Source organism: Pseudoxanthomonas sp. SL93 (assembly GCF_026625825.1).
GTDB lineage: Bacteria > Pseudomonadota > Gammaproteobacteria > Xanthomonadales > Xanthomonadaceae > Pseudoxanthomonas_A.
In genome coordinates, this window is sequence record NZ_CP113065.1 from 2,827,911 (window position 1) to 2,885,581 (window position 57,671).

General features: G+C 67.5%; 40 protein-coding genes and 1 pseudogene (2 of these 41 cut by a window edge). 28 read left to right on the forward strand and 13 right to left on the reverse strand.

Features of this window, described 5'->3' with window-relative positions; all coding sequences use genetic code 11:
• The 3 genes from OVA13_RS13325 to OVA13_RS13335 all read right to left on the reverse strand — a co-directional run.
• Positions 1-3,435, reverse strand: partial view of a TonB-dependent receptor gene (locus OVA13_RS13325; protein WP_267790949.1) — the 5' portion only. The gene continues 282 nt to the left of window position 1, outside the view; the window shows 3,435 of its 3,717 coding nt (coding positions 1-3,435); the start codon lies at positions 3,433-3,435; the stop codon falls past the left edge of the window.
• A gap of 11 nt (positions 3,436-3,446) precedes the next feature.
• Entirely contained in the window at positions 3,447-8,975 is a 5,529-nt protein-coding gene (locus OVA13_RS13330; protein WP_267790950.1) for an OmpA family protein, read from the reverse strand.
• Positions 8,976-9,422: 447 nt separating this feature from the next.
• Complete coding sequence (locus tag OVA13_RS13335; protein WP_267790951.1) at positions 9,423-10,172, reverse strand: GntR family transcriptional regulator; 750 nt, start codon at positions 10,170-10,172, stop codon at positions 9,423-9,425.
• An 87-nt stretch (positions 10,173-10,259) separates the two neighbouring features.
• Between OVA13_RS13335 and zwf the strand changes: the two genes are divergently transcribed.
• The 4 genes from zwf to OVA13_RS13355 all read left to right on the forward strand — a co-directional run bounded on the left by zwf (position 10,260) and on the right by OVA13_RS13355 (position 15,110).
• A complete protein-coding gene (zwf, locus tag OVA13_RS13340) occupies positions 10,260-11,774 on the forward strand; it encodes a glucose-6-phosphate dehydrogenase (RefSeq protein WP_267790952.1) in 1,515 nt (504 codons plus the stop codon).
• Positions 11,775-11,858: 84 nt separating this feature from the next.
• Complete coding sequence (gene pgl, locus OVA13_RS13345) at positions 11,859-12,572, forward strand: 6-phosphogluconolactonase (protein WP_267790953.1); 714 nt, start codon at positions 11,859-11,861, stop codon at positions 12,570-12,572.
• 184 nt (positions 12,573-12,756) lie between these two features.
• Entirely contained in the window at positions 12,757-13,275 is a 519-nt protein-coding gene (locus tag OVA13_RS13350; protein ID WP_267790954.1) for a c-type cytochrome, read from the forward strand.
• A 110-nt stretch (positions 13,276-13,385) separates the two neighbouring features.
• A complete protein-coding gene (locus tag OVA13_RS13355; protein ID WP_267790955.1) occupies positions 13,386-15,110 on the forward strand; it encodes an ExeM/NucH family extracellular endonuclease in 1,725 nt (574 codons plus the stop codon).
• Between the two features lie 641 nt (positions 15,111-15,751).
• On the opposite strand, the gene OVA13_RS13360 is transcribed toward OVA13_RS13355, so the two are convergent.
• The 3 genes and pseudogenes from OVA13_RS13360 to OVA13_RS13370 all read right to left on the reverse strand — a co-directional run bounded on the left by OVA13_RS13360 (position 15,752) and on the right by OVA13_RS13370 (position 18,523).
• Entirely contained in the window at positions 15,752-15,982 is a 231-nt protein-coding gene (locus tag OVA13_RS13360) for a DUF1653 domain-containing protein (protein WP_267790956.1), read from the reverse strand.
• A 69-nt stretch (positions 15,983-16,051) separates the two neighbouring features.
• Positions 16,052-17,838 (reverse strand): annotated as a pseudogene (gene ggt, locus OVA13_RS13365) (gamma-glutamyltransferase).
• Positions 17,839-17,890: 52 nt separating this feature from the next.
• Entirely contained in the window at positions 17,891-18,523 is a 633-nt protein-coding gene (locus OVA13_RS13370; protein ID WP_267790957.1) for a tetratricopeptide repeat protein, read from the reverse strand.
• A gap of 158 nt (positions 18,524-18,681) precedes the next feature.
• Between OVA13_RS13370 and OVA13_RS13375 the strand changes: the two genes are divergently transcribed.
• Positions 18,682-22,392 (forward strand): indolepyruvate ferredoxin oxidoreductase family protein, encoded by a 3,711-nt coding sequence (locus tag OVA13_RS13375; protein ID WP_267790958.1) that lies wholly within the window; start codon positions 18,682-18,684, stop codon positions 22,390-22,392.
• A 250-nt stretch (positions 22,393-22,642) separates the two neighbouring features.
• Here OVA13_RS13375 and OVA13_RS13380 read toward each other — a convergent pair whose 3' ends face one another.
• Together OVA13_RS13380 and OVA13_RS13385 are read right to left on the reverse strand one after the other, a co-directional pair.
• Positions 22,643-23,245: a DUF938 domain-containing protein gene (locus OVA13_RS13380; protein WP_267790959.1), complete on the reverse strand. Its 603-nt coding sequence runs from the start codon at positions 23,243-23,245 to the stop codon at positions 22,643-22,645.
• 72 nt (positions 23,246-23,317) lie between these two features.
• Positions 23,318-24,145 carry an NYN domain-containing protein gene (locus OVA13_RS13385; RefSeq protein WP_267790960.1) on the reverse strand — a complete coding sequence of 276 codons (828 nt, stop codon included), beginning with the start codon at positions 24,143-24,145 and terminating at the stop codon, positions 23,318-23,320.
• Between the two features lie 124 nt (positions 24,146-24,269).
• Between OVA13_RS13385 and OVA13_RS13390 the strand changes: the two genes are divergently transcribed.
• The 16 genes from OVA13_RS13390 to OVA13_RS13465 all read left to right on the forward strand — a co-directional run bounded on the left by OVA13_RS13390 (position 24,270) and on the right by OVA13_RS13465 (position 47,208).
• A complete protein-coding gene (locus tag OVA13_RS13390; RefSeq protein ID WP_267790961.1) occupies positions 24,270-25,898 on the forward strand; it encodes a TldD/PmbA family protein in 1,629 nt (542 codons plus the stop codon).
• A 184-nt stretch (positions 25,899-26,082) separates the two neighbouring features.
• Positions 26,083-27,717 carry a TldD/PmbA family protein gene (locus OVA13_RS13395; protein ID WP_267790962.1) on the forward strand — a complete coding sequence of 545 codons (1,635 nt, stop codon included), beginning with the start codon at positions 26,083-26,085 and terminating at the stop codon, positions 27,715-27,717.
• Positions 27,718-27,743: 26 nt separating this feature from the next.
• Positions 27,744-29,078 (forward strand): TldD/PmbA family protein, encoded by a 1,335-nt coding sequence (locus tag OVA13_RS13400; RefSeq protein WP_267790963.1) that lies wholly within the window; start codon positions 27,744-27,746, stop codon positions 29,076-29,078.
• A 190-nt stretch (positions 29,079-29,268) separates the two neighbouring features.
• The gene (locus tag OVA13_RS13405) at positions 29,269-29,937 is read left to right on the forward strand and encodes a DUF4159 domain-containing protein (RefSeq protein WP_267790964.1); all 669 of its coding nucleotides are present in this window, start codon (positions 29,269-29,271) and stop codon (positions 29,935-29,937) included.
• A gap of 100 nt (positions 29,938-30,037) precedes the next feature.
• Entirely contained in the window at positions 30,038-31,033 is a 996-nt protein-coding gene (locus OVA13_RS13410) for an AAA family ATPase (RefSeq protein WP_267790965.1), read from the forward strand.
• 13 nt (positions 31,034-31,046) lie between these two features.
• A complete protein-coding gene (locus tag OVA13_RS13415; RefSeq protein ID WP_267790966.1) occupies positions 31,047-31,943 on the forward strand; it encodes a DUF58 domain-containing protein in 897 nt (298 codons plus the stop codon).
• Positions 31,940-33,109 carry an N-terminal double-transmembrane domain-containing protein gene (locus tag OVA13_RS13420; RefSeq protein WP_267790967.1) on the forward strand — a complete coding sequence of 390 codons (1,170 nt, stop codon included), beginning with the start codon at positions 31,940-31,942 and terminating at the stop codon, positions 33,107-33,109. The genes OVA13_RS13415 and OVA13_RS13420 overlap by 4 nt, the downstream gene beginning before the upstream one ends.
• Positions 33,106-35,298 carry a hypothetical protein gene (locus tag OVA13_RS13425; RefSeq protein WP_267790968.1) on the forward strand — a complete coding sequence of 731 codons (2,193 nt, stop codon included), beginning with the start codon at positions 33,106-33,108 and terminating at the stop codon, positions 35,296-35,298. Before OVA13_RS13420 ends, OVA13_RS13425 begins: the two co-directional genes overlap by 4 nt.
• Entirely contained in the window at positions 35,295-37,124 is a 1,830-nt protein-coding gene (locus OVA13_RS13430) for a carboxypeptidase regulatory-like domain-containing protein (RefSeq protein ID WP_267790969.1), read from the forward strand. The genes OVA13_RS13425 and OVA13_RS13430 overlap by 4 nt, the downstream gene beginning before the upstream one ends.
• A gap of 57 nt (positions 37,125-37,181) precedes the next feature.
• On the forward strand, positions 37,182-37,508 hold the full coding sequence (locus OVA13_RS13435; protein ID WP_267790970.1) for an I78 family peptidase inhibitor: 327 nt from the start codon (positions 37,182-37,184) through the stop codon (positions 37,506-37,508).
• A 74-nt stretch (positions 37,509-37,582) separates the two neighbouring features.
• Entirely contained in the window at positions 37,583-37,948 is a 366-nt protein-coding gene (locus tag OVA13_RS13440; protein WP_267790971.1) for an I78 family peptidase inhibitor, read from the forward strand.
• 297 nt (positions 37,949-38,245) lie between these two features.
• Positions 38,246-42,718, forward strand: coding sequence for a glutamate synthase large subunit (gene gltB, locus OVA13_RS13445; protein WP_267790972.1), 4,473 nt, complete (start codon positions 38,246-38,248; stop codon positions 42,716-42,718).
• Positions 42,719-42,871: 153 nt separating this feature from the next.
• Positions 42,872-44,317, forward strand: a complete 1,446-nt coding sequence (locus tag OVA13_RS13450; RefSeq protein ID WP_267790973.1) for a glutamate synthase small subunit GltD family protein — start codon at positions 42,872-42,874, stop codon at positions 44,315-44,317.
• Between the two features lie 122 nt (positions 44,318-44,439).
• Positions 44,440-45,324, forward strand: a complete 885-nt coding sequence (locus tag OVA13_RS13455) for a methylglyoxal synthase (RefSeq protein WP_267790974.1) — start codon at positions 44,440-44,442, stop codon at positions 45,322-45,324.
• 116 nt (positions 45,325-45,440) lie between these two features.
• Positions 45,441-46,622, forward strand: a complete 1,182-nt coding sequence (locus tag OVA13_RS13460; RefSeq protein WP_267790975.1) for a benzoate/H(+) symporter BenE family transporter — start codon at positions 45,441-45,443, stop codon at positions 46,620-46,622.
• A 127-nt stretch (positions 46,623-46,749) separates the two neighbouring features.
• The gene (locus OVA13_RS13465; protein ID WP_267790976.1) at positions 46,750-47,208 is read left to right on the forward strand and encodes a PepSY domain-containing protein; all 459 of its coding nucleotides are present in this window, start codon (positions 46,750-46,752) and stop codon (positions 47,206-47,208) included.
• Between the two features lie 75 nt (positions 47,209-47,283).
• On the opposite strand, the gene OVA13_RS13470 is transcribed toward OVA13_RS13465, so the two are convergent.
• From OVA13_RS13470 to OVA13_RS13485, 4 genes are all read right to left on the reverse strand, one after another.
• On the reverse strand, positions 47,284-48,525 hold the full coding sequence (locus tag OVA13_RS13470; RefSeq protein ID WP_267790977.1) for a TCR/Tet family MFS transporter: 1,242 nt from the start codon (positions 48,523-48,525) through the stop codon (positions 47,284-47,286).
• Positions 48,526-48,693: 168 nt separating this feature from the next.
• Entirely contained in the window at positions 48,694-49,560 is an 867-nt protein-coding gene (locus OVA13_RS13475) for a D-hexose-6-phosphate mutarotase (protein WP_267790978.1), read from the reverse strand.
• 5 nt (positions 49,561-49,565) lie between these two features.
• Positions 49,566-50,819, reverse strand: coding sequence for a lytic murein transglycosylase (locus OVA13_RS13480; protein ID WP_267790979.1), 1,254 nt, complete (start codon positions 50,817-50,819; stop codon positions 49,566-49,568).
• 262 nt (positions 50,820-51,081) lie between these two features.
• Positions 51,082-51,507, reverse strand: coding sequence for a protease inhibitor I42 family protein (locus OVA13_RS13485; RefSeq protein ID WP_267790980.1), 426 nt, complete (start codon positions 51,505-51,507; stop codon positions 51,082-51,084).
• Between the two features lie 66 nt (positions 51,508-51,573).
• Here OVA13_RS13485 and queF point away from each other — a divergent pair, with 66 nt between their 5' ends.
• The 5 genes from queF to OVA13_RS13510 all read left to right on the forward strand — a co-directional run bounded on the left by queF (position 51,574) and on the right by OVA13_RS13510 (position 56,221).
• Positions 51,574-52,389 carry an NADPH-dependent 7-cyano-7-deazaguanine reductase QueF gene (queF, locus tag OVA13_RS13490; protein ID WP_267790981.1) on the forward strand — a complete coding sequence of 272 codons (816 nt, stop codon included), beginning with the start codon at positions 51,574-51,576 and terminating at the stop codon, positions 52,387-52,389.
• A 110-nt stretch (positions 52,390-52,499) separates the two neighbouring features.
• A complete protein-coding gene (locus OVA13_RS13495; RefSeq protein WP_267790982.1) occupies positions 52,500-52,805 on the forward strand; it encodes a LysM peptidoglycan-binding domain-containing protein in 306 nt (101 codons plus the stop codon).
• Between the two features lie 32 nt (positions 52,806-52,837).
• On the forward strand, positions 52,838-53,320 hold the full coding sequence (locus OVA13_RS13500; protein WP_267790983.1) for a hypothetical protein: 483 nt from the start codon (positions 52,838-52,840) through the stop codon (positions 53,318-53,320).
• 250 nt (positions 53,321-53,570) lie between these two features.
• The gene (locus tag OVA13_RS13505) at positions 53,571-55,802 is read left to right on the forward strand and encodes an NADP-dependent isocitrate dehydrogenase (RefSeq protein WP_267790984.1); all 2,232 of its coding nucleotides are present in this window, start codon (positions 53,571-53,573) and stop codon (positions 55,800-55,802) included.
• A 71-nt stretch (positions 55,803-55,873) separates the two neighbouring features.
• On the forward strand, positions 55,874-56,221 hold the full coding sequence (locus tag OVA13_RS13510; RefSeq protein WP_267790985.1) for a gamma-glutamylcyclotransferase family protein: 348 nt from the start codon (positions 55,874-55,876) through the stop codon (positions 56,219-56,221).
• 101 nt (positions 56,222-56,322) lie between these two features.
• Here the strand turns inward: OVA13_RS13510 and OVA13_RS13515 are convergent, their stop codons facing one another.
• On the reverse strand, positions 56,323-56,550 hold the full coding sequence (locus tag OVA13_RS13515; RefSeq protein WP_267790986.1) for a hypothetical protein: 228 nt from the start codon (positions 56,548-56,550) through the stop codon (positions 56,323-56,325).
• A 111-nt stretch (positions 56,551-56,661) separates the two neighbouring features.
• Between OVA13_RS13515 and OVA13_RS13520 the strand changes: the two genes are divergently transcribed.
• Both OVA13_RS13520 and aceK read left to right on the forward strand, forming a co-directional pair.
• On the forward strand, positions 56,662-57,537 hold the full coding sequence (locus OVA13_RS13520; protein ID WP_267790987.1) for a LysR substrate-binding domain-containing protein: 876 nt from the start codon (positions 56,662-56,664) through the stop codon (positions 57,535-57,537).
• On the forward strand, positions 57,537-57,671 hold the beginning of the coding sequence (gene aceK / locus OVA13_RS13525; protein WP_267790988.1) for a bifunctional isocitrate dehydrogenase kinase/phosphatase. The gene runs 1,596 nt beyond the window's last position; the window shows 135 of its 1,731 coding nt (coding positions 1-135); the start codon lies at positions 57,537-57,539; its stop codon lies off the right edge, out of view. The genes OVA13_RS13520 and aceK overlap by 1 nt, the downstream gene beginning before the upstream one ends.

A 57,671-nucleotide genomic window follows, 5' to 3' on the forward strand; every position in this document is an offset into this window, starting at 1 on the left:
GCGGACTTCACCTTCGCGGCGTGCCAACTTGCCGGCGAACTCCCAATGCTGATCGAGCTTGTAGACGCCCTCGAACGAAAGGATCTGCGACTTCTGGTCGTAGTCCGCACCGCCTAGCTGACCCAGCGTTGCCAGATCGTAGAGATAGGTGTAGCGACCAAACAGACCCCAACGCTGACTGTTCCACGGGCGGTATGCGAAACCAACGTTGCCCTCGATGAACTTCGCACTGGCCAACGGATTCAGCTGATCATCGGTATCGGCATAGTTCAGGCGGGCAGCGATGCGCCAGCTCTCGTTGATCTTGTGCGTCAGGCGATTGGTGCTGACCCACTGCTCGCGTTGCTCCGCGCCGCGGTCCTCACGCCACTCCAGTTTGCTCTGCCAGTCGGTGTCGGGCGAGGTACGGCCGCCGGAGATGCTGATGGCACGCCGATCGACATTTCCGCCTGCGGTATTGGTCAGCTCACCGTCGGACAGAGTGAAGCCCATGTTCCATCCCTGGGCGGGATAGAAGTCCATGCCGAAGGTATGCGCCAGCCCGGACTGGTTGCGCTCCTTCAGGAACTGGCTTTCGTTGTAGAGGTTGACCTGGTTGGACAGGCGCCAGCGCTGGCCGAGCGTCCAGCCATTCTGCGCATTTCGCGTGAACAGCGAGTCGTAGGCGGTAGTGTCTGTGGAGTACGTGTACGCCCCATAGACCGTGTGCTCAGGGGTCAGTCGATGCTCGGCATTGATCGTGGCGGCATCACCACGATCGCCCGTGGTTGCTTCTGCGCCAACCGTGGAATTGTCGCCATACAGGTACTTGCCGCCCAGCGTGAAAGCGTCGTTGTCCGCGTATTCGCCACCATCGTCATCCAGCGTCACCTGCGCCAGCCCGTACAGTTCAAGCGAGCTGCCGAACCGGTGCAGGTACCTGACCGCGCCCAGGGTTCCTGCGGATTCCGTCGTAGCCCCCTCCTGATCGATGCGGCGCAGCTCGGCGCTGAACGTATTGGCATCACTGATGCGCCACTCCAGCGTTGCCTGGCCCTGCGTCAGTGATTCAGCACCGCTCTCGGCGCGGGTGAATCGTGTGTACAGCCCCAGGTTGTCCGTGAACTGGCCCTGCAGTTCGGCGCCGTACTCGGTAACCGGACGTCCTGCGTCATAGCGCGAGATGGAGTACCCCGCGCTGGTGTTGCGCCACCACGCGCCGATGCTCCAGTCCTGACCGGTCCACCCGAGCTCCTTGAAGTTGGCGCGTGCTTCCACCGACCTGGCGTCACCTTCGCGCGACAGGCCGGTATCGTTCTGCTGGATGAAGCTCAGCCCGCCATTGTCGGAAAAGAACACCGGCGCGCCAAATGATTCGGTCTGTGCATACTCCAGCTTGAGGTAGGTGCCTTTGCCCGCCTGCAGGGTAAGGTCGCCCGCCGCCAGCGTGTAATCCTCACCGGCGCGGTTCTCCTGCACATAGGTGGCACCGACGCCGACATGGTTGCCGAACCAGTGTTTGCCACGGAAGCCAGCGCTGACATCATCCGCGTCGAAGCCGGAGGGTACCCACTCGTAGTCCACGATCAGACGCTGCTCGAAGCCGTCCAGCGGGGTATCGCGCGTCAGGGTGGGGATGTTCTCGCGGGTGATCTGCGCCAACGGACGGGTCAGCAGGATGCGGCCCTGCAGTTCGTCAATCTCGTAGTCGGCTCCGCGTTGCAGGACGATACGGTTCTCGGTGCGACCGGTGGTCAGGTCCCGCACCTCCAGTGTGACCACGTCAGAGCCCGGGAGCAGGTCCGTGTGGCGAAGGTAATACAGGCTGCCGCCGGTGCCGATGAATTCGTTGTGGCCCGGCGCGGTCTCAGCCTGGGAACCGAAGGCCCGCAGTTCGGTCCCTGGGTCGCCCCAGCGGTTGGTCGCGACCGAGCGCCAGTTCAACGCGGCGCCGTACAGCGAGCGCTGGTACTGCGCATACTCGGTTCCGGTGATACCGGTGGCGTAGTTGCCCCACAACGCCTGGTTCTTGTCCCAGTCCACGCGCAGATAGAAGCGGCCCATCGTATCGACGTCGCGATAGGTGGAGGAATCGTCGCCGTAGACCGGATAGTAGAGGTCCGGATCGAGCCGGCGGAAGATGTCCTGCGGATCGGCCTGTGTGAAGCCATTGAACAGGCGGTCCAGGTCACGCTCGGTGGTATCGGCCTGCGCCGTGACGAGGTATCTGCCGCGCAGCTTCGCCTTGCCGTAGAATGCAAGGCGACCATCGCTGATCACATCGTCCTGGTACCGGCTCTCATTGGCGAACGGCTCAACGGAGCCGCTGACTTTGTTCTGTGCGATGGTGATGTCCGCGAGACCCACGCCGAAGAAATAACGACCGGTGACGTCCACATGCAACGTGTGCGAACCCATGCCTTCGGTTCCGCCAGCTTGATCACCCAGACCGATCTGGAACTGATGACGACCGACCGGCACCAGGTACTCCGCAACGAACTTGCGCTCCTGGTCTACCGGATAGTTCTCGCCATTGATTGTCAACGATTGCTCCGCCGGGATATTGCGCCCCTGAATGCGGATGCGTGACCCGTACATCGGGATGTTCTGCTGTCGCAAGCCATTCCCGGCGAATACGCTGTCGATCAGACTCTGGGTCTGCGCCTGACCGGCCGTCAACGACTCGCCCTGTGTGCGCTCAATGCCGTCGCGCAACAGGTTCGTGCCACGCTCGGCCTCCTCCGGGGAAACCAACTGGAGCTTGCGGGGATGGGTTTCGTCGAACTGGTCACCCTCTCCATAGGCACGCAGCACGTAGACAAGTTCATCGCCCTTGCGGAACGGATACCTTGCGGGCAAGGCCCCATCCCAATCCGCATGCGTCACCGCGGCGACATCAAGCGGCACAGTGGCAATCGGATCGACCAGGTCGCCATCGCTGCTGCGGTACAGCGTGATCTCCAGCCGCTTGATGAAGGCCGGGTAGTTGCCGCGCACGTAGAACTGGACGGGTTTGATGATGCGCTCGCCGTCGAATGCCACTATCGACGGCGCGGATACCGACAGCTCGGGCTGACCCAGGGTAGGGTCCTCGGTTGCCCAGATGACGCCACCACCGGGCAGGTCAATGGAAAACTTTCCCACCGCCGTCGCTTTGCCCGGCTGCTCCATGGCCACAGTGACACGACGGTCCGGCTGCAGCGCTTCTGAAGAGGAACGTACATTAGTGTCCCGCGTGACAGGCTTGTCGTAACTGCGGGTGCGCAGACGGAACAGCAGCCCTTCTTCTCCTGTGCAGGTGTCAACCTTGCAATCCACCGGGGCAGCCATGCCTTCGGCGCGATCTTTCGCGGCTTGCGCACTCGTCTCCGTCTGAGCCGCCGCAAGCGGGGAGGTGCCCGCCAGCAGGCTGATCAGGGTGAAATCCAGCAACTTCATCTTCATACGCTTCTTCATGACACGCCCCCTCACTTCCGCACGCCGACAGGGGCTGTCGGATCGTTACTGGATTCCACGCGAACCTTGGTACGCACCTCCGGACTCAGACGTTTGGCAAGTGCTTCATAGACCGCCCTGGCACGACGCATGCCCAGTGCGACGTTGTAGGCGTGGGATGCACGCACGTCGGTATGCCCGACGATGGCGATGCTGCCGCCGCCCATCCTTTCCAGCGCATCCGCCACCTTGTCCAGCAGCGGTTCGAACTCCGGCCTGATGCTCGACTTGTCCGTATCGAACAGGACCGTGCCGAGCAGTGCGCCGCCTTCATCGACACCGACGATGAGCGAACCCGGATCGTCCACGTTGCCGCGCGCACTCACCACCAGGCCCTTGGCGGCACCCGCATCCAGCTTGGCCAGCAGGGCCGTCTTGACTGCGTTGGCACGTTCGAAGGCCAGCGCTTCGCCGTCGGCGTTTGCATTGATCACCACTTCGCCGCCTTGGTACTCGCGCACCTTGGCCGCCATCGTCTCGATCACCGGCAGATACTGGGCACGCACCTCGGCGCTGCCGGGGGCAAAGAACACCTCACCCATTTCCAGCTCAATCTGCTTGGTACCGCCCTCGATGACCTGCTCGGGAAGCTTGACGCCCCAGTCGAAGCGGACGGGCACGCCCGGCGTGACCCGACGCAACAAGGGGTTGTCGGTGGTGAACTCGGCACCGGCCGGCAGGGTGGACGGGTCGACCTTCAGGATGAAGTTGCGACCGCGCTCCCAGGCCCCACCCGGCACACCTGCCAGGTGATAGCGACCGTACTGATCGGTTTCGATCAGCAAGCCTTCCACCGAGGCGATACGTACGCCCGGGATACCGCGCTCGTCGATGCCCGTGTTGCGGATGATGTAGTCGACCACATAACCACCCTCACCCTGCGACACGCGGCGCTCGACCGTCGGCGTGGCCGAATTCAGCCCCTTGGCCGCTTCACCGTTCTTCTCCACCGTCGTGTTTCCCGTCGCATCCATGCGCACCGTGACGCCCTGCGCCGTGGTGAGGATGAAATCGTCGGTGAAGGCCGCTTCGCTCAGGCGCTGGCGGATGACGACTTCATGGTTCTCGACCGGATCCGCGACCGACTGACGGCCACTGATGGCGCCCACGGCGATGCCGTGCAGCAACGGCGAGCTGGCATCCGGCTCCGGCTGGGGACCTGCACCGCGATCCACCGTGGTGGAATTGGCGATGTAAGCCGTCGGGGCGAAGCCGCCCTGCACCTTCACATCACTCAGCGCGGCACTGTCCTGCCAGCCGTCACCATCACGGTCGTTGAAGACCGTGCCGAACAACAGGCTGTCGTCCAGCAGCGGATCCGCCGTCAGCATCACCTCCGCCGTAGCCACGTTGGACACCGGATCGTCCGTGGCCGAGCGGACCTGGGCCTGGTTGACGTGCGTGCCCGGGCGGACGCCCGCGCCGACGCGCATCACATAGACCAGCGTTGCAGTCTCACCTGCCGCCACATCCACCCCGGCGAAGCGGAGCGGGTTGCCGCCGGAGACTGTCGCCATGGCATCGGCATCGTTCGCCAACAGGGAGCCTTCAACGTAGCTGAAGCCCGCCGCCGGCGTGTCCACCACGCTGCCGTTGACCAGATCCACACTGCCCACGTTCTCGATGGTGAGCGTGTAGCGGACCAGGTCACCAATGCGTACCTCGCGGGTACCGGCCGACTTGCTCAGGCGAATCTCGGGTGCCTCCAGCTCATGCTCCGTGCTGCAGGTGGTGCAGACCGGCGGCTCGCCACCGCCGCCCGACGCCACCACCTGGTTGCCCACGGTGGCGCCCGCATTGGCGTTGACGACCGTGTCGTAGCTCAATGCATGCGTTCCGGTTGCCGTACCCGCCGGGAGGCGGCAGGTCAGCGTTGTGCCGTCGAACGAGCAGCCGGCGGGCAAGACCCCCAGTGTCAAACCACGATCCGGGGTATCTACCAGCACCAACTCATCGGTGAGTGCGGATCCATCGATTTCGACGGAGAGGGTGTAACGGACCGTCTGACCGATCTGCACCTGCGCGCCCGTGGCAGGATCGGAGGACTTCGTCACAACCACACTCGGCTCGACCATCGGTGTGGTGGTTTCACAGATTCCTGCGCACGTCGGTGCATCATCGCCCGTGCCCACGACCGCATTGGTCACCGTTCCACGTGCCTGCGGATTGACCGTCGCCGTGTAGGTCACCGCGTACGTGCCCGGCAGCGTGCCCACCGGCAGCGTGCACACCAGCGGGTTGGCCGCGTTGCAGGTGTAAGCACCGGCATTGGTCACCGCACCGAACGTCAGACCCGTGCCCAGCGTGTCGGTCATCACCAGGTCGCCCGTGATAGCCGCATTGACCACTGTGACCGTCAGCGTGTAGATGATGGTGTCACCAACGCTGACGTTCGACTGGCCTGCCGGCAGTACGGCGGCCTTGGTATAGGTCACCAGCGGCGGCAGCGGCTTGGTCACCGGCGTTTCAGTACTGCAGACACCTGCACACGTAGGCGTATCGTTGCCGGTGCCGACCACGGCGTTGTCCACCGTGCCCACGGCCTGGTCATTCACCGTCGCCGTGTAGGTCACCGTGTAGGTGCCCGGCAGCGTGCCCACCGGCAGCGTGCACACCAGCGGGTTGGTGCTGTTGCAGGTGTACGCACCGGCATTGGTCACCGCACCGAACGTCAGGCCCGTGCCCAGCGTGTCGGTCAGCGTCGTCACCGACGTGGTCTGCGAGTTCGCCACCACCGTCGTCAGCGTGTAGGTGATCGTGTCACCCACCGCCACCGGGCCGGCCGTGCTGGCCGACTTGCTGTAGCTCACCGCAGGCGCCGTCACCGGCGTGCTGGTGCCGCAGTTCGTCGTGCAGGTCGCGTTGGTGCCGACCACGGCGTTGTCCACCGTGCCCACGGCCTGGTCATTCACCGTCGCCGTGTAGGTCACCGTGTAGGTGCCCGGCAGCGTGCCCACCGGCAGCGTGCACACCAGCGGGTTGGTGCTGTTGCAGGTGTACGCACCGGCATTGGTCACCGCACCGAACGTCAGGCCCGTGCCCAGCGTGTCGGTCAGCGTCGTCACCGACGTGGTCTGCGAGTTCGCCACCACCGTCGTCAGCGTGTAGGTGATCGTGTCACCCACCGCCACCGGGCCGGCCGTGCTGGCCGACTTGCTGTAGCTCACCGCAGGCGCCGTCACCGGCGTGCTGGTGCCGCAGTTCGTCGTGCAGGTCGCGTTGGTGCCGACCACGGCGTTGTCCACCGTGCCCACGGCCTGGTCATTCACCGTCGCCGTGTAGGTCACCGTGTAGGTGCCCGGCAGCGTGCCCACCGGCAGCGTGCACACCAGCGGGTTGGTGCTGTTGCAGGTGTACGCACCGGCATTGGTCACCGCACCGAACGTCAGGCCCGTGCCCAGCGTGTCGGTCAGCGTCGTCACCGACGTGGTCTGCGAGTTCGCCACCACCGTCGTCAGCGTGTAGGTGATCGTGTCACCCACCGCCACCGGGCCGGCCGTGCTGGCCGACTTGCTGTAGCTCACCGCAGGCGCCGTCACCGGCGTGCTGGTGCCGCAGTTCGTCGTGCAGGTCGCGTTGGTGCCGACCACGGCGTTGTCCACCGTGCCCACGGCCTGGTCATTCACCGTCGCCGTGTAGGTCACCGTGTAGGTGCCCGGCAGCGTGCCCACCGGCAGCGTGCACACCAGCGGGTTGGTGCTGTTGCAGGTGTACGCACCGGCATTGGTCACCGCACCGAACGTCAGGCCCGTGCCCAGCGTGTCGGTCAGCGTCGTCACCGACGTGGTCTGCGAGTTCGCCACCACCGTCGTCAGCGTGTAGGTGATCGTGTCACCCACCGCCACCGGGCCGGCCGTGCTGGCCGACTTGCTGTAGCTCACCGCAGGCGGGACATACGTATTGGTTATAGAGCAGGTCGCACTCTCGCCGTTCGACAACGTCAGCTGATTGCCCGCCAGCGCGCCGCCGGTACAGCTCCAGGCACCGGCCGTATAGGTGACATTGCTCACGCCACCGGTTTCGGACAGCGTATAGATGCCCGCGCTTACAGGTGCGGCACTTACGCCCCCTGCCCCACTGACCGGCGTGGGACCTGCAGCGAGCAGCGTCCAACTTGTCGCAACGGCCGAGCCGCCGCTTACCGTCTTGACCAGCGTCAGCGTGGCGGCCTGGTCATTGTTGGTGATCGTGCAGGTCGCGTTCTGGCCGTTGGCCAGGGTCAGCTGGCTGCCCGACAGGGTGCCGGCCGTGCAGCTCCATGCGCCGGCGGTATAGCCGGCCGCCGTGACTTCCGACAGCGTGTACACGCCGGCGTTGACCGAAGCATTGGTCACCGCGGCCGTGCCGCTCACGCCGGTGATCGTCGTCGGACCGGTCGCCGTCAGCGGGAAGCTGCTGACGGTGGCTGTGCCGCCATTGTCGTTGATGACGGTCTTGACCAGCGTCAGCGTCGCCGCCTGATCGTTGTTGGTGATCGAACAGCTGGCGTTCTGACCATTCGACAGCGTGAGCTGATTGCCCGACAGCGTGCCGGCCGTGCAACTCCAGCTGCCCGCGACGTAGCCGGCCGCCGTCAATTCCGACAGCGTGTACACGCCGGCGTTGACCGAAGTATTGGTCACCGCGGCCGTGCCGCTCACGCCGGTGATCGTGGTCGGACCCATCGCCGTCAGCGGGAAGCTGCTGACGGTGGCGGTGCCGCCATTGTCGTTGATGACGGTCTTGACCAGCGTCAGCGTCGCGGCCTGGTCATTGTTGGTGATCGTACAGGTCGCGCTCTGGCCGCTGGCCAGGGTCAGCTGGTTGCCCGACAGTGTGCCGGCCGTGCAGCTCCAGCTGCCCGCGGCATAGCCGGCCGCCGTGACTTCCGACAGCGTGTACACGCCGGCGTTGACCGAAGCGTTGGTCAGCGCGGCCGTGCCGCTCACGCCGGTGATCGTGGTCGGGCCGGTCGCCGTCAGCGGGAAGCTGCTGACCGTGGCGGTGCCGCCGTTGTCGTTGATGACGGTCTTGACCAGCGTCAGCGTGGCAGGCTGGTCGTTGTTGATGATGGTGCAGGTGGCGACGTCATTGCCGACCAGGTTGATCGTGTTGCCGGCGACCGCCGCGCCCCCATTCTTGCTGCAGCTCCAGGTGCTGGCGGTGTAGCCCGAGGATCCCCCGGACTCGGACAACGCATACGTACCTGCCGCCACGGGGGCACTGGTGACGCTCCCGCTGCCGGTGACGCCCGAGATGGTCGTAGCCGAACCCGTTGCGGTGAGTGTCCAACCCGTAGCGGGGGCGGTGCCGCCGTTGTCATTGACGACCTGCTTCACCAGCGTGAGGCGAGGCAGTGCCTGCACGCCCACCGTGACCGTGGACGTATTGTTGGCCGGATTGCGGTCGACCACCGGCGAACCTGGCGGCAGCGCGACGGTGGCCGTGTTCTGCACGGATGTCTGCGCGTGCGCGGGGACCAGGCCCGTGATGGCGAACAACAGCCCGAGGGCTGCCGTCATGGGGTGGCGAAGGGCCAATTTGCGGAAATGGGTCAGGCCGTGCACGGTGGTCCCTTGCGCTGGATCAGGAATAGCCAGCCGGGAACTGCCCCCCCCAAAGCTGTCTTGAAGTCGCCCGCCCTCGATCACGCTCGGCGCGTGAATTTGGGGGTCTAGGTCACAGTTCGCGTTCGATGAACGAAAGCGGACACGGCGCACCCGACGTTCAACACCTCTCTGATTCGCTTGATTTGCCTGGAGTTGGCAGGTCGTCACTCTCTAAATGAGGCTGGTCTCTCATTTTGGTCCGCGCGGTGCGGTCCGGGCGCCGGAATACGTGGCGATGGGGTCGGTCGCCGACCGGCGGGGCGCATTGAGAAACGCCGCTACACACCCCGGACAGCCGCCCGGCGTGGTCGTCAGAAAGAAGGGGGATGGACGCCGGCCCGCGGGGCCGGCCGAGGAGCGTCAGTCGCTCTGCAGCTCGGCGACGAAGTCGTAGGCGTCGCCGCGGTAGTACGAGCGGGTGGACTCGACCACCCGGCCGTCATCCAGGAAGGCGCGGCGTTCGACCAGCAGGCCCGGGCTGCCCACGGGCAGTTCCAGGTGGCGCGCGGCCTCTTCGTCAAGCGCGACGGCACGCAGGCGCTGCAGGGCCCGCTTGGGACGATTGCCGTAAGCATCCAGCGCCTCGTACAGCGACGTGGTGACGCTTTCCGGATCGGGCAGCAGGGAATACGGCACCAGCGTGCGTTCGATCGCGATGGGCGAACCGTCCACGTGGCGCAGGCGGTACATGCGCACCACGCCGCTGCCCGGCGACAGGTTCAGCGCCATTGACTCCTCCGGGGTCACTTCACCCACGGAACGCTCCAGGAACTTCACCTGCGGATTGAGCCCGCGCTCGCGCAGGTCGTCGGTGAAGCTGGTCAGGCGGGAGAACTGGCGCAGGATGCGCTCGGCCACGAAGGTGCCTGCCCCCTGCCGCTGCACCAGCAGACCACTTTCGATCAGGCCCGCCAGCGCCTTGCGGATGGTCACCCGCGACAGGTCCAGCAGCTGGGCCAGGTCGCGCTCGCTCGGCAGGGCCTGGCCGGGCCGCAGCACGCCGGCATCCATCAGGTTCTGCAGCGCGCGGCGCAGACGCAGGTAGGCCACCGCACGCGTGGACTCGCCGGTCTGCAGGCGCTGGTATTCCTCGAGCAGGTTCTTTTGCATGTGAATCAAAATACCAGTGGAGTACCAATATCGCAACAATTCCGTTACAGGCCCGGACCTGTTGGCACGTCGTGGTACCCCGGTGGTATGGTTATCACTCATTACCCGTGTGCCGAGACGCCCGTGACCGCGAAGACCCTGCCCGTCGACACTTTCGATCTCGTCATCTTTGGCGGGACCGGCGACCTGGCGCTGCGCAAGCTGCTGCCGGGCCTGCTGCGCCGCTACGCCGACGGCCAGATCCCGGAAGACAGCCGCATCCTGGGCGTGGCCCGCGACAAGCAGGGCGATGACGAATACCGGGCCAAGGTCGGCAACGCGCTGGCCCGCGCCTGCGGCCACGACGAAGCACTGAAAGCCAAGCTGCCGGCGTTCCTCGAAAAGCTGGGCTACCTGGCCCTGGACGCCACCCGAGACGAAGGCTGGGACGACTTCACCGCCCGCCTGCAGACCTCCGGCGACCGCATCCGCGTGTTCTACCTGTCCACCAGCCCCACGCTGTTCGTGAACATCTGCGACCGCCTGCGCGCGCACGGCCTGAACACCGGCAACGCCCGCGTGGTCATCGAGAAGCCGATCGGCCGCGACTTGGCCAGTGCCGCGGTCATCAACGACGCCGTCGGCAGTGCGTTCGCCGAAAGCCAGATCTTCCGCATCGACCATTACCTGGGCAAGGAAACCGTCCAGAACCTGCTGGCGCTGCGCTTCGCCAACATCCTGTTCGAACCGTTGTGGAACGCCAGCCGCATCGACCACGTGCAGATCACCGTGGCCGAGACCGTCGGCCTGGAGAAGCGCGCCGGCTACTACGACACCTCCGGCGCGCTGCGCGACATGGTGCAGAACCACCTGCTGCAGCTGCTGTGCATGGTGGCCATGGAACCCCCGGCCGCGCTGCAGGCCGACGCCGTGCGCGACGAGAAACTGAAGGTCCTGCGCTCGCTGCGCCCGATCACCGCCGAAGACGCCGGCCAGCTGACCGTGCGGGGCCAGTACCGCGCCGGCGCCAGCAATGGCGCGGCCGTGCCCGGCTACCTGGACGAACTGGGCCGCGATGATTCGCGCACCGAGACCTTCGTGGCCATCAAGGCCGAAGTGGACAACTGGCGCTGGGCCGGCGTGCCGTTCTACCTGCGCACCGGCAAGCGGCTGTCCGAGCGCGTGTCCGAGATCGTCATCGCCTTCAAGCAGGTGCCGCATTCCATCTTCGACGACAGCGCCGGCCCGGTGATGGGCAACAAGCTGGTGCTGCGCCTGCAGCCGGACGAAGGCGTCAAGCTGTGGCTGATGATCAAGGACCCGGGCCCCGGTGGCCTGCGCCTGCAGCACGTGCCGCTGGACATGAGCTTCGCCGAGGCCTTCGGCGTGCACCAGCCGGAAGCCTACGAACGCCTGCTGATGGACGTGGTGCGCGGCAACCAGACGCTCTTCATGCGCCGCGACGAAGTGGAAGCCGCCTGGAAGTGGGTCGACCCGATCCTGGCGGCGTGGGAAAACCTGCGCGAAGCCCCCAAGCCCTACACCGCCGGCTCGTGGGGCCCCAGCGCCGCCGTGGCCCTGGTCGAACGCGACGGCCGCACCTGGCACGAAGACACCGTCTGACGCCCCGGCCCTGCCACGGCAGGGCTGCCCGCCCGGACCCCGGTCCGTCTTCCCACGGGAACCTCCCACCTCCCGAGCGCCACCATGCCCCCTACCGATCTTTCCCTGCAGATCCAGCTGCATCCCTTCGCCGACGGCGACGCCGTGGCCCAGGCGCTGGCGCAGGCCGTGGCCGACGACCTGCGCGCCGCCCTCGCCCTGCGCGGCAACGCCAGCCTCGCCCTGTCCGGCGGCACCACCCCGCGCCGCTTCCTGCAGGCCCTGTCGCAGCAGGCACTGGACTGGTCGCAGGTCACCGTCACCCTGGTCGACGAGCGCTGGGTCGCCGACGACCACGAGCGCTCCAACGCCCGCCTGCTGAAGGAATACCTGCTGCAGGGCGCCGCCGCGCAGGCCCGTTTCGTCCCCCTGTTCCGTCCCGCCGCCACCCCGGATGAGGTGCTGCAGGCCGTGGCCGCCGACCTGCCGCTGCCGCTGGATGTCGCCGTGCTGGGCATGGGTAGCGATGGCCATACCGCCTCGTTCTTCCCGGGCGGCGACCGCCTGGCCGAGGCCCTCGATCCGGCAGGCGACGCCGTGGTGCTGCCGATGCGCGCGCCCGGTGCCGGCGAACCCCGCATCACCCTCACCCTGCCCGTCCTGCGCGATGCCGGCCGCCTCTATCTGCATATCGAAGGCGGCGAGAAGCGCCAGGTGCTGCAGCAGGCACTGTCCGGCCAGGGCGGCGGCTCGGGTTATCCGATGCGCGCCGTGCTGCAGGCACTGGCGTCGCCGTTGCAGGTCTATCTGGCCTATTGAAGCCCGCTCCGGCCGTGCATGCCGCGTGTTTGCTTGAGGCAAACCGTGCCTCACCGCTTATAATGCCGCCTTGTCCGCGGCGCCCAGGCGTCCGGGTCTTGCCCGGACGGCCGGTACCGCAGTCCCGGGGCTCCCGTCATTCGTAGCCATGCATGGCCCCGGGCCATGCTGCCAAAGGTGGAAAGTGCGTAACTACGACCTCGAATTCCTCAAGCATTTCTCGATGGTGATCGGCTTCTTGGCCCTGGTCACCGCTGGCCTGATCGTCGGCGCGTACTTCCTGCACGGCACCCTGCCGCCGGAAGTGAACCCCAAGACCGTGCAGCTCACCGAAGCCCGCATCGCGCCCGCCGGCGCCGTGTATGCCGGCGAGACCGGTGCCGCCGCGCAGGCCGCGGCCGCCGCCGCCGCCAAGGCCGCCGCCGCTTCGCAGGTCGCCTATGGCGGCACCACCGACGGCAGCGTGATCTACCAGAACCTGTGCGGCGCCTGCCACACCAACGGCGTGGGCAAGGCCCCCATGCTGACGGCCGCCGGCATGGGCGCACGCGCCGGCAAGGGCAAGGACACGCTGTACAAGCACGCCATCGAAGGCTTCACCGGCCCGGACGGCGGCATCATGCCGGCCAAGGGCGGCAACCCGGCCCTGACCGACGAGCAGGTCCAGGTCACGGTCGACTGGATGCTGGCCAACGTGAAGTAAGGCCACACGCCTTCCGCAGAAAACGCCGCCTCCGGGCGGCGTTTCTGTTTCCGCCTTCCCGTCATGCATTGCGTTTACCCTTGCCACCTCGCTTTCCCGGTCCACCCACGATGACGCCTTCCCGCTCGCTGCTGTCGCTCGCCCTGCTCGCCACCTTGGCTTTGCCCGCCTGCGCGGCCACGCCGAAGGAACGCGTCACGCCCATCGGCCAGGTGCAGGGCGACGGCACGCGCAGCCCGCTGGAGGGCCAGACCGTCACCGTGGAAGGCGTGGTCACCGGCGCGTTCGTCGAGGGCCTGCGCGGGTTCTTCCTGCAGGACGCCGGTGACGGCAATGCGACGACCTCCGACGCGCTGTTCGTCGCGCTCGAAGAAGGCACACCCGCGCCCACCGTCAACGCAGGCGACCGCGTCCGCGTGCGCGGCGTGGTGGGCGAACGCAAGGCGGGCGGCAACGACACGCTCACCGCGCTGCATGCACCGGGGGTGCAGGCACGCGGCAAGGGTGGCATCGCGCCCGTCGTGCTGACCGCGCAGCCGGACGACTGGGAACCCTACGAAGGCATGCTCGTCCGCATCGATGCCCCGCTCACGCTGAGCGGCACCGATGCGCTGGGCCGTTTCGGCGAACTCACCACCAGCTTCGGCGGCCGCCTGTGGCAGCCCACCGAAATCGCCGCGCCCGGCAGTGCGGACGCCAAGCGCATCGTCGCGGACAACGCGCGCCGCACGCTGGTGCTGGACGACGGCAGCGCCCAGCGCGACCCCGCCGGCGTCTGGTACGTGAAGGACGGCCAGCCCCTGCGCACCGGCACCGCGGTGACCGGCGTGCAGGGCATCGTCGATGCGCGGCACGGCGGCTGGCGCCTGCAGCTGACCGCCGCGCCGACCATCGCCGCGCCGGAACGCCCGGCGGCACCGCAGGTCGCAGGCAACGTGCGCGTGGCCGCGTTCAACCTGGAAAACCTGTTCAACGGCGATGGCCAGGGCGGCGGCTTCCCCACCGAACGCGGCGCCAAGACGGCCGCGCAGTACCAGGCGCAGATGCAGAAGCTGGTCGGCACCATCCGCGGCCTGAACCCCGACATCGCCGCGCTGATGGAACTGGAGAACGACGGCTACGGCGCCGATTCCAGCCTGGCGCAGCTGGTCGCGGCACTGAACGCCGGCGGCGGCACGTGGCGCTTCATCGACGCCAAGCAGGGCCCGGGGCCGGACACCATCCGCGTGGGCATCATCTACCGCAGCGACAAGGTGAAGCCCACCGGCACACCCGCCACGCTGCAGGAAGGCCCATTCGGCGAACGCAGCCGCAGCCCGCTGGCGCAGGCGTTCGTGCGCGGCAAGAGTGCGCCCTTCGTCGTGGTCGCCAACCACTTCAAGTCGAAGGGCTGTTCGGAAAGCAGCGGCGCCGACGCCGACCAGAAGGACGGCGCCGGCTGCTGGAACGCGCTGCGCGTGGCGTCGTCCCAGCGCTTGGACGCGTGGCTGAAGACCGACCCCACCCGCACCCGCAGCGACCGCGTGGTCATGCTCGGCGACTTCAATGCCTACGCGATGGAAGACCCGATGCGCTGGTTGCGCGACGACGCGGGGTGGGTGGATGCGTTCAAGCAGGCCGGCATCGCACAGCCCTACAGCTACGTGTACAGCGGCCTCAGTGGCCGCCTCGACCACGCCCTGCTCACCCCGTCACTGGCGAAGCAGCTGCGCGGCGCCGCGGAGTGGCACATCAACGCCGACGAACAGGATGCGCAGGGCTACGCCGACGGCGACCCCGCCGTGCCCTACCGCAGCTCCGACCACGACCCGCTGCTGCTGGGCTTCGATCTCTGACGCAGGCCCAACGCGACGTCGCGGCGCGTCAGGCACCTTTCGATGGGTGCCGTCGAGGTAGTGAGGCGCGCTGGCGGAGCTCTCAAGTGAGATGACGAGGCTTTTATCTGCGTCGACGAGGCTTTCTTGTCCCTCGCCGAGGCTTTCAGCTGAGATGACGAGGCCTTGAGGTGAGATGACGAGGCTTTGAAGTGAGATGTCGCACCTTCGAGGTGCGTCGTCGAGGTTTTACTGTGCGATGACGAGGCTTATCTGTGAGCCGACGAGGCTTTCAACCGCGTTGACGCTGTTCCAAGGTGCGACGACGGAGAAAAAAGCCTCGCGCGCAGTGTTCGGAGCTGCGACGACGAGGAGAATTTCTTCGTCATGGAACAATAAGACTCCCCCGGTGCACGTCGCCCGCGGGACAACGGAGATCCCCTCTGCCGGGCAGCCCTTCCCCGGGTGCGCTGCGCTTACCCGGGCTACACGGACTCCGTCAGCAACGGATGCGCCCGGGTCCACCGTCATGACGGCCACGGATCGTTCGCGAAGGTGGGCTGGGGGAGCGCAGCCTACGGGTCCTGATGGTCCGGTTCACGGGACGTGTGGGCCACCTTCGACGCATTCCGCGCTTCGCATCCGTACGCCTTCCCTGCACCTCACCCCACCGGCGCAAACCGCCGCACCGCCTGCCCGTCCACCATCACGTCCCCGCAGAACATCGCGTACGGCCGCACCCACAAGCCGCCTTCACCATACAGCGCGCGGTACACCACCACCGGCTCCAGCGTCTCGCTGTGCCGCGCCACCGCGACCACGTCGTAGTCGTTGCCCTTGTAGTGGCGGTAAAGGCCGGGCGTCAGTTCGGGGAGGGCGGGGAGTGTGGCCATGCGTGTCCCTTGTGAATGAGTAGGGTGGGCCTTGGCCCACCGTGTCGAACATGGTCCCCCAGTGGAGCCTCAATACCCCGCCGCCTGCCCATCCTTGCGGCTTTCGCTGGCGCCGTAGTACACGCCGGTCTCCGGGTCGCGCTTGATGGCCTGGTAGCCGCCGTAGGGGCCGAGGGCCCATTCGACGTGGTGGCCTTTGTCCATCAGCGCGCGGATGGTTTCGTAGGGGAAGCCGGACTCCAGCTGCACCACGCCGCCGTCGGACATGGCGGTGGCCTGGCCGGTGGGTTCGGTGGAACCGTCGTGCTGGATGCGTGGCGCGTCGCCGGCTTCCTGCAGGTTCATGCCGAAGTCGACCAGGTTCATCACGATCTGCACGTGGCCCTGCGGCTGCATGGCGCCGCCCATCAGGCCGAAGCTGATGTGCGGCTTGCCGTCCTTGGTGATGAAGGCGGGGATGATGGTGTGGAACGGGCGCTTGCCGGGCGCGTAGCTGTTGGGGTGGCCTTCCTTCAGCACGAACATCTCGCCGCGGTCCTGCAGGATGAAGCCCAGGCCCGGCGGCGTCATGCCGCTGCCCATGCCGCGGTAGTTGGACTGGATCAGCGAAACCATCATGCCGTCCTTGTCGGCGACGGTCATGTAGATGGTGTCGCCTTCGTCCAGTTCCTTCGGCGTGCCGGGCTGCACTTCGCGCAGCACCTTGTCGGGCGAGATGAGCTTGGCGCGATCGCGCGCGTAGGGCTTGGAGATCAGTCGCGCGACCGGTGCGGCCTGGAAGGCGGGATCGGCGTACCAGCGCGCGCGGTCGGCGAAGGCCAGCTTCTTGGCTTCGACGAACAGGTGCACGTGCTCGGCGCTGCCGAAGCGAATCCTGCTGAAGTCGTAGCCTTCCAGCACGTTGAGCATCTGCAGCGCGGCGATGCCCTGGCCGTTGGGCGGCAGCTCCCACACGTCGTAGCCACGGTAGTTGGTGCTGACCGGCTGCACCCACTCGCCCGCGTGCGAGGCCATGTCGTCGTAGCTCAGGAAGCCGCCGTTGGCCTTGAAGTAGCTGTCGATGGTGCGCGCGATGTCGCCCTTGTAGAACGCATCACGGCCACCCTCGGCGATCTGCTGCAGCGTGTTGGCGAGGGACGGGTTCTTCCAGAGTTCGCCGGTGCGCGGCGCGCGGCCGCCGACGGTGAACTGCTCCTTGAAGCCGGGGAATTTCGACAGCCGCGGGACCGAGCGCTCCCAGTAGTAGGCGATGGTCTGGTGGACCGGGTGGCCTTCGCGCGCGTAGCGGATGGTGGGCGCCAGCACGTCCTGCATCGGCAGCTTGCCGAAGCGGCCATGCAGCGCGAACCAGGCATCCACGGTGCCGGGCACGCTGACCGGCAGCGGGCCGTGCGGCGGGATGTCGGTGATGCCCTGCTGCTCGACTACTTCAAGCAGCAGGGCATCACCGGCAGCGGGCCGTGCGGCGGGATGTCGGTGATGCCCTGCTGCTTGAAGTAGTCGAGCGTCAGCGATTTCGGCGAGCGGCCGGAACCGTTGTAGCCGTGCAGCTTCTTGGTCTTCGGGTCCCAGACGATGGCGAACAGGTCGCCGCCGATGCCGTTGCCGGTGGGTTCCATCAGGCCGAGTGCGGCATTGGCCGCGATGGCGGCATCCATCGCGGTGCCGCCCTGCTTCATCACGTCCAGCGCGATCTGCGTGGCGAGGGGATGCGAGGTGGCGGCCATCGCGTGCGGTGCGATGACTTCCGAGCGCGTGGCGAAATCACGGCCGGCGATGCGGTCGGCAGCCAGCGAAGGCAGGGACAGGGCAACGGCCAGACTGGCCGCCAGGCGGAGCTTGAGGGTTGCGCGCATGGTCACGACGGGCTGGCGCGCGGTGCGCGCCTTCACCCGTCGATGTTACGCGTTACGGCCAGCGCGGCGGGTTGGCCAGCCAGGCGGCGTGCACTTCGGCCAGCTTGGCGCGCTCGGCCTCGCTCCAGGCGGGCAGCATGCGGGCGAAGTTGGCCGGGTCGGTCCACTGGGTGGGCTCGGTGCGCACGGCGGCGCCGTACCACTCCACGGCCTCGGCCTTGCGGCCTTCCGACCACAGCCCCAGTGCCAGCGTGGGCGGCACCCAGGACGGCCCGCCGACGGTGGTCACCAGCGGCGCCCACTGCTGCACGGCCGGGCCGTATTCGCCCAGGCGGTACAGGTCCCAGCCGTAGTTCCAGCTGATGGACCGCCACACCGTGCCGCCGTTCTGCGTGCTGGCCAGCGCCTGCTGGTACAGCTGCTTGCCCAGGTCGACGCGGCCGTCGTTGATGGCCACATGCGCAAGCTGGGCGGTGGCTTCGACGATCCGGCGGCCACGCTCGCGCGCTTTGACCAGCTGGTCCACCAGCGCTTCGCCTTCCACGCCACTGACCACGACGATGGGTGCCGCGGAACGGTCCTCGTCGAAGTAGAACTCTTTCGGTTTGGGCAGGCTCTGCGCCTGCACGGAAAATGCGACCGACGCCAGCACGATGGCCAGCGACGCGATAAACCCCTTGTTCACGACAATCCCCTGCAACACTGATGACACCCCTCGCCCCATCCTAACCGCTGCAATGCACAACGGCGAAGTGATGGCCGTCACATAAAACGGCGCTGTTACAATGCGCGCCTTCGCGCCCGGGGGTTTTCGGGCCTCGCCAGCCGTTCCACGGGCCCGCCATGACCAGCACAGCAGAACTCACCTCCCCCTCGTCCGCCAATACGCCGCAGATCGGGGTGCTGGACAACGACTACACCCTCGAACACAAGTACACGCGCACCGATGGCCGCATCTACCTGAGCGGCGTGCAAGCGCTGGTGCGGCTGCCGCTGATGCAGCGCCTGCGCGACCAGGCGGCGGGTCTGAACACCGCCGGCTTCATCAGTGGTTACCGCGGCAGCCCGCTGGGCGGCTTCGACCTGGAGCTGTGGCGCGCGCGCAAGCATCTGGAAGCCGCGGCGGTGAAGTTCACCCCGGGCCTCAACGAAGACCTCGGCGCCACGATGGTGTGGGGCACGCAGCAGACCAACCTGTTCCCCGGTGCCAAGGTCGATGGCGTGTACTCGATGTGGTACGGCAAGGGGCCGGGCGTGGACCGCTGCGGCGACGTGTTCAAGCATGGCAACGCGGCGGGCACAAGCCAGCATGGCGGCGTGCTGGCGCTGGCGGCGGACGACCACAACTGCCGCAGCTCCACGTTGCCGCACGGGTCGGAGGACGAATTCGTCAGCGCGATGATGCCGGTGCTGAACCCGGCGGGCGTGCAGGACATCCTGGACCTGGGCCTGGTGGGCTGGGCGATGAGCCGCTACACCGGCCGCTGGATCGGCTTCAAGACGATCGCCGAGACGGTGGAATCGTCGGCGTCGGTGCAGGTGGATCCGTTCGCGCGCACCATCGTGCTGCCGGAAGACTTCGACATGCCGATGGGCGGGCTGAACATCCGTTGGCCCAACCCGCCGCTGGACCAGGAGATGCGCCTGCACAAGTACGCGGTCGCCGCCGCGCAGGCGTTCGCCCGCGCCAACAACGTCGACCGCATCGTGCTGGATTCGCCGCGTGCGCGGCTGGGCATCGTCACCACCGGCAAGAGCTACCTGGACGTGCTGCAGGCGCTGGAATACCTGGGCCTGGACGAACAGGCCTGCGCCGACATCGGCATCCGCGTCTACAAGGTCGGCATGACCTGGCCGCTGGAGCCGGTGGGCATCGCCAACTTCGCCAGGGGGCTGGAAGACATCGTGGTGGTGGAGGAGAAGCGTGCCTTCATCGAGCGGCAGATGAAGGAGTACTTCTACAACTGGCCGGCCAATGCGGGCACGCGCCCGTCCATCGTCGGCAAGTACGACGAGGCCGGCGAGTGGATCCTGCCGAGCACCGGCGAACTGACCCCGGCCACCATCGCCGGCGTGATCGGCCGCCGCATCCAGCGCTTCTTCACGACCGAATCGATCGAACAGCGCCTGCGCTGGATGGAGGACAAGGAGGCCGAAATGGCGCTGCCACGCGCCAACTTCCCGCGCGTGCCGCATTACTGCAGCGGCTGCCCGCACAACACCTCGACGGTGGTGCCGGAAGGCTCGCGTGCGCTCGGCGGCATCGGCTGCCACTACATGGTGACGTGGATGGACCGCGACACCGACACCTTCACGCACATGGGCGGCGAAGGCGTGACGTGGTCCGGGCAGGCGCCGTTCACCGAGACCGAGCACGTCTTCCAGAACCTGGGCGACGGCACGTTCTTCCACTCCGGCTCGCTGGCGGTGCGCCAGTCGGTGGCCACCGGGGTGAACATCACCTACAAGATCCTCTACAACGACGCCGTGGCGATGACCGGCGGCCAGCCGGTGGACGGCACGCTGTCGGTGCCGCAGATCGCGCACATGATGCGCGCCGAGGGCGTGGACACGATCGTCGTGGTCAGCGACGAGATCGGCAAGTGGAGCAAGCGCGAACTCTTCCCGACCGGCGTGGAGTTCTTCGACCGCGGCCGCCTGGACGAGGTGCAGAAGCAGCTGCGCACGGTCAAGGGCGTGTCCATCCTGATCTACGACCAGGTCTGCGCCACCGAGAAGCGTCGCCGCCGCAAGCGCGGCAAGCTGCCGGACCCGGCCAAGCGCACGATGGTCAACACGCTGGTCTGCGAAGGCTGCGGCGACTGCGGCGTGAAGAGCTTCTGCGTGTCGGTGCTGCCGAAGGAAACCGAGTTCGGCCGCAAGCGCGAGATCGACCAGTCCAACTGCAACAAGGACTTCCGCTGCGTCGACGGCTTCTGCCCCAGCTTCGTCACCGTGCATGGCGGCACGCCGCGCAAGGGCAAGAAAGCCAATGCGGCCGACCTGCTGGCCTCGCTGCCTGCCCCGGTGGTGAAGTCCGACCTGGCGCAGCCCTGGAACATCCTCATCACCGGCGTCGGTGGCACCGGCGTGGTGACCATCGGCGCGTTGCTCGGCATGGCCGGCCACCTGGAAGGCAAGGGTGCCAGCGTGCTCGACCAGACCGGCCTGGCGCAGAAGGGCGGCGCGGTGACCACGCACATCCGCATCGCGCGCACGCCGGAAGACATCCACGCCGTGCGCATCGCCGCGGGCGAAGCCGACCTGGTGCTGGGCTGCGACATGGTGGTGGTCAACGACTACTGGGTGCTGTCGAAGGTACGCGGCGAGCGCTCGCAGGTGGTGCTGAACACCTATGAGGCGATGCCGGGCACGTTCACCACGCATCCGGACATGCAGTTCCCGGCCACCGACATCGTCGCCGGCGTGAAGGTCGCGCTGGGTGGCCGCGAGCCGATGCTGGTCGATGCCACGCAGATCGCAACCGCACTGATCGGCGACGCGATCGGCAGCAACCTTTTCATGCTGGGCTACGCCTGGCAGCAGGGCCTGGTGCCGATCTCGTTCGACGCCATCATGCGCGCCGTCGAGCTCAATGGCGCCGCCATCGAGATGAACAAGACGGCCTTCGCGTGGGGCCGGCTGGCCGTGGTGAACCCGCAGGCGGTGCAGGAAGCCGCCGGCCTGATCCACAACACGCAGACCGAGAGCGAGCGCACGCCGGGCACGCTGCAGATCCTGCCGCCGGGCGAGTGGGAAAGCACCGAGTGGGGTTCCAACGCCGCGCTGCGCACGCCGGACAACGAGAACGAACTGCGCGGCCTGCCGGAAGGCAGTGCGGGCAACGGCGACAACGTGGCCTTCCTGCCGCTGGACGACCTGCGCCTGTCGCGCTCGCTGGACGAGCTGATCACGCGCCGCTCGGCCTTCCTCACCGACTACCAGGACAGCGCCTACGCCCGGCGCTACACCGACCTCGTCGCGAAGGTACGTGCGGCCGAGAACGTGAAGGCGCCGGGTTCCACCGCGCTGACCGAGGCCGTGGCCCGCTATTTCTTCAAGCTGATGGCCTACAAGGACGAGTACGAAGTCGCGCGCCTGTACACCAGCGGTGATTTCCAGCGCCGGCTGCAGCAGCAGTTCGATGGCGACTACCAGGTGCGTTTCCACCTGGCGCCGCCGCTGCTGGCCAAGAAGGACGCGCAGGGTCGCCTGATCAAGAAGGAATACGGCCCGTGGATGTTCAAGGCCTTCGGCCTGCTGGCGAAGCTGCGCTTCCTGCGCGGCGGCACGTTCGACGTGTTCGGTTACACCGACGAGCGCAAGAGCGAGCGCCAGCTGATCGCCGACTACGAAAAGACCGTCGCTGAACTGCTGGCCGCGCTGGATGGCGGCAAGCTGGGCCTGGCGGTGGAGATCGCCAGCATCCCCGAGCACATCCGCGGCTATGGCCACGTCAAGGAAAAGCACCTGCACGCGGCGAAGGCACGCGAGGCGGAACTGCTGGCGACCTGGCGCAACCCGAGGGCGCTGCACATCGTGCAGGCGGCCTAAGACGAAGACCCCCGCTCCGGCGGGGGTTTTTGTTTGCGTCGCGTGCGCCGTGCGCACGAACTCCGTTACCTCCGCGAGTCCTGTGGGAGCGACGTGAGTCGCGAACGCGGATTGAAGAGACCTTTCGACACGGATCCGAGGCGGATGGCGGCCGATGCCGTGCCTGAAACCTTCGCTTGCGATCCGCTGTAGTCACGCTCATTTGTATCGAACGAACGCTTCCGGTCCACGGTCGCGACTCACGTCGCTCCTACAGGGTTTTCCGTTTGTACCAGACCAGGCAGCGATTGTTGGCCGGCATGGCGTTGTCTTCGACCAAGGACAGGCCGATGCTGCGCGCCAGCGCATCGACGGCTTCGAAGTCGCGGATGCCGGACGCGGGATCGCGGTCCTTCAGCCACTGCTCGAACGCACGGTTGCTGTCGCTGGTGAAGTCGCCGCCGTAGTTGAACGGGCCATAGACCACCAGCAAGCCGTTGTCGTCCAGCACCGCGGCGACCCCTGCGAAGAACGCCTGCACCTGCGGCCAGCCCATGATGTGCAGGCTGTTGGCGGTGAAGACCGCATCGAACCTGGCCTCGGGCCAAGGTCCGTCCACGTCGAGTCCGATCACGGGCGGTGTGTTCGGCAGTCCCGCTTCGTCCAGCCACATCGTGATGCCGGGCAGGTTGTCGGCCCGGTCGCTGCATTGCCATGACAGCCACGGCATCGCCGCGGCGAAATGTACGGCGTGCTGGCCGGTACCGCTGCCGACCTCGAGGACACGCCGCGTGTCGTCGAGGTGGCGCTGCAACACCTCCAGGATCGGCCCCTGGTTGCGCGCGCAGGAAGGCGCGAACGGCTTACCGCTCATGGAACGTCGCGCGTGCCAGGCACGCGACCCCTTGATCCTTCCGACGACGCGTCGACGTGCGCATGGCGCACGCTACGCCGAACGCACGTAGAAGCGTTTCGCGCCGCCTTCGCCCGCGCGCTCCTCGACGGTGAAGTGCCGCGGATGCGCCTTCATCAGGTCGCTGAGCTTCTTGTGGCCATACAGGCGGGTGTCGAAATCAGGACGCACCTTGCTGAGGTAGCTGCCGACGCTGCCGAGGAAGGCCCAGCCCTGGTCGTCGCTGGCTTCCTCGATGGCCTGGCGGATCAGCCGCAGCGGCAGGGATTCGTGCCGGGCCTGGTCCGGCGCTGGCGCGGCGGTGGGTTCGGCCTGGGCGGCGGGCTTCTTCGCCACCGGCTTCGCGGATTTTTTCGCCGGCTTGGCCGGCGGTGGCGGCGGCGCGGGCACTTCGCTGCGCAGCACTTCCACGTAGATGAACTTGTCGCAGGCCTGCACGAAGGCGTCCGGCGTCTTGCGCTCGCCGAAGCCGTAGACGGTCAGCCCTTCCTCGCGCAGGCGCTGGGCCAGGCGGGTGAAGTCGCTGTCGCTGGAGACCAGGCACACGCCGTCGAAGCGCCGCGTGTACATCAGGTCCATCGCGTCGATGATCAGCGAACTGTCGGTGGCGTTCTTGCCGCTGGTATAGGCGAACTGCTGCACCGGGTTGATCGAATGCTTCAGCAGCGCCTGCTTCCACTGCGTCATGCGCGTGCTGGTGAAGTCGCCGTAGATGCGCTTCACGCTGGCCACGCCGTACTTGGCCACTTCCGCCAGCAGGCCTTCGATCACGGCGGGCTGGGCGTTGTCGGCGTCGATCAGCACGGCGAGCCGCAGCTGTTCGTCGTCGTTCTCGGGCCTGACGGCCGGGCGGGATTTCATGCGGGCCGATTCCTGTGCGGGATGAGGCGCATTGTGCACCACGTGGCCGGGACATGACCGCGGTCACTTGACGCTGCCGCGCGCGCCGACGACAGTCAGGCGGCTTATTCCACCGGATCCGGGCATGCAACGACGCGACTTCCTCACCCTCGGCGGCCTGACCCTGGCAGGGCTGGCGCTTCCCGGCACGCGCGTGATCGCCGCCGAAGCGCTGCTGGAACCGGGCAACGTGGCGCAGAAGAAGCGACTGGCCGATGCGGCGCTGGCCGCCGCCACGGCCGCTGGCGCCACCTATTGCGACGTGCGCATCGGCCGTTACCTGCGGCAATCGCTGATCACCCGCGAGGACAAGGTGCAGAACGTGGTGAACACCGAATCCTCCGGCATCGGCGTGCGTGTGATCGCGCAGGGCGCCTGGGGATTCGCCGCGACCAACGAGCAGACCCCCGACGGCGTCGCCGCCGCGGCGCGGCAGGCCGTGGCCATCGCCCGCGCGAATGCCCGCATCCAGGGCAAGCCGGTGCAGCTGGCGCCGCTCAAGGGCGTGGGCGAGGTGGCGTGGAAGACGCCGATCGTGAAGAACGCGATGGCGGTGCCGGTGAAGGAGAAGGTGGACCTGCTGCTGGGCGCGAACGCCACCGCGCTGGCCGCGGGCGCCAGCTTCGCGGCCTCGCGCATGTTCGTCATCAACGAGCAGAAGTACTTCGCCAGCACCGACGGGTCGTACATCGACCAGGACGTGCACCGCATCTGGGTGCCTTTCACCGTCACCGTGGTCGACCAGGCCAGCGGCCGGTTCAAGACGCGCGACGGGCTGTCCGCACCGATGGGCATGGGCTACGAGTACCTGGACGCCAACCCGCAGGACAAGTTCGCGCTGCCGGGGGGCGTGGTGGCCTACGGCGCGTCATACGACCTGCGCGAGGACATCGTCGCGGCCGCCAGGCAGGCGCGCGCCAAGCTGACCGCCCCGTCGGTGAAGCCCGGCAAGTACGACCTGGTGGTGGACCCGTCCAACCTGTTCCTGACCATCCACGAAAACGTCGGCCATCCGCTGGAACTGGATCGCGTGCTGGGCTACGAGGCCAATTACGCCGGCACCAGTTTCGCCACGCTGGACAAGCGCGAGCAGCGCTTCCAGTGGGGCAGCCCGATCGTCAACTTCACCGCCGACAAGGTCGAGGCCCGCAGCCTGGGCGCGGTGGGTTACGACGACGAGGGTGTGAAGACCCGGCGCTGGGACCTGGTCAAGGACGGCGTGCTGGTCAATTACCAGGCCACCCGCGACGAAGTGCACATCCTGGGCGAGAGCGCCTCGCATGGCTGCAGCTATGCCGATTCGTGGAGCAGCGTGCAGTTCCAGCGCATGGCCAACGTGTCGCTGGCACCGGGCAAGGCGCCGCTGACGGTGGCCGAGATGGTCAAGGACGTGGAGAACGGCATCTACATCCACGGCCGCGGCTCGTATTCCATCGACCAGCAGCGCTACAACGCCCAGTTCGGCGGGCAGCTGTACTTCGAGATCAGGAACGGCCAGGTGACGCGGCAGATCGAAGACGCCGCGTACCAGATCCGCACGCCGGAGTTCTGGAACGCCTGCACGGCCATCTGCGACGAGCGCGACTACCGCCTGGGCGGTTCGTTCTTCGACGGCAAGGGCCAGCCCAGCCAGGTGTCGGCCGTCTCGCACGGCTCGTCCACCACCCGCTTCAACGGCATCAACATCATCAACACGGCACGATCCCTCGGGTGAACCCGGCGCCGATGGCGGTCACGGTACGTGCATCCGCCCGCCATCTATGCCGAAAGTCATTTGACGCCCTCTCCACGGCGGCGCAAGAATCGGGGCTGCTCCTGCGGGGTCCCATGCAGGCGCCGTGCTTCCGTCGCAATTCCCCTCCCGTGCCTTGCACGGGTCCCACTGGTGGAGAACAGCCTTGCAACGACGTGACTTCCTGACCCTGACGGGTCTCAGCGTGGGCGGCCTGATGGTGCCGTCCTTCCTTGGCAAGGCCATTGCCGCCGAACAGTTGCAGTCCACCCTGGACGTGGCGTTCAAGAAGCGCCTGGCCGACGCCGCGCTGGCGGCAGCCACCGGCGCGGGCGCGACCTACTGCGACGTGCGCATCGGCCGCTACCTGCGGCAGTTCGTGATCACCCGCGAGGACAAGGTGCAGAACGTGGTGAACACCGAGTCCACCGGTGCCGGCGTGCGCGTCATCGCCAACGGTGCCTGGGGCTTCGCCGCGACCAACACGCTCACCGCCGACGGCATCGCCGCCGCCGCGCGCCAGGCCACCGCCATCGCCAAGGCCAACAGCAAGGTGCAGACCAGCCCGGTGCAGCTGGCCGCGGCCAAGGGCGTGGGCGAGGTGTCGTGGAAGACGCCGATCCGGAAGAACGCGATGGAAGTGCCGCTGAAGGACAAGGTGGACCTGCTGCTGGGCGTCAATGCCGCGGCGGTCAATGCCGGCGCCGACTTCGTCAACTCGATGATGTTCCTGGTCAACGAGCAGAAGTACTTCGCCAGCACCGACGGTTCCTACATCGACCAGGACGTGCACCGCATCTGGGTGCCGATGACGGTCACCGCCATCGACAAGGCCAGCGGCAAGTTCCGCACCCGCGATGGCCTGTCCTCGCCGATGGGCATGGGCTACGAATACCTGGACGGCGATGCCGGGCAGAAGTACACCACCCCCAACGGCGTGGTGAATTACGGCCTGTCCTACGACATGAAGGAAGACGCCATCGCCTCGGCCAAGCAGGCGCGCGCCAAGCTGACCGCGCCGTCGGTGAAGCCGGGCAAGTACGACCTGGTGCTGGACCCCTCGCACACCTGGCTGACCATCCATGAGAACGTCGGCCATCCGCTGGAACTGGATCGCGTGCTGGGCTACGAGGCCAACTACGCCGGCACCAGTTTCGCCACGCTGGACAAGCGCGAGCAGCGCTTCCAGTACGGCAGCGACATCGTCAATCTGTTCGCCGACAAGGTGCAGCCCGGCAGCCTGGGTGCCGTCGGCTACGACGACGAGGGCGTGAAGACCAAGCGCTGGGACTTGGTGAAGGAAGGCAAGCTGGTCGACTACCAGACCATCCGCGACCAGGCCCACATCCTGGGCAAGACCGAATCCGACGGCTGCTGCTACGCCGATTCCTGGAGCAGCGTGCAGTTCCAGCGCATGGCCAACGTGTCGCTGGCGCCCGGCAAGGCCAAGCTGAGCGTGGCCGACATGATCAAGGACGTCGAGGACGGCATCTACATCATCGGCGACGGCTCGTTCTCCATCGACCAGCAGCGCTACAACGCGCAGTTCGGCGGCCAGCTGTTCTACGAGATCAAGAAGGGCGAGATCACCCGCCAGATCGAGGACGTGGCCTACCAGATCCGCACGCCGGAATTCTGGGCCGGCTGCGTGGCCATCTGCGACGAGAGCGACTACCGCCTGGGTGGTTCGTTCTTCGACGGCAAGGGCCAGCCCGGCCAGGTGTCGGCGGTCTCGCACGGTTCCTCGACCGCGCGCTTCAACGGCATGAATGTCATCAACACCGCCCGCTCGCTCGGCTGACCGGCGCTTAAGGAGATCACCAGAACATGAGCATCCTCACCGAAGAGCAGGCCAAGGCCATCCTGGACAAGGTCATCAAGCTGTCCAAGGCCGATGAATGCACCGCGTCCCTCACCGGATCGGTCGACGGCAACATCCGCTTCGCGCTGAACAACGTCTCCACCAGCGGCATCGTCAGCAACACCGACCTGGCCGTACAGGTGGCGTTCGGCAAGCGCACCGGCGTGGCCACCATCAACGAGTTCGACGACGCTTCGCTGGAGCGCGTGGTCCGGCGTGCCGAAGACCTGGCGCGGCTGGCGCCGGAGAATCCGGAGTTCATGCCAGCCGTCGAGAAGCAGACCTACAAGGCCTCGCCGACCTTCAGCGAATCCACCGCCGCCATCACGCCCGAGTTCCGCGCGCAGGTGGCCGCCGATTCCATCGGCCCGTGCAAGGCGGAGAAGCTGATCGCCGCCGGCTTCCTGGAAGACGGCCAGAGCTTCGTCGCCTTCGCCAACAGCAAGGGCAACTTCGGCTACCAGAAGGCGACCGCGTTCAACTACACCTGCACGGTGCGCACCGAGGACGGCCGCGGTTCCGGCTGGGTCGGCCGCAACCTGAAGGACGCCAGCGACTTCAAGGCGGACAGCGACATCCGCACGGCGATGCGCAAGGCCAGCGAGTCGGCGGAAGCCAAGGCGCTGGAACCGGGCAAGTACACGGTGATCCTGGAACCGGCCGCGGCCGCGGGCCTGATCTCCTTCATGATGAACTTCTTCGATGCGCGCCAGGCCGATGAGGGCCGCAGCTTCCTGTCCAAGAAGGGCGGCGGCAACAAGCTGGGCGAGCAGGTCTACGATCCGCGCGTGAACATCAGCGCCGACCCGTGGCACCCGGATGCCGCGGTGATGCCGTGGGACAGCGAAGGCCTGCCGCGCGAGAAGATGCCCATCGTCGAGAACGGCAAGGTGGTCAACCTGGAGTACTCGCGCTTCTGGGCACAGAAGCAGGGCAAGCGTGCGATCGGTTCGCCAGGCAACCTGCTGGTGGCCGGCGGCACCAAGTCCACCGCGGACCTGGTGAAGGGCACGCAGAAGGGCATCCTGGTCACGCGCACGTGGTACATCCGCATGGTGGACCCGCAGACCGTGCTGCTGACCGGCCTGACCCGCGACGGCACGTTCTACATCGAGAACGGGCAGATCAAGTACCCGGTGAAGAATTTCCGCTTCAACGAATCGCCGGTGATCATGCTCAACAACATCGAAGAGCTCGGCAAGCCGGTGCGCGTGGCCGGCGACGAGTCCAGCTTCGTGATGATGATCCCGCCGATGAAGCTGCGCGACTTCACGTTCACGTCGCTGTCGGACGCGGTGTAACGCTTTCTCCTTCTCCCCTCGGGAGAAGGTGCCCGAAGGGCGGATGAGGGGCGAGCGCAGTCCCATGATGCCTGAACCGTCAGGACTCCATCGCCCCTCACCCCAACCCCTCTCCCGCCGGGAGAGGGGCTCTCAGAGACTCCCGGCTTTGCTCCACTCCCGGCTAACGCGAGCACAATTCCTGCACCTGATGCTCGGCGGCATGGTGACGGCGGCATTGCCCCGGCAAGCACGCGCCGCCGGCGCCTACGACTTCTGGTTCACGCGCCTGAAGTACGACTCCGGCGACTGGGACGTGGACGCGCGCATGCCGTCCAACCTGATCACGTCGCTGATCGACTACACCACCCTGCGCGTGGACCCGAAGGAGCACGTGCTGGCGCTGTCCGACCCGCGCATGCTGACGGCACCGTTCTGCTACCTGGCCGGGCACAAGCTGGTGGAATTCAACCCGGCCGAGCGGCGCAACTTCGAACGGTACGTGCGCAATGGCGGCTTCGTGTTCGTGGACGACTGCAACCACGACATCGACGGCCTGTTCGCCAAGTCGTTCGAAGCGCAGATGGCGTCGATCTTCGGTGCGAAGGCGATGAAGAAACTGCCGAACACGCATGCCATCTACCGGAGTTTCTTCAAGTTCGACGGCCCGCCGGCCACCAGCTTCGAACTCAACGGCTGGGGCGACGACCTGGTGCACGAATACCTGCAGGGCATCGAGATCAACGGCCGCCTCGGCGTGCTCTACAGCAACAAGGACTACGGCTGCGAGTGGGACTACGACTGGCGCAACAAGCGCTTCCTGGCCGAGGACAACACCAAGTTCGGCGTCAATCTCGTGATCTATGCGCTGACGACATGATGCCTGCCACACGTAGAGCGGAGCCTGCTCCGCTGATTTTCGCGACACGTTCAAAAAGACAGCGGAGCACGCTCCGCTCTACACCCTCGACGGAATCCGAATGAACGCCATCACCGAATCCGAGCTGCAGCAACAACTCGCCCGCCTGGGCGAACTCCGTGCCGCCATCGGCCAGGCCATCGTCGGCCAGCAGGACGTGGTCGAGCAGTTGCTGATCGGCCTGCTGGCCGGTGGCCACTGCCTGCTCGAAGGCGTGCCCGGCCTGGGCAAGACGCTGCTGGTGCGCTCGCTGGGCCAGGCGCTGCACCTGCAGTTCCGCCGCGTGCAGTTCACCCCCGACCTGATGCCCAGCGACATCCTGGGCACCGAGCTGCTGGAAGAGGACCACGGCACCGGCCATCGCCATTTCCGGTTCCAGCCGGGCCCGATCTTCACCAACCTGCTGCTGGCCGACGAACTCAACCGCACGCCACCCAAGACTCAGGCCGCGCTGCTGGAGGCGATGCAGGAACGCACCGTCAGCTACGCAGGCACCACGCATGCGCTGCCCTCGCCGTTCTTCGTGCTGGCCACGCAGAACCCGCTGGAGCAGGCCGGCACCTACCCGCTGCCGGAAGCACAGCTGGACCGTTTCCTGCTGCACATCCGCGTGGACTATCCCAGCGAGCAGGAAGAGCACGACATCCTGGCGCAGACCACCGGCCGCGCCGGCGGCGACGTGCCGCGGGTGATGGACGGCGAGGAGGTGCTCGCCCTGCAGGCGCGCGTGCGCGACGTGCACGTCGGCGAAGACCTGCTGCGCTGGATCACCCGCCTGGTCCGCTCCAGCCGTCCGGCCGACGGCGTGCCCGAGGACGTGCGCAAGTACGTGCGCTGGGGCGCCGGTCCGCGCGCCGGGCAATCGCTGGTGCTTGCCGCGAAGGCGCGTGCGCTGCTGCACGGCCGTCTGGCCGCGACGCGCGAGGACATCGCCGCCCTGGCCGCACCGGTGATGCGTCACCGCCTGCTGCTGTCCTTCGCCGCCGAGGCCGAGCAGAAGAGTGCCGACGACGTGATCGCCGCCCTGCTGCGCGGCGTGCCGTTCCCCGGCGCCTGAGCGACGCCGCGCGGTGTCCCACGACCTGATCCCCGCCGACGTGCGCAGCCGGTTGAAGGACCTGCGGCTGACGGCACGCCGTGCCATCGGCACGCAGGGGATCGGCCTGCACCACAGCCGCAGCCGCGGTGCCGGGCTGGAGTTCGCGCAGTACCGCGCATACGAACCCGGCGACGAGCTGCGGCAGATCGACTGGAAGCTGTATGCGCGCTCGGACCGCTTCTTCGTCCGCGAGGCCGAGCGCGAAAGTCCGCTGACGGCGTGGATCGTGCTGGATGCCACGGCGTCAATGGCGCAGCAGGATGGCGCGCGTCCGGGCTGGTCGCGCTTCGATGCGGCCAAGGTGCTGGCGGCCTGCCTTGCCGAGCTGGCGCTCAAGCAGGGTGACCGGTTCGGCCTGATGGCGTTGCACGGCGATGGCCTGCACCTGATCGCGCCGGGGCATGGTGCGCGCCAGCGCGACCGCCTGCTGCTGGAACTGCACGCGCTGCGGCCGCAGGGAGGATTTCCACCGGCCGGCAAGATCGCACCGCTGTGGGAACGGATCGGCGCCGGTGACCTGGTGGTGGTGCTGAGCGACTGGTTCGACGATGGCGTGGCGGCGCTGGCCGAACGGCTGGCCTCGGCGCGACGCGAAGTGCTGGCGATCCAGCTGCTGACGGTGGAGGAGCGCGACTTTCCCTTCACGGGTGGGCACCGGTTCCGCGATCCGGAAAGCGGCGAGGAACTGCTGGGCGATGGCCCGACCCTGCGCGCGGAGTATCTGCAGCGCTTCGACGCGGCACAGCGCGTGCTCGACGCACGGTTGGACGCCAGCGGCATCCGCCGTGCGCGTTACGTGCTGGACCAGCCGCTCGACCTGCCGTTGCGGCGGCTGTTCGGCGCCCGCGACGCGGCGGAGTACGCATGAGCCTGGCGTTCCTGCTACCCGCGGGCCTTGCCGCCTTCGCCGCCCTGCTGTTGCCGTTGCTGCTGCATCTGGCGCGACGGCACGAGCAGAAGCACACCGACTTCGCCGCGCTGCGCTGGCTGCGGCAGAAGCCCAAGCCGCGCCACCGCATCCGCTTCGACGAATGGCCGCTGCTGCTGTTGCGCCTGCTGCTGCTGGCACTGCTCGCCCTGTGGCTGGCGCGCCCGGTGTTGTCAGGCATGGAAAACGACGCCCCGTGGGTCGTGGCGGTGCCGGGTGTCGCGCCAACCGAAGCCGCCGCCTACGCGACACAGGACAACGTGCGCCTGCACTGGCTGGCGCCGGGATTCCCGCAACTGGACGAAGCGCGCCCCGCGGACGGGGTGCCGATCGGCAGCCTGTTGCGCGAGCTGGATGCCACCTTGCCGGCAGGCACGGCGCTGACCGTGCTGGTGCCGGCGACCCTGCAAGGCGCGGATGCGCAACGGCCCCTGCTGTCGCGCGACGTCACGTGGAAGGTGGTGGTGGGCGCGATGCGCGCGGATGCCGCCCCTTCGTCACCGCCGCCAGTCCTCGCGGTGAGGCACGCGCCCGGTGATGAAGCCGGCCTGCGCTACCTGCGCGCGGCGGCACAGGCGTGGGCGCCGGCATCGGGCGCGTCGTCGCCGGCCATCACCGTCGGCACGGGTGACCAGCCGCTCCCCTCTTCGAAACATCGCTTGGTGTGGCTGGCACCCGGCGCCCTGCCCGCACCGGTCCGTCAGTGGATCAGTGCGGGCGGCACGGCGTTGCTCGGCGAGAAGACCCGTATCGAGGGCGCGGCGCCGGCGACCACCGTGGCCTGGCGCGATGCGCGCGGCAATGCCCTGGTGGAATCCACGCGTATCGGCACGGGCCGCGCGCTGCGCTTCACGCGCGCGCTGGATCCGGCCGCCATGCCGGAACTGCTGGAACCCACGTTCCCGCACCGCCTTCGCGCGTTGCTTTCCGATCCCGCACCACCGCCCACGCGTGTGCTGGCGACCGACTACGCGCCACGCACCGGCGCGGCGCCGTATGCGGCCGCACCGCGCGACCTGCAACCCTGGCTGGCGCTGCTGGTCGCCCTGCTGGTGCTGGTGGAGCGGTGGTTCGCGACGCGTCGGCAGCGGGGCGTGACACCGTGAGCGGGCCTTCCGTGAGTGCGTTGAATTCCGCCCTGGGACGCCTGCGGCAGGCACGCCGTCATGCGATGACGGGCCATGTGCTTGCGTGGTCCGCCCTGCCCGTGGCGCTGGCGTTGCTGGCGTGGCGCTTCATGACGCCGGCCATCGCCATCGCCGCAGGGCTGGCGGGCGTGGCGCTGGTCGCCGCGGCGGCGTGGAGCGGCACAAGGCGGTTCGACCAGGTCTGGCTGGTGCAGCAGCTCAATGCACGACGCAAGGACCTGGATGACAGCGCGGACCTGCTGTTCGCACCCGCTGCCTCGCTCGGCCCGCTGCAGCACCTGCAGCTGGCACGCGTGCAGCAGCGCCTGCAGGCGCAAGCGGCACCCGATCTGCGTGCATCGTGGCCGGGGTCGCGGATCGCTGCCGGCTGGCTGGTGGCGCTGGTGATCGCATCCGCCGCATTGATGTGGCCAACGCGCGTGCCCGATGCAGGGGTGCTGGCACCGAGCGACGAACCCGCGCCAACGGTTCCCGGTGTTCCGCGCCTGGTCGCGCAGCGGCTGCACGTGGCGCCTCCGGCCTATACCGGGCTGCCTGCCCGCTACGAGTCCACGCTGGACGCCAAGGCACCGGCAGGCACGCGGCTGGCGTGGGCGCTGCGCTTCGATCCGCAACCCAGCGCCGCCGCCCTGGTGTTCCACGACGGCCAGCGCATCGCGCTGGTGCGCCAAGGCGACGCGTGGAGCGCCGCGCACACGCTGGTGAAGTCGACGCTGTACCGCGTGGTCGCCAGCGGTACCGAAGGCCAGCCGCCATCGAAGCTGCGCCGGCTGGACGCCATCGCCGACCGCCCGCCGCAGGTGAAGGTGCTGGCGCCGGATCGCGGCCTCAGCCTGGTCACCGCGGGGCAATCGCGCTGGGCGCTGGCGTTCGAAGCCAGCGATGACTACGGCATCGCACCCGCTGCACTGCTGAAACTGACGCTCGCCAAGGGCAGCGGAGAGAACATCGCATTCACCGAGCAGACGATCACCTTGCGGGGCAGCGGGCCGGCGACCGCGCGCCGCTTCAGCGCATCGCTGGACCTGGCAGCGCTGGGCATGGCGGTGGGCGATGACCTGATCGCGCAACTCAGCGTGCGCGACACCCGTTCGCCCTCCCCGCAGCTGGCGCAGAGTCCTGGCCTGATCCTGCGCTGGCCCGCCGACCTGGGCGAGGAAAGCACCGGCCTGGAAGGGCTGGTCAAGAAAGTGATGCCGGCGTATTTCCGCAGCCAGCGACAGATCATCATCGACGCCGAAGCCCTGCAGAAGCAGCGCCGCCGCTTGGCGGAGGAACGCTTCGTCACGCGTTCCGACGAGATCGGCGTGGACCAGCGCATCCTGCGGCTGCGCTATGGCCAGTTCCTCGGCGAAGAGGCCGAGGGCGAACCGCAACCGCCGCCGACCAACGACGGCGACGGCCACACGGACGATGACGGCCACGATCACACGCAGGAAACCCCGAAGGCCGACGACGGCCACGACCACGATCAGGCCACCAGCGCCACCGGTGCCGCGTTCGGCCGCGAAGCCAACGTGCTGGAGGCCTATGGCCACACCCACGACCATGCCGAAGCGGCGACGCTGCTCGATCCGGAAACACGCGACACCCTGAAGAAGGCACTCGACCAGATGTGGCAGTCGGAACTGCACCTGCGCCAGGGCCAGCCCGACAAGGCCCTGCCCTACGCCTACAAGGCACTGGACTACATCAAGCAGGTCCAGCAGGCCACGCGCATCTATCTGGCGCGCGTGGGTCCCGAACTGCCGCCGATCGACGAGAACCGCCGCATGGGTGGTGATCGCGCCGGGCTGGCCAACCGCAGCCTGGGCGAGATCACGCGGACCGGCGACGACACCGACAGCGCGCCGGCGCAGGCATGGCGCACGCTGGCCGATGCCCCCGGCAGCACGGCGAGCGCCGACCTGGATGCCCTGCAGCGCTGGTTGCGCCAGAACGAAGCACGGGTGCCGGATGCGCTGGACCTGTTCGCCGCCATCGATACCGTGCGCAACGACCCCGCCTGCCACGCCTGCCGCCAGCGCCTGCGCGCGCTGTTGTGGTCGGCCCTGCCGCAACCGCCGGCCCAGGTACCGCGCCGCGATGCGCCGGATGCGGCAGGCCAGCGCTATCTGGATGCCTTGCGCGGGGAGCCGGTGCGATGAACCTGCCTGCAATGCTTCCATTGCTGCTGGCCGTGCTCCTGTCCGCGGGCGTCGTGCTGGCCTGGGCCCGTCTGGCCTACTGGCAGGCGCGCGCGCCGGCCGGGGCGCGCAGTGCGGGCTGGCGGATGGCTGCGCTGTTCCTGTTGCAGCCGCTGTGCGCCCTGCTCCTCTACTTCACCCTGCTGCCGCCGCGCCAGGCGGCCACCGACGGCACGCTCGTGGTGTTGACCGCGCGCGCGGACGCGGTGGCCATGCCGGCGGCCCTGCAGGGCGAACATCGCATCGCGCTGCCCGAAGCGCCCGCGCTGGCCGGCGCCGAACGCATGCCGGATCTGGCCACCGCGCTGCGACGCCAACCCGGCGTGCGTCGCCTGCACGTGATCGGCGCAGGCCTTGAAGCGCGTGATCTCGATGCGGTGGGCGGGCGCACGCTGGCCTTTACCGCGGCACCGCTGCCGCGTGGGGTGGCACGGCTGGATCCGGTGGCGCGGGTGGCGCCCGGCGTCGTGTTCACCGTCAGCGGACGCGTGGAAGGCGTGCCTCAGGCACGCATCGAACTGCGCGATCCGGCCGGACAGCGCATCGACGCCACCGCGGCGAACGCGACGGGAGACTTCATGCTCACCGGCACCAGCCGCGTGCCGGGACCCGCGAGCTTCACCGTGCACGTGGCGGATGCGCGCCGGCAGCCGGTCGAGTCGCTGGCGTTGCCGGTGTGGACGCAGGTGGACCCGCCGCCGCGGGTCTGGGTGCTGGCCGGTGCACCCAATGCGGAACTGAAATACCTGCGCCGCTGGGCCACCGACGCGGGCATTCCCCTGCACCTGCAGATCAGCCTGGGCGGTGGCCTGCAACTCGGCGACGCACCGCTGCCGATGAACGCCGACACGTTGCGCCGTTTCGATCTGGTGGTGCTGGACGAGCGCAGCGCCGCCGCGCTGGGTGAAGCCCAGCGTGACGCCGTGGCCAACGCGGTACGCGACGGCATGGGCGTGATGCTGCGCGTGACCGGCGCCGTGCCTGCAAACACGCGACGCTTCCTGGGATTGCAGCTCGGCGCGGGCAGCGACGAGGCGCCATTCCAGCTGGGGCGCACGGCCGCCGACGATGAGGCGTGGCGTGCACGGCGGGGCAGCGGCACTGCCGATGCGCCCGTCGACAGCGAAGCCGTCAGCGCAGGACTGCCGGCCTTGACCCGCCAGACCGTCCGCATACAGGCGGCCGACGCCCTGCCCCTGCTGTCCGATGCGGAAGGCCGCGCGGTGGCGTACTGGCGCACGGAAGGCCGCGGGCGCGTGGCGGCGTGGCTGCCCGTGGACACCTATCGGCTCGCGCTGTCCGGACACGGCGAGCGGCATGGCGAACTCTGGTCGCAGGCCTTCGCCACGCTGGCGCGGAGCACCGGCACCCCTTCCCCGGCGTTGCCGGCGGATGCGCGCGTGCAGCAGCGGACATCGCTGTGCGGCGTCGGCGACGACGCGTGGGTCGTCGCACCCGACGGCAAACGGACACGGTTGCTGGTCGATCCGGCGACCGGCGTGGCCCGCTGCGCCGGTTACTGGCCAGGCCACGCCGGCTGGCATGTGCTGACATCGGGCGAAGCCTCGTGGCCTTTCCCTGTCCGCGCGGCGGATGAGGCGCGGGGCCTGCAGGCCAGCACGCTGCGCGAGCAGACCCTGCCGCTTGTCGGCGAAGGCGGCACGACGCGATCGAACACCGAGGGCGCGCGCGGTGCCAGCGTGCCGTGGTTCCTCGCATGGCTGGCGTTGACGGGCCTGCTGTGGTGGCTGGAACGCAGCCGCCGGGGACGTGCCGCGGCCACATGACCGCGGCGGTGGACTGGCGTACGCTCGGCTCACCTTCCCGCTGACGGAGTCCGCCCCATGCCTGCCAAGCGTTCTGCGATCACCCCGCTGCTGGTGCTGTCAGGGTTCGCGTTGATGTTGTCCGCCTGCACCGCCAGCGCGCCGGTCACCGAGGCCGCGCCCCCCAAGGTGGGCGGCTCCGGTACCTGCGCCGCCGACAAGGTGCAGTGGGCCATCGGCCAGGAAGGCGTGCAGGCGACGATGGGTCGCGTGTGGCGCGAAAGTGGCGCCGGGCTGATCCGGCCCATCGGCCCCAACCAGGCGGTGACGCGCGACTATCGCCCGGACCGGGTGAATGTCGAACTCGATGCGAAGAACGTCATCACCAGGATCACCTGCGGCTGATCGTGCGCTGGTTAACGACTTGCGAATGTGTGATGGGCAATGCTTGGCCCATCACCTCACACTCGGAGTTCCGCATGATCCACAAGGCGTTGCCCGCCCTGCTGCTGACGTTCACCTTGGCCGCGTGCTCCGCACCCGAGCCTGACGAGCAGGTCGCGGCCACCGAGCAATCCCAGGCCGCCGCCGCCGAGGCCGCCGCGCCCGCCCCCACCGCGCCGCCCGCCACCGAACTGGCCGGCAGCTGCGACGATACGCAGGCGCAGTGGATCATCGGCAAGACGCCGACCGAGAAGGACATCGAGCAGGCGCGGACCGACAGCAAGTCCGAAAGCGTGCGCAGCCTCAAGCCCGGTGACGCGGCGACGATGGATTTCAATCCGAACCGTCTCAACGTGATCCTCGACGAGAAAGGCGTGGTGGGTTCCGTCAACTGCGGTTGACCGCGATCGCGATCGCCGCTGTGTCCGATGCCCACATCCCCGGATGCGGGCATTTTTTTGCGTCGATGCAACGCGTGTGGGCTTCGTCGAGCACACCAATCGCATACCGCTGTCGACAGCATTCCGCCTGCGGCAGCGATCGCTGGAAAGTTGCTTCTGTAACCAACAAACCGCCTGTGCCGGCGTCGGTTGCGGCACCGCAACAACTATGTTTAAGTCGGGATTCCGGTGACATTTCGAAGTGCCGCTGCGCGGGCAGGGCACGGTGTCGCCGTCACTGAGTGTCTGAGGTTTCAGATGGCCCCTCGCAGCCGCCAAGGCAGCCGTCACACGGGACTGTACGATCCCGCCGACGAACGCGATGCATGTGGTTTCGGCATGGTCGCACAGCTCGACGACCAGCCGTCGCGTGCCCTGGTCGATACCGCGATCGCCGCGCTTTCGCGGATGACCCATCGCGGCGGCGTGGCCGCCGACGGCCTTACCGGTGACGGCTGCGGCCTGCTGATCCGCAAACCCGACGTCTTCCTGCGCGCACTGGCCGATGAAGCGAACATCGCGCTGGGTGTTCGTTATGCATCGGGGCTGGTGTTCCTGCCGCGCGACGAAGCATTGGCCGCGCAGTGCCGCGCCACGCTGGAGGGCGAACTGTTCCGCACCGGCGTGACGGTAAAGGGCTGGCGCGTGCCGCCGACCAACGATGCCGTCTGCGGCCAGCTGGCCAAGGACACGCTGCCGCGCATCGAGCAGCTGTTCGTCGATGCGGGGGACCAGCAGAACGATGAAGCTTTCGGGCTGGCGCTGTTCCTGGCGCGTCGCCGCGCCGAACAGTTGTTGCGCACCAGCGTTCCCGATTTCTACGTGGTCACGCTGTCGCCGCACGGCATCGGCTACAAGGGCATGGTGCTGCCCGACAAGTTGCCGGTGTTCTTCAGCGATCTGCAGCGCAACGACCTGGCCAGCAGCGCGATCGTCTTCCACCAGCGCTTCTCCACCAACACGCTGCCGCGCTGGCCGCTGGCCCACCCGTTCCGCCTGCTGGCGCACAACGGCGAGATCAACACCATCGAGGGCAACCGCCGCTGGGCGCAGGCCCGCAGCAAGGTGTGGAAGACGCCGCGCTTCGACATCGCCGAATTCGACCCGGTCATCTCCATGCATGGCTCGGATTCGCAGAGCCTGGACAACATGCTGGAACTGCTGGTCGCCGGCGGCATGGACCTGATCCAGGCGCTGCGCATCCTGGTGCCGCCGGCGACGCAGTCGCTGGAATTCAAGGACGCCGACCTCGCCGCGTTCTACGAGTTCTACGGCCTCAACACCGAACCGTGGGACGGCCCGGCCGGCATCGTCGCCTGCGACGGCCGCTATGCCGCGTGCATGCTCGACCGCAACGGCCTGCGTCCCGCGCGCTGGATGCTGACCAGCGACCGCCATTTCCTGGTCGCATCCGAAGCAGGCGTGTGGGAAGTGCCGGCCGAGCGCGTTACCCGCAAGGGCAAGCTGGGGCCCGGCGAGATGATGGCGATCGACCTGAAGCGCGGCGATCTGCTCGACAGCGAGGCAGTGGATCGCATCAACCGCGGTCGCGCGCCGTACAAGCAGTGGCTGCACCAGGGCGTCACCTACCTGCAGACCGAACTGATCGATCCGTCGCTGACCGATGCACCGTTCGACGAGAAGACGCTGCGTGGCTACCACAAGCTGTTCCAGCTGACCTCGGAGGAGGTCGAGGGCGTGCTGCGTCCGCTGGCCGAGACCGAGCAGGAAGCCACCGGCTCGATGGGCGATGACACGCCGATGGCGGTACTCAGCCGGCAGACGCGTCCGCTCTACGACTATTTCCGCCAGGGATTCGCGCAGGTCACCAACCCGCCGATCGATCCGCTGCGCGAAGACTGCGTGATGTCGCTGACCACGCAGCTGGGCAAGGAAACCAACATCTTCCATGCCGGCCCGGAGACGGTGAACCACATCATCCTGAACTCGCCGGTGCTCAGCCAGCGCAAGCTGCGACAGATCGTCAGGATGGCGCCGTACGACCAGAAGCACCGCTACGTGGATCTGTCCTACAGCGTCGAGGAAGGCCTGAAGGCCGGCATCGAACGCATCTGCGCGGAAGTCGCCCAGGCCGCGCGCGAAGGCATCGTCATGGTCGTGCTGAGCGACCGCCGCCCGCAGCAGGGCCGGCCGATGATCCATGCATTGATGGCCACCGGCGCGGTGCACCACCACCTGTGCCGCGAAGGCCTGCGCTGCGATGTCAACCTGATCGTCGAGACCGGCACCGCGCGCGACCCGCACCACATCGCCTGCCTGATCGGCTATGGCGCCACCGCCGTGTACCCGTACCTGGCGTACCAGACGCTGTTCGACCTGGGCCGGCGCGGCATCCTGCAACTGAAGAAGGGTGGCGAACAGGCACAGATCGGCCGCAGCTACCGCAAGGGCGTCTACAAGGGCCTGTCGAAGATCATCTCGAAGATGGGCATCTGCACCATCAGCAGCTACCGCGGCGCGCAGCTGTTCGAGATCGTCGGCCTGGATCCCGACGTGGTGGAGCTGTGCTTCGCCGAAACGCCATCGCGCATCGGCGGGGTCGGCTTCGAACGGCTGGACATCGAGGCCCGCCAGTTGGAAGCGCGCGCCTGGAACGACCGCGAGGCGCCGGAAGTCGGCGGCCTGCTGAAATACGTGCACGGTGGCGAATACCACATGTACAACCCGGACGTGGTGATGACCTTGCAGCGCGCCACGCGCACCGGCGACGCCCGCGACTGGCAGGCCTATGCCGATGTGGTGAATTCGCGTCCGCCTTCGGCATTGCGCGACCTGCTGCAGCTGAAGAAGGCCGACACGCCGACGCCGCTGGATGACGTTGCCGATGCCGCCGACCTGCTGCGCCGCTTCGACACCGCCGCGATCAGCCTGGGCGCGTTGTCGCCGGAAGCCCATGAAGCGCTGGCCATCGCGATGAACCGCCTGGGTGGCCGCAGCAATTCCGGCGAAGGCGGCGAAGATCCCGCGCGCTACGGCACGGAGAAGCGCAGCAAGATCAAGCAGGTGGCGTCGGGCCGTTTCGGCGTGACGCCGGAATACCTGGTCAACGCCGAAGTACTGCAGATCAAGGTCGCGCAAGGCGCCAAGCCCGGCGAAGGCGGCCAGCTGCCCGGCCACAAGGTCAATGAACTGATCGCCCGGCTGCGCTATGCCAAGCCGGGCATCGGCCTGATCTCGCCGCCGCCGCACCACGACATCTATTCGATCGAAGACCTCGCCCAGCTGATCTACGACCTCAAGCAGGTCAACCCCACCGCGCTGGTCTCGGTGAAGCTGGTGTCGCACGCGGGCGTCGGCACCATCGCCGCCGGTGTCGTGAAGGCCGGTGCGGACCTGATCACCATCTCCGGACACGATGGCGGCACGGGCGCCAGCCCGATCAGTTCCATCCGCTATGCCGGCGTGCCGTGGGAACTGGGCGTGGCCGAAGCGCACCAGGCGCTGGTCACAAACCAGCTGCGCGACCGCGCGGTGCTGCAGACAGATGGCGGCCTGAAGACCGGCCTGGACGTGGTGAAGGCCGCGCTGCTGGGCGCCGACAGCTTCGGTTTCGGCACCGGTCCGATGATCGTGCTGGGCTGCAAGTACCTGCGCATCTGCCACCTCAACAACTGCGCCACCGGCGTGGCCACGCAGGACGAGCGTCTGCGCACGCAGTACTTCACCGGCCTGCCCGAGCGCGTGGAGAACTTCTTCCGCCTGCTCAGCGAGGAAGTGCGTCAGTGGCTGTCCTACCTGGGCGCGACGTCGCTGGACGAGATCATCGGCCGCACCGACCTGCTGCAGCAGATCGACGTGTCGCCGCGCGAAGGCGTCAACATCGACCTGTCGCGCCTGCTGAAGGGCGCGCAGTTCGACAGCAGCAGCTGCGCGGCGCAACGCCTGTACGAATCGCCCGACAGCCTGGCCACCCAGCTCGACGGCCTGCTGGCCGAGCCGATCAGGAAGAAGAGCGGCGGCGACCACCGCTTCCTGATCCACAACACCGACCGCAGCATCGGCACGCGCCTGTCAGGGGCCATCGCGCGCCATCACGGCAACCACGGCATGAACGATGCGCCGTTGAACCTGCGCTTCCGCGGCAGCGCCGGCCAGAGCTTCGGCGCCTTCAACGCCGGCGGCCTGCTGCTGGAGCTGGAAGGCGAAGCCAACGACTACGTCGGCAAGGGCATGGCGGGCGGGCGGCTGGTCGTGCGTCCGCCACGCGGCGCTCGCTTCGAGGCGCGCAACACGCCGATCATCGGCAATACCTGCCTGTACGGCGCGACCGGTGGCGAACTGTTCGCCGCCGGGCGGGCGGGCGAACGCTTCGCGGTGCGCAACTCCGGCGCACTAGCCGTCATCGAAGGCGCCGGCGACCACTGCTGCGAATACATGACCGACGGCATCGTGCTGGTGCTGGGCAAGGTGGGCCTGAACTTCGGCGCCGGCTTCACCGGCGGGCTGGCCTATGTGCTGGACCTGGACCGCGATTTCGTCGACCGCTACAACCACGAGCTGATCGACATCCACCGCATCAGCCCGGAAGGCTTCGAAAGCCACCGCCAGCACCTGCACACGCTGATCAGCCGCCACCGCGAACTGACCGGCAGCATCTGGGCGCAGCAGATCCTGGACGAGTTCCGCGACTACGTGGGCAAGTTCTGGCTGGTGAAGCCGAAGGCGGCGAGCATCGATTCGTTGAACGAGACCTTGAGGCGCGCGGCATGAATGCGCTATCCGTGCTGCGCACGAATAGCCCCAGCGTTCGCTTCGCGAGCACCGGGCCCCGCTATGTGCGTCCGATCCCAGCCCTTTCAGGGCGCCCCCTTACCAAGGGGGCTCCTCCCTCCGAAGTCGGCGGGATGCTGCAGGTGAGCTGCCATGAGTAAGAAGCAGGTATTCCAGTTCCTCGACCTGCCGCGGACGATGCCGCAGCGCATTCCGCTGGAACTGCGCACGTCGGGCGACTGGGGCGAGCTGTATGGCAAGTTCGGCAAGGAGGAAGCGCAGTACCAGGCCGGCCGTTGCCTGGATTGCGGCAACCCGTACTGCAGCTGGAAATGCCCGGTGCACAACGCCATCCCGCAGTGGTTGCAGCTGCTGCAGGAAAACCGCATCGAGGAAGCCGCCGAGCTGTGCCATTCCACCAATCCGCTGCCCGAGGTCTGCGGCCGCGTCTGCCCGCAGGACCGTCTCTGCGAAGGCAGCTGCACGCTGGAGGAATTCGGCGCGGTCACCATCGGCGCGGCGGAGAAGTACATCGTCGATACCGCGCTGGCGAACGGATGGCGCCCCGACCTGAGCGATGTGGTGCCCACCGGCAAGCGCGTGGCGGTGATCGGCGCCGGTCCCGCCGGAATCGGCTGCGCTGACCGTCTCGCGCGCGCCGGCATCCAGGCCGTGGTCTACGACCGCTACGAACAGATCGGCGGCCTGCTGCAGTTCGGCATTCCCACCTTCAAGCTGGAGAAGAGCGTCATCGCCCAGCGCCGCGAGGTGCTGGAAGGCATGGGCGTGGAGTTCCGGCTGGGCGTGGACGTCGGCCGCGACGTGACGCTGGAGCAGCTGCTGGACGAGTACGACGCGGTGTTCCTCGGCACCGGCGCCTACCGCTACACCGACGGCGGACTGAGCGGACAGGACCTCGACGGCGTGCTGCCGGCGTTGCCTTTCCTGGTGCAGAACGGGCGCATCGTCGGCGGCAACGATCCGTGGGGCCGGCCCATCGCGGGCTGGGAAGACAAGCTGGCGTTGCCCGACCTGCACGGCAAGCGGGTGGTGGTGCTGGGCGGCGGCGATACCGGCATGGACTGCGTGCGCAGCGCGATCCGCCTGGGTGCCGCCAGGGTCACCTGCGCGTATCGCCGCGATGAAGCCAACATGCCCGGTTCCGCGCGCGAAGTCGGCAATGCCCGCGAAGAAGGCGTGCGCTTCCTGTTCAACCGCCAACCGCTGGCCATCGTGGCCGGCGACGATGGCAAGGTCGCCGGCGTGCAGGTGGTCGAGACGAAGCTCGGCGAACCGGACGGACACGGTCGCCGGAACGCGGAACCGATCGCGGGCAGCGAGTCGGTGCTGGATGCGGACGTGGTGATCATCGCGTTCGGCTTCTCGCCCAGCGTGCCGGCATGGCTGGCCGCGCAGGGTGTGGAAGGCAGCCCGAACGGACGCATCGTGGTCGGTGGCGGCGAGCGCCTTCCCTTCCAGACGACGAATCCGAAGCTGTTCGCTGGCGGCGACGCGGTGCGTGGCGCGGACCTGGTGGTCACGGCCGTGGCCGAGGGCCGTGATGCCGCGGCCAGCATCGCGACGTTGTTGCTGGCATAGCGCGCGGGTGGGCGCAGGCCCACCTCGCCACGCGGTAAACCTTGCCGTGCAGGGTGATTGCGATGGCGGGCTTCGGCCCGCCCTACGCTAGACTCGCGGCTGACCTCCCACACGATCCGACCATGCGCCTGGGCCTGGCTGCCAACCGCCTGCATCACCACACCGAAGATGCCGCGCTGTTCCGCTGGCTGCGCGCCAGTGAAGCCGGCATCCGCGAACTGCGGCTGGCCCTGCATGCGGTGGGCCGCACGCATGATGCGATCGCCGCGGCCGGCATGCTGCGGGGCTACGACGGCCTCAAGCGTTATCCGTATGGCCGCGATGGCGGGTTGATAAAGCTGGTGGCGGAAGTCGTCGGGCTGGAAGGGGCGGAACGCAGCCTCGACGGTGCGATCTACTTCATCGATCCGGTCGATCCGTCCTCGATCTTCCCCGAGGCCACCGCGCTGAAGCGGCAGTGCGTCATCCACGGCAAACCGTTCCTTTCCACCGTGGCGTCGGCACGCGACTGGATCGAGATGGAACGCATCCATGCGGGTTTCGCGCCGGACCGTGGCGCGGATCGCTTCCACGCGCTGGAAGCCCAGACGCTGGCGCTGATCGCGCACGATGCGATGAAGCCGCAGATGGTGGAATTCGCCGCCGACCACTTCGGCGTGCTGTCGCGTTTCGCCCACCGCATGGCCACCGGCACCACCGGTCAACAGCTCAACGAACTGGCGTGGAGCCGCGGCTGGCCATCGCAGACACCGTGGGTGGAGCGCTTCCAGAGCGGCCCGCTGGGTGGCGATGCGCAGATCGCCGACCGTGTGCTGGAGCACCGCTGCCAGCGCGTGATCTTCTTCGAGAATCCGCATGTCGCACGCCAGCACGAGGCCGACATCCAGCTGCTGGAGCGCGCCGTCACCACGGTCACCGATGAAGCGGTCTGCACCACGTCGCTGGCCGTCGCGCGGCGATGGTGTGAGGCGGTGACCAGGCGTGGGGCTCTTGTGGGAGCGACGTAAGTCGCGAAAGGGCGAAGCCTGTCAAGGCGTGCCTGTTGGCCATCAAAGGAACGACGATCGAAGTAGGTTGAGAAGGCGCTCGCGACTTACGTCGCTCCCACAAGAGAAACGGCTCCATGGACCACCCCCCTCCCCGCCACCTGCTCAAAGACCTCTCCCTCTCCGCGATCGCGGCTGGCTTCGTCACCGTGCTGGTCGGTTTCGCCAGCTCCGCCGTCATCGTGTTCCAGGCGGCGCAGTCGCTGGGCGCGTCGCCGGCGGAAATCAGTTCCTGGATGTGGGCGCTGGGGCTGGGGATGGGGCTGACCTGCATCGGCCTGTCGCTGCGCTACCGCATGCCGGTGGTGACCGCGTGGTCCACGCCCGGTGCGGCCATGCTGATCAGCAGCGCCGCGGGGTTGCCGCTGTCCGATGCGGTGGGCGCCTTCATGCTGTCTGCGCTGCTGATCTGCGTGGCAGGCTTCTCCGGGTTCTTCGAACGGATGATCAGCCGCATCCCGGTGTCGCTGGCGTCGGGCATGCTGGCCGGCGTGCTGCTGCGCTTCGGGCTGGAAGCCTTCGGCGCCATGAAGACCCAGCTGGGCATGGTGCTGACCATGTTCGTGGTGTACCTGCTGGCGCGCCGGTTGCTGCCGCGCTATGCGGTGATCCTGACGCTGCTGGTGGGCATCGCGTTCGCGGCGGGACTGGGATTGCTGCGCGTCGATGGACTGGCGCTGGCATGGGCGAAGCCGATCTTCATCGCCCCTACGCTGTCCTTCGCCGCCATCGCCGGCATCGCGCTGCCGCTGTTCATCGTGACGATGGCCTCGCAGAACGTGCCGGGCGTGGCGGTGATCCGCGCGTCCGGCTATTCGATCCCCATCTCGCCCGTCATCGGCTGGACCGGCGTGGCCAACCTGCTGCTGGCGCCGTTCGGTGCGTTCGCGTTGAACCTGGCGGCGATCACCGCGGCGATCTGCATGGGCCGCGAGGCGCACGAAGATGCCTCGCGGCGCTACGTGGCGGCGATGGCGGCCGGCGTGTTCTACGTCATCGTCGGCCTGTTCGGTGCCACGGTGGCAGCACTGTTCGCTGCATTCCCGAAGGAACTGATCCTCGCCATCGCCGGCATCGCCCTGCTGGGCACCATCGGCAACAGCCTGGCGGCCGCATTGCGTGAGGAAGCCGATCGCGAGCCGGCCCTCATCACTTTCCTGGTCACGGCCTCGGGACTGTCACTGGCCGGCATCGGTTCGGCGTTCTGGGGCCTGCTCGCCGGGGTGGTCACCTTGCTGGTGTGGCGGCGCCCCTCATGACCAGCACCGTTAAACGCCACTCATGCAGGTGAAAGCGGCGTGGAGTGTTCAGTTTGAAAGGGGCGAATTCACCTGCGGGTGATGTGGGCGCGGGCAGCATCGCCCCACACCCTTCGAGGAGAACCCCATGCAGATCATCCGCCATCGCCACCGCCTGCTGACCCTGGCCGCCCTCGCCGCGCTGTCGGGCGCCGCTTTCGCGCAGGCACCGTCGCCGACCGCCGGCAAGGATGCATTGAAGGAGCCCCAGGTCCGCGCGTTGCTGACGGAGAAGGGCTACACCAACATCGACGACCTCGACTTCGAGGACGGCATGTGGGAGACCGATGCCACCAGCGCCAACGGTGATCGCGTCGACGTGCGCGTGAATCCCGCCGGCGGCGATGTCGTCGCGGAGAAGCTGGTGTCCAACCTCAGCGAGAACGATGTGAAGGCCAAGCTGGCCGCCGCGGGCTACTCCAAGATCCACGACGTCGACTTCGACGATGGCGTGTGGAAGGCCGAGGCCGAACGCGCCGATGGCAACGATGTGGAAATCCACCTGGCCGCCAACACCGGTGAAGTCATCCACGTCGAGAACGATTGATCCATCTCGTACGCTCGCACCATGAAGAAGGCCGCCCACGGGCGGCCTTCTTCTTTGCGGATTCCGCACGCCGCGTCAGGCGCGGGCAGTGGATGGCCGCGCGAAGCGCCAGCCCACCACCCAGCCGATGGCCAGCAGCAGCGCCGCCAGCAGCCACGGGGCGCCGGGCAGGTGCATCGGCGCCTGCTTGCCGATGAAGAGCGCGAACGTACCGGCGAACATCATCGGCCCGACGATGCCGGCCAGACTCACCAGACTCATCAACGCCCCCTGGATGCGGCCTTGCACATCAGCGCCAACCTGTTGCGTGATCAAGGCCTGCGTGGCCGGACCCGCAAGGCCCCACAGCGCGCTGATCGGCAATCCGACCAGGAACATCCAGCCGACGTCGGCCATGCCGTAGATGAAGAAGCCGACCACGCCGCAGGCCAGGCCGAACAGCAGCGTGCGACGCTCGCCGAACTTCGGCACCACGCGGCCCACCAGGCCGGCCTGCACGATCACGCTGAACACGCCGACCGCCGCCAGCACCCAGCTGATCTGCCGCTCGCTCCAGCGGTACTGGTACTCGGCGAACAGCACGAACACGCTGGGGTAGACGTAATGCGCCAGGTTGGCGATCAGCACCACCGCGGCCAATCCGAACACCTGCGGGTAGCGCTTCAGCAGCACCATCGATCCGACCGGATTGGCGTGCGCCCAGTCGAACGTAGCGGTCCGCTTCTCTTTCGGCAGGGATTCCGGCAGCACGAAGTAGCCGTACAGGAAGTTCAGCAGCGCCAGGCCCGCCGCGAACCAGAACGGCAGGCGCAGGTCGATGGCGCCCAGTTCGCCGCCGATGATCGGGCCGATGATGAAGCCGACGCCGAAGGCGGCGCCGATCATGCCGAAGGCCTTCGCGCGGCCCTCGGGCGGGGTGATGTCGGCGATGTAGGCATTGGCCGTGGTGAAACTGGCGGAGAACACACCCGAGAAGATGCGCGCCACCAGCAGCCACGGCAACGACTGCGCGAGCGCCATCAGGATGAAGTCGATGCCCAGCCCCAGGCACGAGAGCAGGATCACCGGCCGGCGACCGAAGCGGTCCGACAGCGTTCCCTGGATCGGCGTGCAGACGAACTGGATGGCGGCGAACAGCATGCCGAACACGCCCACCCACCACGCCGCCTGCGCGAAGTCGCCGCCGGTGAACTGGCGCACCAGGCCGGGCAGCACGGGAATGATCACGCCGAACGACAGCACGTCGATCAGCACGGTGATGAAGATGAAGATCAGGGCGGCGCGGCGACCGGGTTTTGCGTGCGGTTCGGCGTTCACGGGACCGGGACAGGCGGAAGGGTGCGCAAGTGTAGGACATGCCGCGCTGCAGGAGCGGCGTGAGTCGCGACGGCGAGCCTCGCGCGTACAGAGATCATCCCTCTGCAGGAAACGCGTCCGCCCTCAACAGCGGCGGCGACGGGTTCCCGCTCGCGACCGGCGTCGCTCCTACAACGGGCCCACCGAAATGACCTGGCTCAACCGATGGCGCTGGCCCGGTTCCAGGTCGATGCGGTCATCGCTCGCATTCGCGGCCTCCAGGCAGATGAACTGCTGCCAGCCGTCATGCGGCATGTCGGCGATATCCCGCGCACCATCGGCGCCCGGATTCCACACCACCAGCGAACGGCTGCCGAAGGTGTCCAGCCGGATGCGGCGCCCGCCAGCAGGATCCAGCAGGTCGAAGCGATGGCCGGTACCGGTGTAGATGCGGTCGCTGTGTCCGGGGTCGCGCGGATCGTGCAGCGACCAGGGGCCGGATTGCCGGTGCGTCTCGCCGTCGTACTTGTCCGCGTAGTGCAGGCCGTCCAGTCCGGTGACGCTGGCCCGGCGCGCGTCGGCCACGCGAAAATAGGTATGCAGCGCCTGCGTCAGGGTGTACGGCGCATCGCCGCGATGCAGCGTGTCGATGCTCTGTCGCAGTTCCTTGCCCACGTGCAGCGTCATGGCCAGTTCCAGCGGCACGCCCGGTTCCAGCGGCAGCGCCAGCTTCAACTGCAGGCTGCCATCGACCTGCGTGCGCGCATCCACCAGCTGCCAGCGCGTCAGGCGCGCGTGGCCATGCTGGGGCGCGTCGGCCTCCCGTCCTTGCCGGCCGAAGTACGGCCAGCAGACCGGCACGCCGCCGCGGATGGCTTTCGGCGGCAGCGCGCTGTCCGGTGACAGCCACAGCAGGTCGTCGAAGCCGTGGGGCACGAACGACAGCAGCTGGCCGCCGTACAGGCTGAGCAGCGCGGTGGAATGCGGTGACTGCAGACGCAGGACATCCAGTCCCTGCCAGGTGTCGTGGGTGATGCCGTCGGGCAATGCGTTCATCGGGATCAGGGCGTGGAAGATGGCGGGGGCACCACGGGCGGTCCTTCCGCCTGCAGCGCGGCCAGTATTTTCGCACCGGCACGTCCGTCCGCGGGCTGCAGGCCGAGCCGCACCTGCTCTGCCTGGATGGCACGCCGGGTCAGCGTACCCACCATCCCATCCGCCGCGCCGATGCTGTAGCCACGTGCCAACAGCAAGGTCTGCAACTGGCGACGCTGCACCCGCGACAGGCCGGGATCGTCGGTGGGCCACGCGGCCGCGATGCCGGTTCCGCCGCGCAGCCGATCGGACAGCAGCGCAGTGGCCAGCGCGTAACTCTCGGCCGCGTTGTAGGCGTAGATGGCGTCGTAGTTCTTGAACACCAGGAACGCCGGCCCGTTGGCGCCCGTGGGTATCAGCAGCGCCGCGGCGCGGTCGTCCGCCGGCAGCGGCTGCCCATCGATGCGGGTGATGCCCTGCGCTATCCACGCCGGCAAAGGCTTGCGGTTGGTGCGGCCTGCCTGCGCGACGTCGAAGCCCGGTGGCAGCTTCACCTCATGGCCCCACGACTCGCCGGTGCGCCACCCGGAGCGGACCAGATAGTTCGCCGTCGACGCCAGGGCATCGGGAATGCTGCCCACCAGGTCACGCCGCCCGTCGTCGTCGAAGTCGACCGCGATGCGCGCGTAGGTGGTGGGCATGAACTGGGTATGCCCGAAGGCCCCTGCCCACGATCCGCTGAGGCCTTCGGGCTGGATGTCGCCGTCCTGCAACAGCTTCAGCGTGGCGAGGAATTCACCCCGGAAGAACGGCTGACGCCGGCCGAAGCACGACAGCGTGGACAGCGAGACCAGCAACGGTCGCTTGCCGAACACGCGGCCGAAGTCGCTTTCCACGCCCCACACCGCGACCACGGTTTCCGCATCCACGCCATAGGCCTGAGACACGCGCGCCAGCAGGTCGCGATGCGCATCCAGCGCCGCACGACCATCAGCGACGCGCTGGTCATCGACCAGGCCGGACAGGTAATCCCACAACGGCGTGGTGAACTCGGGCTGCGCGTCCAGCAGGTCGAGGACCGTCATGTCGGCCGTGAGACCTGCGGTGTGCTTGTCGAACGTTGCGGGGGTGATGCCCTGCTTTTCGGCAACGCCGCGCAGGCTGGCAAGGCACTGGGCATAGACCGGATCAGCGGCCAGTGGAATGGGCGCCGGCGTCTGCGCAGCCAACGGCGTCGCGAACAGCAGGGCCAACCAGACGACGGATGCGCGTGATGTCATGACGGCCTCCCTGGCCTTGGGGGAGAAGCCACTTTGCCCTGCACGGGCGATGAAGCCAAGTCGGATGCGAGATCGGTTCAACACGGCAGGCGACACGGGATCTTCATGGCATGGGGTCGTATGGCTGCGACCTGGTTCATCGCGGGATGTGGCGTTTCGTCGCCCGCGCGCCGAAGCGCTCGATGCCTGCAGGGATGCGGTCCTACGGCCTTGATCGCTGTCGAAGGCCGTCAGCCTGACGAGACGGATCGCATCGGCGCGCTCAATTCACCGTCACCCCATACTCTGCGACCTGCGCTGCCGGCACGTCCTTCTCCCACGGTCGCCGGTATTCGAGTCGCAGCCGGACCTCGCCCGGCGTCTCGGCGCGGAACCACCAGCGCGCGAGGGACGGTGCGCCCGGCATGGGGGGCTGGGTATCCATCGGCGGTGGCGTGGCGGGTCCGGTGGTCCGGACCAGCGATGGCGCGCCGTCGGAAACGATCTGCCACTGGTAGCCCGTGCTGGCATTGGCCATCAGCGCGATTTCCAGCACCTGCCCCACCGCCAGGGTCGCGCGGCCCTGCGCATCGGGGCGGACCAGGCCATCGGCTGCCACAAGCGGATCCGGCGCTTCCGCGGACGGCCGCGCGGTGGCGCAGGCCGTCAGGGCCAGCACTGCGAGCAGGGGCAACCAGGATTTCCTCATCGGCCTCTCCTTGCGGACGCCGCCGTTATACACCCTGGCTTAAAGACGCGTCCGTAGAATGGCGGCATGAGCACTCCACAAGACTCCTCGCTGGGCCGCGAAGTCGCGTATCCCACGCATTACGACCCCACCCTGCTGTTCCCCATCCCGCGCCAGGGTGCGCGTGACGAGATCGGCATTGCCCCGGATGCCCTTCCCTTCGTCGGCCATGATCGGTGGCATGCATACGAGCTGAGCTGGCTCGATGCCCGCGGCAAGCCGCGCGTGGCGACGGCCACCTTCACCGTGCCCTGCGATTCGCCCTGCCTGGTGGAGTCCAAGTCACTCAAGCTTTACCTCAATTCGTTGAACGCCACCCGCTTCAACAGCGACGCCGCCCTGCTGGAATGCATCGGCAATGACCTGTCGGTGCGCGCAGGCGCCGATGTCGGCGTCGCGTTCGGCCTGCCCGAGATGAGCGAGACGGTGGAAGGCGAACTGATCGACACGCTCGACGTGGAAATCGACCACTACGGACCGCCGCGTGCCGAATACCTGGTCGCGGATCCGGAGAGCATCGTCGAAGAAATACTTTCGTCGGAGCTGCTGAAATCCAACTGCCCCGTCACCGGCCAACCCGATTGGGCCACGGTCGTGATCCGCTACCACGGGCCACGCATCGACCGCGTCGAACTGCTGCGCTACCTGGTGAGCTTCCGCGATCATGCCGAGTTCCATGAGCAATGCGTCGAGCGCATCTTCCATGACGTGAAAGCGCACTGCCATCCGACATCGCTGTCGGTGGAAGCGCGTTACACGCGCCGCGGTGGCCTGGACATCAATCCCTGGCGTGCCACGCCTGACGTTGAACCCACGTTGGCGAAGCGCACGTTACGTCAGTGAATGTTGCTTGTGTAACAGTTTATGTTTTTCACGCGCGCGATATGGATTCTTAACAGCGCGCGTGCAAGGCTAGCTCATCCCAACATCCAGCCAGGAAGGGTGGTTGCACCATGAGCACCGAGAAGAAAGCCGATTTTTCTGGCGTTACCGCCAAGGTCGACTCCACCGAACAGATCGTCGAGAAGGCTGACTTCTCCGGCGTCACGGCGCGCGTCGACAGCACTGAAGAAATCATCGGCGAGCAGACTTACACGATCGAGAAGGGCGACACGCTCTCCAAGATCGCCAAGGAACACCTTGGCAATGCAAATGCCTGGAAGCAGATCTTCGAGGCCAACCGCGACGTGCTGGATGACCCCGACCGCATCTTCCCCGGTCAGGTCATCAAGTTGCCGTCGAAGCCCACCGAAGCCTGATCCGCCCCCTTCCACAGACAAGGAACGACTCCATGAAGCACAACCGCATTTCCGCCGCCCTCCTCATCGCGCTGGCTGGCAGCGTCGCCATCGTCGGCTGCAAGAAGAAGGAAGAAGCCGTCGTACCGCCGCCGGCGGTCGTCGAGCCGGCACCGGCCCCCGCACCGATGGAACCCGCACCGGCACCGGTTGCGGCGACCAGCGTCACCGTCGGCAACATGGCGGCGGCTGACAAGTCCGTGGTGGCCGTCAACACGTTCGGCGTGAAGGACAAGATCATCGTGTCCGTGAAGACCGATGCGGCCACGTCCGCCAATGCCGCGATCGATGCCAAGCTGACCTATCAGGATGGCCAGGTCGCCGGCCAGCAGACCGCCAACGTCAAGGCGGAAGACGCAGGAACGACCAACGTCGAGTTCACCAACAGCAATCCTTGGCCGGCCGGCAAGTACAAGGTGGACGTGACCTTGAACGGCACGCCCGTCGGCATGACCCAGGAAATCGAAGTCAAGTAATAAGCCGCAACACCCTCTCTCCCACTCAGTGGGCAAGCTCGGGCGTGGAGTGATCCACGCCCGCTTTTTTTGCCCGGCTTTCGCCCCAGGGGTGCCGCGGCTGTACGGCGGCGGTTCTCCGCGGCTTGTCCCGGGACACCTTGAGGGAGGGCCCGCACTTCCATACCCCCTCGTTTTGCCCTGCGTGCGACGACACGCGACAATGGTGCGCTGACGTTTCCCTTCGCCCATTGCCGAGAGTCCTGAGTCCATGTCGGATACCCCCCGCATCATCTACACGCTGACCGACGAAGCGCCCTTCCTTGCGACCCAGTCGCTGCTTCCGATCATCGAGGCCTTCACTGCCCCGACCAGCATCCGCGTGGAAACGCGTGACATCTCGCTGGCCGGTCGCATCCTGTCCCAGTTCCCGGATTACCTGGCGGACGACCAGAAGATCGCCGACGACCTGGCCGAACTTGGCCAGCTGGCGACGCTGCCGGAAACCAACATCATCAAGCTGCCCAACATCAGCGCCTCGGTGCCGCAGCTGAAGGGCGCCATCAAGGAACTGCAGGCGCAGGGCTATCCGCTGCCGGACTATCCGGATGAGCCGAAGGACGACAAGGAAAAGGACATCCAGTCACGCTACGACAAGGTCAAGGGCAGCGCGGTGAACCCGGTGCTGCGCGAAGGCAATTCCGACCGTCGCGCGCCGCTGTCGGTCAAGAACTTCGCCCGCAAGCACCCGCACCGCATGGGCAAGTGGAGCAGCGGGTCGAAGTCGCACGTGTCGCACATGGCTGCGGGTGACTTCTTCGGCAGCGAGCAGTCCACCACGCTGGCGGCCGACGGCGCGCTGAAGATCGAGCTGGTTGCCGCCGACGGCCGCGTCACCGTGCTTAAGGAGAAGGTGAAGGTCAAGGCCGGTGAAATCGTCGATGCGGCCGTGATGAGCCGCAAGGCGCTGGCGACCTTCATCGGTGAGCAGATCGCCGATGCGAAGGCGCAGGGCGTGCTGTTCTCGCTGCACCTGAAGGCGACGATGATGAAGGTCTCCGACCCCATCATGTTCGGCGTGGTCGTCAACGCGTTCTACCGGGACGCGCTGGCCAAGCATGCCGTCGTGCTGGAGCAGATCGGCTTCGACGCCAACAACGGCATCGGTGATCTGTATGCGCGCCTCGGCGCGCTGCCGGCCGACCAGCAGGAGGCGATCAAGGCCGACCTGCAGGCCGTCTACGCCAATGGCGCCGCGGTGGCGATGGTGAACTCCGACAAGGGCATCACCAACCTGCACGTGCCCAGCGACGTGATCGTCGACGCGTCGATGCCGGCGATGATCCGCGACTCCGGCCAGATGTGGAACGCCGAAGGCAAGCTTCAGGACACCAAGGCCGTCATCCCGGACCGCTGCTACGCCGGCATCTACCAGGCGGTGATCGATGACTGCCGCACCCACGGCGCCTTCGAACCGGCCACCATGGGCAGCGTGCCCAACGTCGGCCTGATGGCGCAGAAGGCCGAGGAATACGGCAGCCACGACAAGACGTTCCAGATCCCCGCCGACGGCACCGTGCGCGTCACCAGCGATGCCGGCCAGGTGGTGTTCGAACAGAAAGTGGAAGCCGGAGACATCTGGCGCATGTGCCAGACCAAGGACGCGCCGATCCAGGACTGGGTGAAGCTGGCCGTCGGCCGCGCACGCCTGAGCAGGACGCCGGCCATCTTCTGGCTGGACAAGGACCGCGCGCACGACGCGCAGGTGATCGCCAAGGTGCAGCAGTACCTCAAGGACTACAGCACCGAGACGCTCGACATCCGCATCCTGCCGCCGGTGGAGGCGATGAAGGTGTCGCTGGAGCGCATCCGCAAGGGCGAGGACACCATCTCGGTGACCGGCAACGTGCTGCGCGACTACCTGACCGACCTGTTCCCGATCATGGAACTGGGCACCAGCGCGAAGATGCTGTCGATCGTGCCGCTGATGGCCGGCGGCGGCCTGTTCGAGACGGGTGCCGGTGGCTCGGCGCCGAAGCACGTGCAGCAGTTCCTGGAAGAGGATTACCTGCGCTGGGATTCACTGGGTGAGTTCCTCGCGTTGGCGGCGTCGCTGGAGCACCTGGGCCAGCGCTACCTCAACACCCCGGCGAAGGTGCTGGCCAACGCCCTGGACGTGGCCAATGGCCGCATCCTGGACGAGAACCGCTCGCCCGCGCGCAAGGTGGGTGAACTGGACAACCGTGGCAGCCACTTCTACCTGGCGCTGTACTGGGCAGAAGCCCTGGCCGCGCAGGACGAAAACGCCGAACTGAAGGCCCGGTTCGCCCCGCTGGCGAAGGCGCTGGCGGAGAACGAAGCCACCATCCTGGCCGAGCTCAACGGCGCCCAGGGCAAGGCCATCGACATCGGGGGCTACTACCACCCCGACCCGGTGAAGACGGCGGCGGCGATGCGTCCCAGCAAGACGTTCAACGACACGCTGGCGACCCTGTCCAACTGATCGCCCTGCATCCGCGAACGCCCGGCCGACGCCGGGCGTTCGCGTCTTCGGCCCCGCACAGGAACCGGCGCATGCCCGACACTGCCGACATCCACCTGTTTTCCTACGGCACGCTGCAACTGGAAAGCGTGCAGCTGGCCTCGTTCGGCCGCCGCCTCGACGGCCAACCCGACACGCTGCAGGGTTACACCTGCACCATGGTCGAGATCACCGATCCGGACGTGCTGGCCACCAGTGGCCAGCGCTTCCATCCGATCGTCCGCCGCAGCGACCATGCCACCGATGAGGTCCAGGGCATGGTCTTCCGCATCACCGCGGAAGAACTCGCCGCGGCCGACCGCTACGAGGTCGCCGACTACCAGCGCGTGCAGGTGCGGCTGGCATCCGGCCTGGACGCCTGGGTCTATGTGAAGGCATGAACCCGCAGGACATCGGAGCCGGCGTCAGAGCGACGTCAGTTGCGAAAAGCCTCCGCGGCGGTCCATCGCGACTGACGTCGCTCCCGCAACCGGGAATGCCCTCAACGGAACAAGGACAGCGAGGTCATCGCGCGCAGCCTACGCGCGCTCAGTCGTTCCAGCGCACGCCGGTGCCGGACCTTGCCCGCGGCGTCATGCACGTGGTGACGGTGGTCTTCCTGTGCCTGCGGAGGCGCGACGGAAGGGGCGATGTGGCCGTGCAGGAACAACATGCCCTGGCTCATGCCAGCCAGCTGCTGCCACCACTGTTTCCTGGTCTCGGACTGCATGGGTCTTCTCCTGTCCGCCGGACCTCCCGGCTTGAACAGGTACCAAGGTAGGGGCATCATTCGCGTTGAAAAAGCGAAAGCTCCGCAACGCTGGCTTGAGGTGCATTCAACATGAGCCGTCTTCCGCTGGACCAGGTGGATGCCTTCGTCACGGCGGCGCGGCTGCGCAACCTGACCCGTGCGGCGGAAGCCATGCACCTGACCGTCAGCGCGCTGAGCCACCGCATGCGCCTGCTGGAGGAGCGCCTGGGCCACCGGCTGCTGGCGCGCGGCCCGCGCGGAGTGGAACTCACGCCGGAAGGCCAGCGCCTGTTCGACGCCATTGCAGCTCCGCTGGACACCATCGAGCACGCACTGCGACGCGCCACCCTGCGCAACGACCACACGGTGACCCTGAGCCTGATCCCGTCGATGGCCACGGCCTGGCTGGTGCCACGCCTGCCCGCGTTCCTCGCGCAGCATCCTGAGCTGGGGCTCAACCTGCAGTCGAGCACGCACGTGGTGGACTTCGAACGCGAACCGGTGGACCTGGCCCTGCGCCTGGGCGGCGGCCACTGGGCGGGCGTGCAGTCGGAATTCCTCTTCCACGAATGGATCACGCCGGTCGCCAGTCCCGCGCTGATGAAGAAACACGGCAAGGTCGCGCCGGACCAGCTCGGCCTGCTGCCCTTGCTGGGCGACCCAGCCAATCGCTGGAAGGACTGGTTCGGGCATTTCGGCGGGCAACCGCCCGCACGGTACGTGGCCCAGTTCGACGATACCGAGACCCTGCACCAGGCGGCCGCCCAGGGCGTCGGCGTGGCGCTGGCGCGCTGGACGCTGGCCGAACCGCTGGTGAAGGCGGGCCGGCTGGTGACGTTGACGAAGAAACGCCTGCAGGCCGACTTCGCGCACTATCTGGTCTATCCCGAACGCAGCCTTTCGCACCCCGGTTTCCAGAAGGTACGGGCGTGGTTGCTGGAGCAGGCCGGCGTGGCGGCCGGGTGATGGCCCGCCACGATGCCGGCATGGTGCGGGCCGATGCCATCGCCCAGCTGATCCACGATGCCTTCGCGGACTACCATGCGCGTTTTGCCGAGATCACCCGCCGGGCGAAATCGCGCTTCGAGACCCGCGACTGG

Excerpts from the sequence above, each read along its gene's own strand:
- OVA13_RS13400 (WP_267790963.1), top strand. The coding sequence starts at position 27,744 with ATGAGCATCCTCACCGAAGAGCAGGCCAAGGCCATCCTGGACAAGGTC.
- OVA13_RS13510 (WP_267790985.1), top strand. The coding sequence starts at position 55,874 with ATGCCCGACACTGCCGACATCCACCTGTTTTCCTACGGCACGCTGCAA.
- OVA13_RS13385 (WP_267790960.1), bottom strand. The coding sequence starts at position 24,145 with ATGAAATCCCGCCCGGCCGTCAGGCCCGAGAACGACGACGAACAGCTG.
- OVA13_RS13450 (WP_267790973.1), top strand. The coding sequence starts at position 42,872 with ATGAGTAAGAAGCAGGTATTCCAGTTCCTCGACCTGCCGCGGACGATG.
- OVA13_RS13440 (WP_267790971.1), top strand. The coding sequence starts at position 37,583 with ATGATCCACAAGGCGTTGCCCGCCCTGCTGCTGACGTTCACCTTGGCC.
- OVA13_RS13360 (WP_267790956.1), bottom strand. The coding sequence starts at position 15,982 with ATGGCCACACTCCCCGCCCTCCCCGAACTGACGCCCGGCCTTTACCGC.
- OVA13_RS13485 (WP_267790980.1), bottom strand. The coding sequence starts at position 51,507 with ATGAGGAAATCCTGGTTGCCCCTGCTCGCAGTGCTGGCCCTGACGGCC.
- OVA13_RS13410 (WP_267790965.1), top strand. The coding sequence starts at position 30,038 with ATGAACGCCATCACCGAATCCGAGCTGCAGCAACAACTCGCCCGCCTG.
- OVA13_RS13380 (WP_267790959.1), bottom strand. The coding sequence starts at position 23,245 with ATGAGCGGTAAGCCGTTCGCGCCTTCCTGCGCGCGCAACCAGGGGCCG.
- OVA13_RS13335 (WP_267790951.1), bottom strand. The coding sequence starts at position 10,172 with ATGCAAAAGAACCTGCTCGAGGAATACCAGCGCCTGCAGACCGGCGAG.
- OVA13_RS13420 (WP_267790967.1), top strand. The coding sequence starts at position 31,940 with ATGAGCCTGGCGTTCCTGCTACCCGCGGGCCTTGCCGCCTTCGCCGCC.
- OVA13_RS13500 (WP_267790983.1), top strand. The coding sequence starts at position 52,838 with ATGAAGCACAACCGCATTTCCGCCGCCCTCCTCATCGCGCTGGCTGGC.
- OVA13_RS13520 (WP_267790987.1), top strand. The coding sequence starts at position 56,662 with ATGAGCCGTCTTCCGCTGGACCAGGTGGATGCCTTCGTCACGGCGGCG.
- OVA13_RS13480 (WP_267790979.1), bottom strand. The coding sequence starts at position 50,819 with ATGACATCACGCGCATCCGTCGTCTGGTTGGCCCTGCTGTTCGCGACG.
- OVA13_RS13355 (WP_267790955.1), top strand. The coding sequence starts at position 13,386 with ATGACGCCTTCCCGCTCGCTGCTGTCGCTCGCCCTGCTCGCCACCTTG.
- queF (WP_267790981.1), top strand. The coding sequence starts at position 51,574 with ATGAGCACTCCACAAGACTCCTCGCTGGGCCGCGAAGTCGCGTATCCC.
- OVA13_RS13375 (WP_267790958.1), top strand. The coding sequence starts at position 18,682 with ATGACCAGCACAGCAGAACTCACCTCCCCCTCGTCCGCCAATACGCCG.
- OVA13_RS13515 (WP_267790986.1), bottom strand. The coding sequence starts at position 56,550 with ATGCAGTCCGAGACCAGGAAACAGTGGTGGCAGCAGCTGGCTGGCATG.
- OVA13_RS13430 (WP_267790969.1), top strand. The coding sequence starts at position 35,295 with ATGAACCTGCCTGCAATGCTTCCATTGCTGCTGGCCGTGCTCCTGTCC.
- pgl (WP_267790953.1), top strand. The coding sequence starts at position 11,859 with ATGCCCCCTACCGATCTTTCCCTGCAGATCCAGCTGCATCCCTTCGCC.
- OVA13_RS13505 (WP_267790984.1), top strand. The coding sequence starts at position 53,571 with ATGTCGGATACCCCCCGCATCATCTACACGCTGACCGACGAAGCGCCC.
- OVA13_RS13405 (WP_267790964.1), top strand. The coding sequence starts at position 29,269 with ATGCTCGGCGGCATGGTGACGGCGGCATTGCCCCGGCAAGCACGCGCC.
- OVA13_RS13330 (WP_267790950.1), bottom strand. The coding sequence starts at position 8,975 with ATGACGGCAGCCCTCGGGCTGTTGTTCGCCATCACGGGCCTGGTCCCC.
- OVA13_RS13475 (WP_267790978.1), bottom strand. The coding sequence starts at position 49,560 with ATGAACGCATTGCCCGACGGCATCACCCACGACACCTGGCAGGGACTG.
- OVA13_RS13390 (WP_267790961.1), top strand. The coding sequence starts at position 24,270 with ATGCAACGACGCGACTTCCTCACCCTCGGCGGCCTGACCCTGGCAGGG.
- zwf (WP_267790952.1), top strand. The coding sequence starts at position 10,260 with ATGGTTATCACTCATTACCCGTGTGCCGAGACGCCCGTGACCGCGAAG.
- OVA13_RS13455 (WP_267790974.1), top strand. The coding sequence starts at position 44,440 with ATGCGCCTGGGCCTGGCTGCCAACCGCCTGCATCACCACACCGAAGAT.
- OVA13_RS13435 (WP_267790970.1), top strand. The coding sequence starts at position 37,182 with ATGCCTGCCAAGCGTTCTGCGATCACCCCGCTGCTGGTGCTGTCAGGG.
- OVA13_RS13465 (WP_267790976.1), top strand. The coding sequence starts at position 46,750 with ATGCAGATCATCCGCCATCGCCACCGCCTGCTGACCCTGGCCGCCCTC.
- OVA13_RS13495 (WP_267790982.1), top strand. The coding sequence starts at position 52,500 with ATGAGCACCGAGAAGAAAGCCGATTTTTCTGGCGTTACCGCCAAGGTC.
- gltB (WP_267790972.1), top strand. The coding sequence starts at position 38,246 with ATGGCCCCTCGCAGCCGCCAAGGCAGCCGTCACACGGGACTGTACGAT.
- OVA13_RS13460 (WP_267790975.1), top strand. The coding sequence starts at position 45,441 with ATGGACCACCCCCCTCCCCGCCACCTGCTCAAAGACCTCTCCCTCTCC.